Here is a 57,671-nt window from a genome sequence, read left to right on the forward strand (position 1 = left end):
TATTAAATAAATTTTAAAATTTTTTCTACATTTTTTGTAATAATAAGTATATTAAATATTTATATTAAGAATTATACCCGTTAGCAAGAAAATTGTAAATTATATTTATAAATTGTATTATATGGGCTTATTATTTATTATTTTTATAGAAGATAATCTATCAGATATAGCAAATAAATACATTTTATTACTATAGGTCAGGAGAGATTCCAGAATATATAAGTTAGGAATAACTAAAAAAAGAGACATTGAGCTTTGAAAGTAAACAGGGGGCAAAGCCCCCTAGCATTAACAATTATTTACTTTTTTGAGCTATTTCAAGAAGAATTTTATTTAAGAATTCATCTGTCGGCATAGCACCCAAATCACCATCTTTTCTTGACCTGACTGCAACTGCCTTATTTTCCATTTCCTTATCCCCTAATACTACCATGTAAGGAACCTTATCGAGCTGTGCTTCTCTTATTTTGTAACCTATTTTTTCATTTCTCAAGTCTACTTCAACCCTTACTCCCTTTTCTTCAAACATCTTTTTAAGCTCAAGGGCATAACCATGATGCTTTTCAATTAATGGCAATATCTTTACCTGTACAGGTGACAGCCAGGTAGGGAATGCACCTGCATACTTTTCAATAAGGAGTGCAAGAGTCCTTTCGTAGCATCCTATGGAAGTTCTGTGAATTACATAAGGGTATTGCTTTTGCCCGTCACTGTCAATATACTGCATACCGAACTTTTCTGCCAACTGGAAGTCTATCTGCACAGTAATCAAAGTATCTTCCTTACCATGAACATTCCTTATCTGAATATCAAGCTTTGGACCGTAAAAAGCAGCCTCTCCCTCTTCTTCCTTGTAATTTATTCCAAGGTGATCAAGTATCTGCCTCATTCTGTTTTGTACTTCTTCCCACTGTTCTTCTGTTCCGATATACTTTTCCTTATTGTTAGGATCCCATTTTGAGAAACGGTAGGATACGTCTTCGTCCAGTCCTACAGTCTTAAGCATGAAGTTTGCAAGATCAACGCATCCGGCAAATTCCTGCTCCAACTGATCGGGAGTACATGCAATGTGCCCTTCTGAAATTGTAAATTGCCGTACACGTATTAATCCGTGCATTTCGCCTGAAGATTCATTCCTGAACAATGTTGATGTTTCATTAAACCTCATTGGCAGCTCTCTATAACTTCTAAGTCTTGCAAGGTATACCTGAAACTGAAAAGGACATGTCATCGGTCTCAGTGCAAAGACTTCTGTGCTGTCGCCGTTTTCGTCGCCCATAACGAACATACCGTCACGATAATGGTCCCAATGCCCTGATATTTTATACAAATCGCTTTTCGCCATAAACGGTGTTTTTGTAAGCATATACCCGCGGCGTTCCTCTTCATCCTCTACAAAACGCTGCAAAATTTGAATGACTTTCGCACCCTTTGGCATCAAAATAGGCAAACCCTGTCCAATATAATCAACTGTGGTAAACAGCTCCAGCTCGCGGCCCAACTTGTTGTGATCCCTTTTCTTAGCCTCTTCAAGCCTGGTAATATAATCGTCCAGCTCGCTTTTTTTGGCAAAGGATGTGCCGTAGATTCTCTGAAGCATTTTATTCTTCTCGCTTCCCCTCCAGTAAGCACCTGCTACGGAAAGGAGCTTAAAGGCCTTTATTTTTCCTGTTGAGGGAAGATGAGGGCCTGCACACAGGTCTACAAAGTCTCCCTGCTTATAGAAGGATATTTCCTCTCCCTCAGGTAGGTCCTTAATCAACTCAACCTTGTAAGATTCACCCTTCTCCTCCATATACTTAATAGCTTCATCTCTAGGCAGAGTAAATCTTTCAAGGGGAAGATCCTCTTTTATTATCTTTTCCATCTCTTTTTCTATTTTTTGAATCTCCTCCAATGCTAAAGCAGTATCCATGTCAAAATCGTAATAAAATCCTGTCTCTATAGACGGCCCTATTGCAAGCTTTGCATTTGGGTATAGTCTTTTTACCGCCTGGGCCATAACGTGTGAAGTAGTATGCCTGTAAGCATGCTTTCCTCCTTCATTATCAAATGTAAGAAGGCTTAGTTTGCAGTCATTATCAAGCTTAAAGCTCAAATCCTTTACCTGCCCATCAACTTCTCCGGCAAGAGCTACTCTTGCAAGGCCGGCACTGATGCTCTCCGCAACTTCCTTGATTGTTATGCCTTTGTTATATTCTTTTACACTTCCATCCTTTAACTGTACTTTAACCATTTTAATTCCTCCTATCACACATAATTTCCTATAACATTCAAAAAACTCCCATCCCTTACAACGTAAGGGACGAGAGTTATATCCCGTGGTTCCACCCTAATTTTTACTTAGAATTAGACATTTAATAGCTGATACTTATCAATTATTAAACCTAAATAACTATAACGTATGTCAACGTTTAAGCTCAGAGGTGGTCTTCAATTTTACTTTCCTGAAAACATTTCCAGCCTTTATATCGGCACTAACTGATTAATCACATATAATATCCTTAAAAGTGCTAATCAAAAACAAACTTTAATGCCTATAATAAAGATGTCTTCTCTCTTTGAGGAAACTTTAAAATCTACTCTTCTCATCAATGCTTAATAATAATATTTAAATTTATATAGCATATTATATCCGTATAAAAAAACATTGTCAACAGCCCTAAAGTATTTAGCCATTGGCACAATTATGCATCTGATGTATATCAATATATTATGCATTTGATATTTATAAGTTGAATTTTAAAGATGACCTGATAAAATTCATATATTTTTTTGTAAACCCACCTAAAAATAAAACTTTTCTTGTATAATATAATTAAGGCACGATCAAAAAAATAACTCCCGCTATAAATTTCGCTTTTGTGTTGACTTAGCTCGTCAACACCTGCTCAAAAGCGGAAGTAATTTTTTAATCATACCTAAGTTAGTCTTTATACCTTAAATAAATAGAACAAATACATATATGTATGACTTAAGTTCATCTACAAAACTGGGGGACCTTAATAGAATTTGCAGCAAATAAACATATAATGCTGCATAATACTTGAAAATAAAGCTGATTGATTTAAAGATTGTTTACTGATATAGAGACTATATACAGTTCAGTAAACCATTCTGAAGAGTTAATTTCAAGGGGAAGTGAAATCTTGCTTAATTTTTTCCATTACAAAAAGGAAAAATCGAAAGACATAAGTATAAATGATATTATCATTAGAATTAAAAAGGGTGACAGAGAGTTAAAGGAATGCTTCCTAAATGACTATAAGCCTTTTATAGCCAAGGTAGTTTCTCAGATTACGGGCAAATATATTTACCCTGAAGAGAGTGAAGAATTCTCCATCGCATTGATAGCCTTTAATGAGGCCATCGATAATTTTAATGAAAAAACAAACGGTAATTTTTTGAGTTTTTCCAAACAAAATATAAAATGGAAGCTTATAAACCATTATAAAAAACACATCAAGGACAAAAACGTCTATCCATTTACATATTTTGATAACGAGAATAATAAAGACTTTGAAGAACGTTACCTGAAGATTGATTCAAATCAGGTATATGAATCTATCGAAAGAAAAGAACAGATTGCACATTTAACAAAAAAGCTTAATGATTTTGGCATTACCTTTGAAGATTTGCTTACTTCGGGGCCAAAGCATAAAGATTCCAAAGATCTTTTGATAGGTATTGCAAATGAGATTTTTTCCAGAAAAGAAATCTACAACAAGCTACTAGCCCAGAAAAGTATACCTGTAAATGATCTTCTAAAGGTGACATCTGTCAGCAGAAGAACTATAGAAAGAAACCGTAAATTTATAATAGCTGCTTGCTTAATTTTTAATGAAGATTTCGATTTTTTAAGAAATAGAATAATTGCCAGCGGTAAGCACAAAAGCTACAGTGTTGATGAAAACAACAACTGACTATAATAAAAATTGACTTTTATTTATGTTATTATACATATGGTATTTAACAGAAAAGAGGTAATGAATTTGTATAGGGTCGGCTATATATTTAGCATTCTATCTTCAGATGTTATAGTAATGACTGAGGATCTTGATTTTTACAAGTTAAAAAAGCGTTCTGATATGATTGAGCTGGGGCAGGAGATTTGCTTTTCAGACCATGAAATCATTTCCGCAAAAAGCAGAAAACCGAACTATTTAAGAATTGGAGCAATTGCCTCGGGTTTTGCAGCTGCTATTGTTTTACTTTGTATTACTTTTTATACTAACTTTATACATTCCTCCAGTGAAATATATGCATATATAGATGTTGATACAAACCTAAGTGTGCGCTTAAATATAGACAAACAAAATAAAGTTGTTAAGGTTGATTCCAACAATACAAGCACCAGAAAGATTATCGGAAGCACAGATTTAAAGAATAAATCATTAAGTGATGCACTGACTACTATTGTTGAGAAATCAAAGCAGTTGGGATTTACAACTGACAATAAAGAAGAATATTTGGTGATTTCCGCTTCAATTAAACCGGACGGGTCCGACAACCGTGACCAGTCTAGTCTTGACAGCCTGGTACAGAACGTACGAAAAGACATAAAAGAACTGGATAGCCTTAAAATAAACAAAAGGATTATTAAAGTAGATTCAAAGACATACAAAATTGCATCTGAAAACAACATTTCGATGGGCAGATACATAACATATATCGAATCCAAGAGTAAAGGAATAAACATGTCCATTGAAGACATTAGAGAAGGTTCTATAGGCGGAATAATCAAAAAGGCGGATATGTCCGATATAACCAACAATACAGTTGCCGACAAGCAAAATGTAGTTATTAATGAAGATATCCATAAAAATGAAAATACTTTACCAAAATACAATAACAGAGATGATAAGCCAAAAGGAAATGAAGGATTTAACCAATCCAATAACCAAGGGCACGGGGATAATAACACTTCTACAGGAGGAACAATTAATACTCCTATACCAAGACAAACCCCGAATATATCAAAGAACACACCGGTTATACTAACCTTCGAATACCCTACACCTACAGCTGCTGTTCCTACATATGACTTAACAAAACTGCATCCGGTTCCGACGACGCCTGTAGTTCCGGTATACACTACACCTAGCTTTACAAATAAATGGCCTAGCTATACTGAAAGTAAAGCCACACCAACGCCAAAAAGGCAATCGGACAGTCCTATTCATACATCAGCTGCCCATACTACACCAGCACATGTATTGACACCTTCGCCTCTGCCTACTTTTGGCTTTACTTCACCTGTAGAAATTTCTATAAATCCCGCTTCTGAGATAACATCATCAAGTGCTTTTATAAGCGGTAAGGTAATAAAATTTGAGCAGAATAAATATTTCTATGGCGGTAATTGTAATATTTCACTGGTTTATTGGGAAACAAGCAACCCAATGTATGTAAAAATGGCTGCATCTATCTATGAGGATGATTTTCCTGCTGATATATCAGCTACCATTAAAGGTTTGAAGCCAAATACCAGCTATCAATTTAAAGTTGTGGTTAACATGTACTTTGGAAGTACTACTCAGACATTTACAACTTTAGCATGGGCGGGCCATACCAAAGAAGCTGTCTCAACAACTACACCGTCGCCATCAATGCCAAGTAAGATTATACCAACTCCCAAAAACCCCTGGGTGTTCCCTACACCAATACCGCCTATTTGGTTTGATCCTCCAAAGATGTCACCAACCCACTTTACCTATACAAAGCCTGAGGATATAAATACTCCATACCCAAAATCAACACCGATGACTAAGCCTACTTTTAAGTATCCCCAGTGGTAGCATTGATGCACCTAGGTTATATCCTTTATTTAAATTGTTCGGTATAATACTCAAGGGTCTGTGAAATTTCTGCCAGAGTTTTTGCAGTTGCATTAATGCTTTTTGCTTCAGAAAATGTGTCCTTTGAAGCAGTGCTTATATCGCTTACAGCATTCGATATCTCCTTTGCACCAAGCGATATTTCCTCTGAATTTGATGCAACTTCTTTTACCATTTTTGACGAACTGTCTGAGCCCATTGCTGCTTCATTTGCTGCAATGGCCAGTTCTGATACTGCCCTTGCAAAATCCTTTGTTGACTCAGAAACCTCCCAGGCATCTTTCGCTGCACCTTGGGATTTTAAAGCTATTTCCCCAATTTTTTCTGTTATCAGGTTAATTTTCTCCGCACCTATTATGGCAGACTTGGAAATATCCCCGGTTACAGCTGACTGTTCAGCTACTGCCGAAGCAATAATATTTGATAAGTTTGTTATCTCGACAACTACATCTGTTATGGTTTCCACCGCCACAACAGCCTCATTCATCTTTTCTCTCATACTTTCTATTTGACTGCGAATCTCTTCAGTAGAATTTGATGTTTGTCTTGAAAGCTCTTTAACTTCATTTGCAACTACAGCAAAACCTTTTCCTGCCTCTCCTGCACCTGCTGCTTCTATGGCAGCATTTAGTGACAGTAAATTGGTCTGACGAGCTATATCATTAATTACATCTATTATTTTTACGATTTGCTTGGACAAACCATCTAAATCATCTATAATCCTGTTGGTTTTATTTGCTTTTCCTCTGGCATCCTCTGTTATTACAATTGAACGTTTGCAACTTTTGGAAATCTCAGCAAGAGAAATATTCATCTCATTTACCGAATTTGCAATATTATTAACTGAAACCGATATATTCCTCGCACTCTCTGATACACTTCCAATACTGTCCGAGATTTGATTCATACCACCGGAAATACCATTAACACTTGTTGAGGCCTGTTCAGATGATTTTGCAATATTTCTGATTGTTGCACTCATTTCCTCGACAGATGAAGCAATTACATTTACATTTCTGCTTGTATTAGTTGCTGCGCCAGCTGTCAAGTCTATTCTTGCTGAAATATCACTTACATTTCCGCTCACCAAATTCAGCTTATCATCGATATCCATACTGGTATTCTGCATTATATCAGATGTTTTCAGAAGGTTTGCAGAGGAGTCACTAAGGTTTGATGCTTTATTGTATATCTGCTTCATTATTCCACTCATGTTCCCTGTAAATTTGTTCAGATATTTTACTATCTCCCCAGCCTCGCCACCAATTTGGACAGAAATCGTTTTCTCCAATCCCCTTTTTCCCTGTGCCATATCCATAACAATGCTTTTTAAATATAAGACAGGCTTAATATACCTGAAATAAGCATAGGCACCAAATCCCATGTTCAATGCCATAATCCCGAATGCCATAGCTGCTGTTGCAGCTGCAAAACCAGAGTTTGAGGCTGCAATAAGGGAAACAAAAAGTAGTACATTTGAAGAAAAGAATAGCATTGCTTTGCCTTTAATGCCGCGAAGGCTAAAAGTTCTTTTGTTACTCGTATTAGTATCTTCTATGGGATTTTCAAATAGGATCCTTACCTTACATTCAGCCCCTGTATTTTCGATTTCAGTTACTTCAATCTTTTCTTTAAAATAGTCAGCTGACCCCGCTAACAATCCCTTCATATAATCCGGCATCATTCTAGATGATCTATAAGTAAAAATAGCTTCCTTTTGAGACACCTTTTCAATAGAAACATAGGGAGGTCTGGCACCAGGCAGCTTTTCTGTAATTATCCTGTGAACCTCATTCATAGAGCATAAAAACATATACAGATTCTCATGACAAAAAAAGGAAGGATAGGCACTTGAAAATGTACTGATATTATACCTCCCGATATCCTTCCATGTATCGCTTTCACTGAAGCCCTTTATATATGCTATTTTTTGAATAAGCTGCTTGGCCTTTACATCATCTACCGAATCACTGGATTTGAATACTTTGTTTTTCTCCCATCCAACCTCTTCCATTGCCTTTATAACAACATCTTCGCCATACATAATTCTTGCAGTTTGAATCCAAGTAGCTATGACAGTACCCTTCATTAATATTCACCACACCTGTATCAAATTTTGTTATACTAAAACTCAACAATATAGTATCGGGTATAGCAAATATTTCGTCTAAATGGCGACTATCAATTAGCATTTTTTATGATTTTTTCATTTCTATAAAAAGGCTTATCAAATCCCATGTCTGAGTATGTCTCTACAACCTTACCCTCAATGAGGAATTGAACTCTTTTAACTGTTTTTAGCTCCGTCAGAGAGTTCACTATAGAGTTTATAGTTATTGCACCACCTGCTGAGCCTGCAAAAGCATTGCTCTGAAACTCCTTGGAAAGGTTAATTTTACATGTTCCGTCCTCAGATGTAGTTACTGATAAAACCTTAGTATTTTCCGGTATTATAGGGTATAAATCCTTATTCTGAGGCCCTTTTAAAAGCTCCTCCAGGATTTCCTTTTCCAAAGAACCATTTACATTGATAGATACTTTTCTCTTTTCGCCAACAATAAAATCCGTATCAGGGCTTCCAAAATAGACTGTTATGACCTGCGACTTTTCCTTAAGAGGTTTACCGCTCTTATCAAGATCAACCTCATCCATTTCCCCAAATACTTTTCCGTTGGAGTTCACCAATTCACGCCCTTCAACCATTATCTTAACCTTTTCAATACCGGCGATTGCCGTTAAGGTGTTTACAACCGAAATTCTTTTAAACTCCTCTGTTATACCCTCTTGCTTACCGTTGTACTCTTTTGAAAAATCCACGACAACAGTTTTTCCATCCCTTCTTATACCTAATATTGATACTCCGTCAGGCAGGGTTTTTTTGAGTTCCGAATTTTTAGGGCCCATTGCCAACGCCTCCACTGTTGACCTTAAAACAGCCATTTCACTAATTTCAATGTCTCTTATTTCCTTGATCAAAGCAGTATTGTCTATATTGGAAAAATACAATGTCACCTTTTGTCTTGTCGTTTTACTGTCCTCACTATCACCCATGCTATTACCGTTTTCCTTATCGCTAGGCTCGTCCTGCCCTTGAGATACAATTCCGTCCGGATTGGATTTTGTTGTTTTGTTTTTTGCATCAAAACTACATGCAGTAAATGTAAACAGCATAATAAAAGTCAATAATGCGGCTAATTTTCTTATCATACCAATTTAACTTGCTTTATAGAAATAATTTTTAATCCTCATTATTTTCTACAATACAAGCTTTATCCTCCCTTTCACTAGATACATAGATTATAGATAATTATAGCACAACACCTTCAAACAGCAAAGGAAGCTTTCTTCCATAATTCTCATGAAACCGTGATAAGTTCCTTCATCCTATTTAATTTGCTCTCACCTATCCCCGGAACATTAAGCAAGTCCTCTATCGACTTAAACTTCCCGTGTTTGTTACGATACTCAACAATATCGGCCGCAATTGCAGGACCTATTCCAGGTAAAACTGCATCCATTTCTTCTGCCGTTGCGGTATTTATATTTATTTTCCCACCAGCTGCCTCATTTTTTTCATTACTTACCAAACCGCCGCTGTCCTTGACAATTTTAATGCCTTGCCCCGCGTTGTTCACCGTGGCTTCCGATTTATTGCCGATGTCTGAACTATTTTTGGAGCTTTTCCCATTATCCGAAGATTTAACCTCTACAGCCCTCTCAGCTTCTTTTTTAGACTTAATGTCAATCCAGACATTATCATTTAGAACATATACCATGTTGATATTTTTATCTGCCTCATCTGTTAATCCGCCTGCTGCATTAACCGCGTCAAAGATCATTTGTCCCTTAGTAAGCGTTACTATCCCAGGCTTTTTTACACAACCTGTTATGTATACCTTAATTTGTTCCTGGATTTCTGCGGGTGTAGGACTGGGGAACTTATTTTCTCCTGGAGTTCTGACAGCCTCATTAGTTGTGCTAACAGCACTTCCTTCCTTTGGTAAAAATATGATAGGTTCATTACCAACCTTTACCAAATATCCGATTACACCTAACACTGCCAACAAAATAAGAATTGATACTGCAATTATACCCTTATTGACATAGATTTCTCTGCCAAAAATTTTAAATTCCATACCAATTTCCTCCATAAACTTTGATATTTTGGATCAAGGTATTCAAAAAATTATTTATTCAGGTATATTATTTCTTCGTATAAATAAAAAAATCCTTTTTTCCTTAAACATTAAGCAAGCAGGGTGATACAAAACTGTAAAGTAAGTTTTGTATCACCCTGCTACTATAAGCTCTACCTTGTTGTATTATTTAACAACTATATTAACCAACCTGCCTGGAACAGCAATAACCTTAACTACTGTTTTTCCTTCAATGAGCTCTTTAGCTTTATCATTGCTGAGGGCAGTTTCTTCTAATTCTTTTTGGTTTAATTTTGCCGGAACGACAAGTTTATCTCTGACCTTTCCGTTTATCTGTACCACTATTTCGATCTGGTCCTTAACCAGTGCTTCTGCATCGTATTTAGGCCACTGCTGATCGTGGACACTGCCGCTTCTTCCTATAAGACTCCACAGCTCTTCTGTTGCATGTGGAATAAACGGAGCCAGCATAATTACCAGACTGTCAACCGCTTCCTTGAGCACAGCCTTATTTTTCTGCTCATCACTAACCTTTTCCTTATAAGCATAGAGAGCATTAATGAGCTCCATAACAGCACTTATAGCTGTATTAAAATTAAACCTTTCACCTATATCATCAGTAACTTTTTTAATGGTATGGTTTATAACATAGCGTATTTCCTTATCCTGCTCATTTAATGATGCTTTATCAATTTCCCCGGCATCCTTAATAAGCGGTAAAAACTCGCCGATTATCCTCCAGACCCTGTTAATAAATCTATAACATCCCTCAACACCTTGATCGCTCCATTCAAGGTCTTTTTCTGGAGGTGAAGCAAAAAGTATAAATAATCTTGCTGTATCCGCCCCATACTTTTCAATTATCTCCTCCGGGCTAACAACATTGCCTACAGATTTGGACATTTTGATACCGTCCTTAAGAACCATGCCCTGGGTAAGGAGATTTTTAAAGGGTTCCTCCTGTGAAACAAAGCCCATGTCATACAATGCCTTCATAAAGAATCTTGAATACAAAAGGTGCAATATCGCATGCTCTACGCCGCCGATATACTGGTCTACCTGCATCCAGTAATCGGTGCTCTTCTTACTAAAGGGCTCCTTACTGTTACAAGGATCTGTATACCTTAAATAATACCAGGATGAACACACAAAGGTATCCATTGTGTCAACTTCTCTTCTGCCTGTCTTTCCACATTTGGGGCATTTGGCAGCAACATATGATGGGCTGCCTGCAAGCGGCGACTCACCAACACCTGTAAACTTAACATCCGTTGGAAGAATGACAGGCAATTCCTCTTCTGGCACAGGTACAGATCCACAAGTATCGCAATATATAATCGGAATTGGAGCTCCCCAGTATCTTTGCCTTGATATCAGCCAGTCTCTGAGCCTGAAGTTTATCTTTCTTTCTCCGAATCCCTTTTCTTCGATGTAATCAATTATTTTGCCTATAGCCTCGTCACTCTTAATTCCGTCAAACTTATCAGAGTTTACCAGGTAGCCAACTTCCTCAAAGGCAGCCTCCATTTGAGAAGTATTAAGAGTAACACCCTCCGGCTGGATAACAACCTTTAAAGGAAGATTGTATTTTTTAGAGAATTCGAAGTCCCTCTGGTCATGGGTCGGAACTGCCATTACCACACCAGTGCCGTATTCAGCTAATACGTAATTTGCCAGGTACAAAGGCACCTTATCCCCGTTCAAAGGATTAACGACATACCTTCCGGTAAATACCCCTTCTTTCTCAGTCTCATTTGAAGTTCTTGTTATTTCATTTAAGAACTTCATCTTCTCAATAAATTCTTTACACTGCTCTTCCTGCTCTGTTCCCTCTATCAGCTCTTTTACAATGGAGTGTTCCGGTGCAATAACCATGTAGGTAACACCATATATAGTATCAGGCCTTGTTGTGTAAACTCTAACGGATTTATCCATTTCGTCGACCTTAAAATCTACCTCTACGCCTTCGCTCCTACCGATCCAGTTCTGCTGCATTGTTTTGACCTTTTCCGGCCAACCGTCCAGCATTTGTATATCATCCAGAAGCTTTTGGGCATATTTCGTTATCTTAAAGTACCACTGCTCAAGATCTTTTTTTCCCACATCGGATTTACAACGTTCGCACTTTCCGTTTACAACCTGCTCATTGGCGAGAACAGTTGTACATGAAGGACACCAGTTTACGAATGATTTTTTCTTATATGCCAAACCATTTTTGTAAAGCTGTAAAAACATCCACTGTGTCCACTTGTAATAATCCGGGTGACATGTGGCAACTTCCCTATCCCAGTCATAGCTTATACCGAGCTCCTTAAGCTGCCTTCTCATGTTTTCTATGTTGGACCAGGTCCAGTCGTTGGGGTGTATTCCTCTCTTTATTGCAGCATTCTCAGCCGGCAATCCAAATGAGTCCCATCCCATTGGATGAAGGACATTAAATCCATTCATTTTCTTGTACCTGGCAACAACATCACCAATCGAATAGTTTCTCACATGACCCATATGAAGATTTCCCGATGGGTATGGAAACATCTCAAGTACATAGTACTTTTCCTTGTCATTGTCGGAGACCTTAAATACTTTATTTTTCTCCCATAAATTCTGCCATTTCTTTTCTATTTCTCTATAGTTATAATGCATAGGGTACCTCCATTGTAATAATGAGCTTTGATTTTTATTCTTTATTTATATGATAAAACACCATCGGACCAAAGCCTTTCAAGATTGTAAAAGCCCCTGTCCTCTTCGTGGAATATATGAACAATAACGTCACCGTAATCAAGTAATATCCATCTTGCACTGTTATAGCCTTCCTTGTGAAAGCATCTTAAGCCCTGTTCTTCCATTTTTTCTTCCAACTCATCGGCTAGTGTTTTAATATGTGTTGAGGAAGTACCATTGCAAATTACAAAATAATCAGACAAAATAGATATGTTTTCAATGCTTATAACATTTATATCCTTAGCTTTCTTACTATCTAAAATCTCTACGATTTTATCAACCATTTCTTTTGAATTCAATACTGTTTCATCCCTCTCACCATCAAATTTTAAGCATAATTATAAATGAATTATACTATTAATAATATTATTTGTGAACAATATGTTTTGCATGTCTTTTATTAATCATTTTTTAATGTCTAAAAAATCACGGCAAATAATCAGCACCTAATACAATTGTTACATCTACATTGGAATTTTTTATCTTTTCCTTGGACAATCTGCCTGTTTTTATTAAGCTTATTACCTCATCGCCATAGCCATTATCGTTTCTTTCTATTACTTTTGTTTTGGTTGTGACTTTTCCCGAAATAACCGATATAACTTTAATACCGCTGTTTTTAAGGGTATTTCCGAGAGTAGTACCAACACCCTTTTTGCCTGTGCTGTTTATTATCTCAACCTTAATCTCCGATGTCTTTCTTTCGTTTTTCGGGCTTGTTGTCTCCTGGTTCTTTGGTTTAGTAGCGTCAGTCTCTTCCTTTTTTACTTCAGCAGCAGTGCTTGGCACTTCTTTTTTTTCTTTAGCTGTCACTGTCTTTTGTGCTGCCGGCTTGTCCTTGGCAAAAATCCTGGAATCTTTGGTAAAATTCACAGCCACCACAAGTGAGACAACAATAATTACTATGGAGCCAAACAAGAGAAAAATATGTTCAAAATGATTTAATATATTCTTTTTATTGGATTTTGCCATTTCAAACCATCCCCTTAAGTTCTATTATAACTAATATTTAACATTCCCCATCTGCTCAAGAATATAATTTCTTGCATGAATTGCATCAACATGTATATAGCTCTTTTTTTCGATTATATGATTGATGGTTCTGTCGAGGGCCATAAGCATTGTCCTGTCGATGTCTTTAAATGCTTCTTTTCTTGCCTCCTCAACACCCTGAAAACTCCTGCCAGGCTCAATATAATCAGCTATATATATAATTTTCTCAAGCATGTCCATATCAGCTCGTCCAGTTGTGTGGTATTTTATTGCTGTTAACACTGATCGATCCTTTATACCATATTCTTCCCTTGCAATTTCGGCACCTATAGAGCCATGAAGCAGTGAAGGCTGGTTTCTTGTAAAAACATCAATCTCAATCCCGTATTTTTCACAGGCCTTAAAAACTTCTGCTCCTTTAATTTCTCTTGCACAATCATGAAGCAATCCTGATACAGCTGCCTTTTCCACATCAACACCATAGATCTTAGCAAGATCTACAGCTGTATACATTACCCCTAATGAGTGTTTAAACCTCTTCTTTGAAAGAGTTTTTTCCAATTTATTTCTCATTTCATCAATTGTCATACTCCATATTGCCCTTCTGTACACTATAAATCTTCAGTCCCTGTATAAATTGTTCTTATAAATATAGTCTTCAACACATTCAGGCAATAAATACTTTATCGTCTTCCCTTCCTGCACTCTTTTCCTGATATCTGTTGATGAAATCTGGACCATAGGTATATTGGCAACTATTATGTCGGCATTGTAGTTTGATTTGAGGTATTCAACATCACTATAAAAGCTTTCATCGACATAATCAGGTCTTAATGCAGATATAAATCTGCACATGGTAAATAATTCCTCGAAGTTTTTCCAGGTCGTCAGTTCTTTTACAACATCCGCACCCGTAATAAAATACATCTGTGCCTTTTCCCCATAAATTCTTTTAAAATGTTTCAATGTGTCTATTGTATAAGTGTATCCTTCACGTTCCACCTCTACACTTGAAACCTCAAAATAAGGATTTGAATAAACAGCCTTCTTAACCATGTTAAGCCTGTCTATTGGCGAAGTCACATTTAAATGCTTTTTGTGAGGAGGCATTCCCGTCGGCACAAATATGACCTTATCCAGCCCAATGGCATTTCTTATGTTCTCTGCAGTTATTAGATGTCCGTAATGGATAGGGTCAAAAGTCCCACCTGAAATTCCGATTTTAATATATCCCGGCATAGTTGTTCTCCAAAATTTTGCTCCATACATTATAGCATAAATAATCCTAATTATAAAGGAAAATGATTTATAATTAGGATTATTTGAAAATTTCATTTATTTTTAACATACTACTATAATATAGCTTTACAGTTTGGTACCCATAATAAGTGCCAGTGAACCATATAGGATTGAGTCATCTCCAAGCTTTGACTGAACAATTTCAGTTCCTTCAAGGACGGCAGGCATTGAAAATCTTTTTATTTTCTCTTGAAGTGCAGGAAGCATATAACCCCCAAGGGCTTCAAACACTCCACCACCTAATATAAGCATGTTAGGATTGAATATGTTTATTAGGGATCCAGCACCTGCTGCAAGATAATATACTGCCTTATCCACTACCTCCAGTGCCAGCTCATCCCTATCCTCAATAGCTCTTTTTAGCATTTTGCTCTTTATAATGGTTGTATCTTCTCCCATCAAATCCTTAAGGATTGATTCCCTGCCTCTTGCAATCTGTCCCTTAATCTCCCTTGTAATTGCAATCTTACTTGCATATGCTTCAAGACACCCTCTCTGCCCGCAGTTGCAGTAAGGCCCCTCGGTATTTATTATCATATGACCAACCTCGGTTCCTGAATGCTTTGCACCTGCATATAGCTTATTGTTTATAATGACGCCTCCGCCTATGCCTGTTCCAACAAATATACCCACTATATTTTCTCTATTTTTTCCGACACCATATTTCCACTCACCAAGAACACCCATCTTTACGTCATTTCCGATGTGAAAGGGTACATTAAATTTGCCCTCAATAACTTTTTTTATGTTATAGTTTCTCCATGGAATATTTGGAGTAAAGATGATTTCACCAGTACTTTCATTTATTATCCCCGGTGCACCGGCTCCTATTCCGGCAAGAGACTCTCTGCTTATTTGTGACTTTACAATAAGTTCCTCAACAAGGTTTATAATTCTTTCCTCTATTTTCCCCTGGCCCTCTTCCGCCTTGGTTTTCTTTTTTACTTTGCATACTATTTTGAGGTTTTCATCAAATACTGCTCCTAAAACCTTTGTACCACCTATATCCAAACATATATATGCTTTTTTCATTATATCAGCTCCAATAAAAATTTGTAGTATATTATAATTCTACACAGCTGCAAAAATATCCTTCATCATAATTTTTTAGACATAATTTCTCACAATAACATAACAAAAAGCAAGGGACATATATTATTCAGTATCCCCTGCCTTTTATATTAAAAGTATGGCTCTTAGTATTTCCTGCCTATGTCTTTTCTGAAGTGTGCACCCCTAAAGGAGATTTTTTCAACTGCTTGGTAAGCCTTTCCAATTGCTTGTTCCATTGTAGGTTCAAGTGCTGTAACACCTAAAACCCTGCCTCCAGCAGTGTAAAACCTTCCGTTTTCATATTTGGTTCCGGCATGAAACACCACTGTATTGGCATCGTGCTCTGCATCAGCAAGTCCTGATATTTCGAGGCCTGTATCATATTTTCCAGGATAGCCTCCAGATGCCATAACTACGCAAACTGCTGCACTGCTGCTCCACTTGATATCCATCTCACTTAGCTTTTCATCAATTACCGCATTGAATATCTCTACCAAGTCACTCTCTAGTTGGGGAAGTACAACCTGCGTCTCGGGATCCCCAAACCTTGCATTGTATTCAAGAACTTTAGGACCTTCCTTAGTCAGTATAAACCCAAAATAAATAACGCCTTTAAACTTTCTGTTTTCCTTATTCATTGCTTCTATTGTAGGCTTCATTATTTTTTCCATGCAGTAGTCGGCGATTTCCGGGGTATATATCTTACTAGGAGCAAATGTGCCCATTCCTCCTGTATTAGGCCCCTCATCATTGTCAAATACTCTTTTATGGTCCTGGGAGCTAACCATAGGCTTAATTGTTTTTCCATCGGTAAATGCCAGAATAGACACTTCAGGACCAACAAGAAACTCTTCAATAACAACCTTATTCCCGGCACTACCAAAAACCTTATCGTTCATCATACTGTTGACAGCTTCCTGTGCCTGATCAAAACCTTGAGCTATTATAACACCTTTGCCAAGTGCCAACCCATCTGCCTTTATTACCACAGGATACTCCTGATGCTTTAAATACTCAATAGCATGCTCATAGTTGTCAAAGGTTTCATATTTTGCAGTAGGAATTGAATATTTTTTCATCAAATCCTTTGCAAAAGCCTTGCTTCCCTCAATAACCGCAGCATTTTTATATGGTCCGAAGGCTCTGATGCCTGCCTTTTCCAGCTCATCCACCATGCCTGCTGCCAAAGGATCATCGGGGGCGACAACTACCAGATCTATCATATTGTCTTTTGAAAATTTTACAATTCCCTCTATATCCATGGCTTTGATGGGAACACATTCAGCTAACGTTGAAATACCACCGTTTCCCGGTGCACAATACAGTTTTGTAACCAATGGGCTTTGTGCAATTTTCCATATAATTGTATGCTCACGCCCTCCACTACCTACAACCAGAATTTTCATTCTAATCCTCCACCGTCTACTTAATTTTACAAACAATCACGAATTAATGTTTAAAATGTCTCATGCCTGTGAAAATCATGGCAATTCCATGCTTATTGCATTCGTCAATGGAAGCCTGATCGTTCATTGAGCCTCCTGGCTGTATTATTGCTGTAATACCTGCCGCAGCAGCAGCCTCTACACAATCAGGGAATGGGAAAAATGCATCGGATGCGAGAACAGCTCCTTTTGTTCTTTCTCCACCGTACTCTATTGCAATCTTTGCCGCCATAATCCTATTTGTCTGTCCAGGACCCACGCCTAATGTCTGCTTACCCTTAGCCACAACTATGCCATTGGATTTGGTATGCTTTACAACCTTCATTGCAAACAAAAGCTCTTCAATTTGCTTTTCATCCGGCTTTTTCTCGGTGACAAATTTTATTTCTTCCTTATTTACACATTCACGGTTAACGTTTTGAACCAGGAGTCCTCCAGCTACTTTTTTCATATCATAGCTTCCTTCAGGAACCGGTGCCCCGATGTCATCCAATTTCATGATTCTTATGTTCTTTTTCTTCGAAAGAACTGCCATTGCTTCATCTGTAAAGGAAGGAGCAATTATTATTTCAACGAATATCTTATTGATTTCTTCTGCAGTCTTAAGGTCAATCTCTCTATTTGCAGCAATTATCCCGCCAAATATGGATACTGGATCTGCTTCATATGCCTTTACATATGCATCATATATATTGTCGCTGCTGGCTACTCCACATGGGTTGGCATGCTTTACAGCTACAACCGTGGGCTCAGAAAATTCCTTCAAGAGCTCAAGTGCACCGTTGGCATCATTTATGTTGTTGTATGAAAGCTCTTTCCCATGCAACTGCTTCGCAGATGTAATACACCCCTTGTTTGCTCCAACTTCCTTATAGAAAACAGCCTTTTGATGAGGATTCTCACCATACCTCATGTCCTGAACCTTCTCAAATGTAAGGGTCATGGTTTCAGGGAAGGTGTCTTCTCCTATCTTTTCTCTCAAGTATTTAGCTATAAGGGTATCATAATGACATGTATGTTCAAAAACTTTATATGCAAGCTTAAATTTTGTTTTCAAGGAAACATCCTTTGATGATTTCAATTCTTCAACGACAGTCACGTAATCAGAAGGATCCACTATAACAGATACATCCTGGTAGTTTTTGGCAGCTGCACGGAGCATTGTGGGACCGCCAATATCGATATTCTCAATAGCATCATGGAGCTCAACATTCTCTTTTAAAATTGTCTGCTTGAAAGGATATAGGTTTATTATAACCATACCAATGGGCTCTATACCCAGTTCTGCTATTTGTTTCATATGATCAGGGTTGCTTCTTATTGCAAGCAGCCCACCATGGACTTTAGGATGAAGGGTTTTAACCCTGCCGTCAAGGCATTCGGGAAAGCCTGTGATGTCAGATATATTTATAACTTTTATTCCAGCATCACTTAAGGTTTTATAGGTTCCGCCCGTTGATATTATTTCTACTCCCATACCTTGAAGCTCTTTTGCAAAATCTACAATTCCGGTTTTATCCGATACGCTTATTAAGGCCCTTTTAACCATGTTAACTCTCCTTTTATAAATTATTTTAATTGTTATTTATGGCAATATTCTAACTTTTCTTCCCTCAACTTTAAGTCTTCGCTGTGCATAAAGCCTGATAGCCTCAGGCAAAATCTGCCATTCCACCTCTTCCATCACCCGCTTCTGCAAGGTTTCAGGAGTATCATCTTCATTTATATGTACTGCCTTCTGAAGTATTATTGGTCCCGCATCAGCCTCAAGCTCAACAAAATGCACAGTAGCACCGGTTACCTTTACCCCGTACTCAATGGCCCTTTCGTGTGGAATCAGCCCGTAATAACCCTTTCCGCAGAAGGATGGTATCAGCGATGGGTGAACATTAATAATTCTATTTTTGTAATGGTTATTAAACCTCTCACCAAGCAGGGATAAGAACCCAGCAAGGACAACCAGTTCAACCCCTTGTTTCTCCAGGCTTTCTATAAGTGCTGTATCAAATTCGTCCAGAGAGGAATAGCTTTTCCTTGATATGACTTCAGAGGGTATATTATGGTTTTCAGCTCTCTTAAGAGCATATACGCCCACCTTGCTGGATATAACAGTCACTACGGAACAGTTATCCAGATACCCGCTGTCAATTTTATCCAAAATAGCCTGGAGATTGGTACCTCCTCCTGATACTAGAACCCCTATCCTCAACATATATCAACTCCGGCCTCTCCCTTAACAATTTCACCAATCAGGTAAGCTTCCTCGTTATTCTTCTTTATATGTTCAACTACATCTTCGGCTATATCACTGCTTACAGCCAATACCATTCCGATACCCATATTGAATGTGTTGTAAATATCCCTTTCTCCAATATTGGCTATACTCTGCAATAAATTAAAAATTGGCAGTACAGGCCAAGTTCCTTTATTGATCCTGACTCTCAAACCTTCCGGTACCATCCTTGGAATATTTTCAATAAAGCCACCGCCTGTTATATGAGAAATCCCCTTGATTTCATATTTATTTATTATGTCGAGTATTGTCTTCACATAAATCTTTGTAGGCTTTATGAGCTCATCACCCATTTTTGATCCCAATGCTTCTACATACTCCTGCAGCTTTTCTTTAGATGGATTAAGAAGCTTTCTTACCAGGGAGAATCCGTTGCTGTGGAGCCCTGATGATGGAAGCCCAATTAGTTTGTCTCCCTCTTTTATGCTTTTTCCGTCAATTATTTTGCTCTTATCAACTATACCCACTGCAAAACCTGCCATATCGTAGTCTTCCTCAGAATAGAATCCAGGCATTTCAGCTGTTTCACCGCCAATTAGTGCACAACCTGACATAACACAGCCCTCTGCCACTCCCTTTACAATATCAGCTACCTTCTCAGGTCTGTTCTTCCCAACTGCTATATAGTCAAGAAAAAATAGAGGCTCTGCACCGCTGCATACTATGTCGTTGACACACATGGCAACACAGTCAATACCTACAGTATCATGCTTATCCAGCAAGAAGGCTATTTTAAGTTTTGTCCCTACTCCGTCAGTACCGGACACTAAAACAGGCTCTTTATACTTGTCTTTAGTTAATGAAAACAATCCGCCAAATCCACCCAAATCTGTCATAACTTCAGGTCTGAATGTCTTTTTAACATGGCCTTTCATAAGTTCTACAGCCTTATAACCAGCTTCAACGTCAACCCCTGCATCTTTATAGGTCGTCATTTCATATCCTCCAAACTCATAATTTAATTAAATTAACTAATCTATTAAACATTCTATCCTTTTACTATTCTTTTTGAGAACCGTCACATGAGAATTTATTACCTTCCCCCGGAACCTGCATAGGATAGTCACCATCAAAACATGCTTTGCAAAAACCGCACTTAGATCCGACAGGTGTGCTTATAAGTCCTTCGATGCTTAAATAGCTAAGGCTATCAGCCCCTATCATTTTCTTTATTTCATCAACTGTATGGCATGCAGCAGTCAGGTGCTTTCTAGAAGGCGTATCTATGCCAAAATAACACGGCCATTTAACCGGCGGTGAACTTATCTTAAGGTGAACCTCAGTCGCCCCGGCATCCCTTAGCAATTGAACTATTCTTTTACTTGTAGTTCCTCTTACTATGGAATCATCTACCATTATAACTCTTTTTCCTTCTATTGCATTTCTCATGGCGTTGAGCTTTATTCTCACGCTCATTTCGCGTTTTCCCTGATCAGGCTGAATAAAGGTTCTCCCTACATACCTGTTCTTAATAAATCCCTGTGCATAGGGTATTCCCGACTGTTCAGAATATCCTAAAGCGGCTGTAATTCCCGAGTCAGGTACACCTATAACCAAGTCAGCCTCCACAGGATTTTCAATTGCTAATAGTCTTCCTGCTTCAAATCTGGCCCTGTAAACGCTTGCACCGTCTATATAACTGTCCGGCCTTGCAAAATATATATGTTCAAATATACAAAGTTTAGACTCATTCTCCAAATTGGTTTTTATGCTGGAAAGGCCCTCATCGCTGATAGCAACAATTTCTCCAGGCTCTACATCCCTGATAAAATTTGCACCTATAGCATCAAGAGCACAGGTTTCGGAAGCAAGAACATAAGAGTCACCCAGCATTCCTATACATAGAGGTCTTATTCCAAAGGGGTCCCTGATCCCCAATAGCTTTTTAGGTGTAAGAACAACGAGTGCATAAGAACCCTTTACTTCTTTCATCATCTCAAATATTGCTTCTTCAATGCTGTTATTATGCCCCCTGTATCTGGAAATTAAATATGCCATTATTTCAGAATCAATAGTAGACTGAAATATAGCACCATTTTCCTCAAGCTTTTCTCGTATTTCTGAAGCATTGACCAGATTACCATTATGAGCTAAAGCCATCTTCCCATCCTTGTATTTGACCACTAAGGGCTGGGCATTTGCAAGAAGGCTGGCTCCGGTAGTAGAGTAACGAACATGACCGACTGCAGAACTCCCCTGAAGCCCATCTAGAATCTTTTCACTAAACACCTCAGGTACAAGACCCATTGCTTTATGATGTACTATATCACCCTCGGTGTTTACGGCTATACCGCAGCTCTCCTGCCCTCTGTGCTGCAGTGCATAAAGTGCATAGTAGGACATGCTTGCAACATCATGGCAGTTATTGCTGTAAATACCGAAAACCCCACACTCTTCTCTCAACTTGTCCGGCCTATTATAATCATTCATAGCTAACTCCTTAAAATACCGACATCTTTATGTGTTGTTATTATATATCCCATTTTCCATCCACAAGCTTACTCTGTAGTGCTTCATTCTTTTCCTCAACTTTTTTTGCAAGCTTATTTTTAAAGGCCTTCATCTCTTCCCTTAGTCCTGGATAGCCTACAGACAGTATCTGTGCTGCAAGTATGGCAGCATTTTCAGCTCCGTCAATAGCAACTGTTGCAACAGGTATACCACTTGGCATCTGAACTATTGATAAAAGTGCATCCATTCCGTCCAATGTTGATGACTTGATAGGAACCCCGATGACAGGCAGTGTGGTATAAGCAGCTAATACTCCAGGCAAGTGTGCAGCTTTACCTGCAGCTGCGATTATTACATCTATACCGTTTTCTTCTGCCTTCTTTGCAAACTCAGATGCCTTTTCAGGTGTTCTGTGTGCAGAACAAACCATAACATCCACTTTTATGTTGAATTCCTGTAAAAGCTTGATACATCCCTTAAGAGTAGGTAAATCGGAATCGCTGCCCATTACTATGGCAACTCTCGCATCTTTTGAAGAACACATAGCAAAACCCCCATAATATAAATATTTTATAATAAATTGTAAGATTAATTATGCATTTTAGAAACTCATTTAAAACCTAAGCCCTTAGCTTTCTCACATAAATTATAGTATCAAATCACTCTGCTGTTTGTCAATTTAAAGAGACAATAATTACGAACATTTTTTTGATTTCTTTTAATAATATTCGTAATATTGCCTATATACAATATAAAACTGTAAATTTATATACACTATAAAGGTTTTTTCATATCAATTATCCGAATATTTACTTGGGAGTGGGTAAGTAATTCTTTAATTATTACTTAGTAATGTTAAAGAAATAACTTCCCCTATCAGCTCGCTTTCGTATCCACTTAACTCGTGAATACACGCTCGCAAGGGGAAGTAATTCTTTAATCATTACCTAAACAAGTCCTGAGATAAACGGTAAGGTAATTATACAAATTATAGTTGAGAAAAATACATTTTCCGTTGCAAATCTGTAATCGGAATCATATTGTGAGGCTAATGCAGGAACAATTGTTCCGCAGGGCATGGCTAGCTGTATAACTATAATTCCCTTTGCCATGGGAGATATAAAGTTTCCTGTCAACTTCAATATAAAGAATGCTAAAAAAGGTATTATAAGAAGTTTAAAGATGCTAAGCATAACTGAAGGATACCGTTTTAGCAAATCATTCCTGCTTTTAATTTTGACCTCCGAAAGTATCAACCCTATAAACAACATAGAAAGTGTAAAAGTTGTTTCCCCAAGGGGCTTTAGCGTACCAAAAACCACATCATATACAGTTCTTACCACAGAATTATGCTCTACTATATTTTGTAAATTTATCAATATGCATATTATCCCTAATGTAAAAGCTATGGTATTACCGTTAATTAGGTGCTTAAGATTATCCTTCCAATTGCTTTCCTTATGTTTATTTACCAGATAAATTCCCAATGTCCACAGCAATGTATCATTTGCCAGATTATAGAATACAGCATACGTTAAAGCCAGCTTGACACTTGCTGCATCATATACCGAACTTATTAAAGGAAATGCCAGAAACACAACGTTACCAAAGACAAAATGCATTTTAAATATACTTTTAGTTGCCACACCCATTTTCAGCCTCTTACTTAAAATATGGCCTATTAAAAAAGATATAAGCATAAACGTAAGTCCGAAAATGTATATCCATATGCCGTTACCAAGCTCTTTACCTGTAATTTTGTTACCGGCTAATGTTATAAATATCAATATGGGTGCCGTGACTTTAACCACGAGCCGTGATAATATAACGCCGGAGTTTTCCGGTAAGTAACCTGTCTTGCCGGCTATAAAACCAATGAATGCTAGAATTCCCAGCATAATTATTTTTATAGTCATCTATAAACCCCCCAAACATAAATATAAAGGGGTTTTTAGGCCCCTTTTATTTTGCACCACTTTTTATTTTATTCCCACTCGATAGTAGCAGGCGGCTTGCTTGTAATGTCGTAAACAATTCTGTTTATGTGTTTTACTTCATTTACTATTCTGTTAGAAATCTTCTCCAATAAATCATAGGGTATTCTTGCCCAGTCAGCTGTCATAAAGTCGGTAGTAGTCACCGCTCTAAGAGCCAACGTATAGTCATAGGTTCTTTCGTCCCCCATGACACCGACGCTTCGCATTCCGGTCAACACAGTAAAGTACTGATTTATTTGCCTGTCCAGTCCTGCATTGGCAATCTCTTCTCTGAATATATGATCGGAATCCTTAACAATTTCCAGCTTGTCTATGGTTATGTCCCCAATGATCCTTATCGCCAAACCTGGTCCGGGGAACGGCTGCCTCCATACTATTTCCCCAGGTATTCCAAGTTCCTCTCCGACTCTTCTTACCTCATCCTTAAAAAGGTTTCTTAATGGCTCGATTATTTCTTTAAAATCAACATAGTCAGGAAGCCCGCCTACGTTATGATGGCTTTTAATAACAGCCGCATTCCCTACTCCGCTCTCAATAACGTCGGGATAAATAGTTCCCTGAACAAGAAAATCAACTTTTCCAATCTTTTTAGCTTCTTCCTCAAAAACCCTTATAAATTCTTCGCCGATTATTTTTCTCTTAGTCTCAGGCTCCGATACACCAGCAAGCTTTTCTAAAAATCTGTCTTCCGCATTAACCCTTATGAGGTTTAGATCAAATTGCTCTGTAAAAACCTTTTCTACCTGGTCTCCCTCATACTTTCTAAGAAGCCCATGATCCACAAAAATACAGGTAAGCTGCTTGCCTATGGCTTTATGTATCATAACAGCCGCCACAGATGAATCTACACCGCCCGATAATGCACACAAAACCTTTTTATCGCCTACTTTATCCTTTATTGCCTTAATAGATTGTTCTACAAAGGATGACATTATCCAGTCCCCTGAACAACCGCATACATTATATAAAAAGTTCCTTAGGACTTCCATTCCTCTTGGTGTATGCGAAACCTCGGGATGGAACTGCACTCCATAAAACTTCCTTTCTTTATTTTCCATAGCAGCATTACAGCAATTTGAAGACGAAGCAATGCAGCTAAATCCTTCTGGAAGCTTACTTACAAAATAAGTATGGCTCATCCAGCATGTTGTATCCTTGTCTATTCCATTAAACAGCTTACCATCTGTATTAAGCGTAATGTCATTTTTGCCGTATTCCCTTTGTTCAGCCCTTTCTACACTTCCGCCAAGCATTACGCCCATTAGCTGCATTCCGTAGCAAATACCTAAAATGGGCACGCCTAAATTGAATATTTCCTTGTCACAGAAAGGTGCACCCTCATCAAGTACTGACGCAGGACCACCAGAGAAAATGATACCCTTTGGATTTAAGGATTTTATTTTCTCGATAGATGCATTATAAGGTAAAACCTCACAATACACATTTGCTTCCCTTACTCTTCTTGCAATCAGCTGATTATATTGAGCTCCAAAATCAAGCACTATTATCATTTCATTGTTCAAAAATAACAACCCCTTACATAAAACTTTATAAATTTATGATCTAAATAAGCCCGTCATAATTATTAACCCATTAATCATTTAAATATTATATAGGATTTTGTAGATATATGCAAAGCAAATTTTTAATTGCCTATGTCATGATTTCAAAACATACAATAGTATTAAAACAAACCCTGGCAGGCACTTCCGTTAAGATAATTGAACTTTAGTCCCTGGCACCTGTTTTCTTCTTTCATTTTAGCTTCGATCATATCGTGTATTTTCCACCAACTTGTTCCCCAGTTGCAAAAAAGGGATCTTTCCTTTGGTGCCCGCCCTATTAGCCTCTGTATAACTATTTCAGGCGATAAAAACTCTAGAAAAGCAATAACCCTTTCTATATATTCTTCCAAAGTCACAGGTTTAATAAGTCCTTTTTTGTATAAATCACCCATTCCTGTGCCTTCTAAAATATACATTGAATGGCATTTCACCTGATTTACACCTAAAGCAGATATTATCCTTGCACCCTCTATCACATCATCCATGTTATCCATCGGAAGATCTACAATATAATGAGCACATGTCATGAGTCCGTAATTCTTTATACGGATTGCTGCATCAATAAACTCCGCAAGAAGGTGACCACGGTAAATAGCCTTCAGGGTATGATAATTCACAGTCTGAAGGCCTAGTTCTATAACAATATCAATATTTCTGCTGTTTTTTATGCTCTGCAAAAATGAAAGATAGCTGTCATTTATACAGTCAGGCCTGGTGGAAATGTAGATGGCAGCAACACCTGGCATACATGAGTCGCTGATGTATGCCTTAAATCTTTCCACAGGAAGGTATGTGTTTGTGTAATTTTGAAAATATATAATAAACTTTTCTGCTTTATATTTTTCACCTATATACCTGGAGTTGATTTCTATTTGTTCCCTAACCCCAAGCTGATTTGAAAGGTTTTCAAATCCTGCCCCTTCCTCACCGCAAAAAAGACAGCCCTTCGTTCCTAGTGTGCCATCCCTGTTAGGGCATGTTACCGGAATATTAATGGGTATTTTATAAACCTTTGCCTTGTACTTTTCCTTTAAATAATCCGAAAACTTATTGTAATACATACCTATTCCCTAATTTCCTTCATACCTGTTTTTCACGCATTGCTCAGATTGTGCCATATGTCTGTTTACCTGTTCATAAACCGCAATTAGAGGCATTCCTGTTTTGAGTGCTATATCCTTGCAATCCTCATATTCAGGAGTTACCTTCTTAACATTTCCCCTGGTTGATATTTTTACCCTTACATCACCAAAGCCTGTATTGATCTTTACGACTTCTCTATCCATAACGTGCCTTTTGACAACGCTCCTTCTAACTCCGATAGTAGAAGTCTCTCTTAATATAATATCAGCCATTTTTTCTTCAAGCTGCTTTTTACACAAAACCGACAGCATATATGCCGGGCGGTTTTTCTTCATATAAATCGACGTATAATACACATCTGCAGCACCGTGCTCAAGGAGTTTTTCCATGGTAAAACCAAGAATTTCAGAGGTCGTATCGTCTATGTTGGTCTCTAAAAGGACCATATCCTCCATGAGGCTGTCATGACTTAAAATAGTTCCTAAAACCACTCTCAGGGCGTTTAACCTGCCTGTCTCTCTTTTACCGAAACCATAACCCACCTTGTCAATAATCATCACAGGCATGCTGCCAAAGTTCCTGCATAGAGTCTTTACAATGCCTGCTCCTGTTGGTGTAATGAGCTCTGTCTTAACATCCTCAATTACTAAAGGGATCTGAGAGTTCGCCAAAATTTCCATAACCGCAGGTACCGGAACCGGTATAATCCCATGGGCACATTCGATAAAGCCCTGCCCGTCGTGAAGAGGAGAGCAATAAACTTCCTTAACTCCCAAAAGGTCAAGGCATATGGAAGTTCCTACAATATCTACAATTGAATCTACAGCACCAACCTCATGAAAATGAATCTCATTGATGCTTTTATTATGCACCTTTGCCTCTGCTCTTGCAATTTCTCTAAAAACCTTTTTACTGATGCTTTTAATACTTTGCTTTAATATACTTGCATCAATAAGGGCTTCGATATCCAAAAGATTTCTCCCGTGTTCATGATGATGACTGTTGTCTTGGCTATGGTCGTGGTGATGATCGTGGTCATGGTCATGATGATGGTTGTGATTGCCATCGTTATTATTGTTGTGACCAACATCGTGACTATGGTCCTGGTCATGCTTCAAAGACATTTCTGTTTGCAAATGCCCTTTTTGTTCCATGCGTTTAACCAGGTCATCATACTCTTCATTTACGATAACATTAAAATCAGTTCCGGCAATGCCCTGCCTGGTTGTCTTTTCAATGAGCACCTCGCATCCACCCAGGTTTAGCTTCCTAAGCTCCTCCAAAAATAACTCCTTATCGATTCCAAGGTCTAGCAATGCCCCTACAGTCATATCACCGCTTATTCCGGAAAAACAATCAAAATAAAGAACCTTCATAGGCATTCTCCTTATTTATAATCTATTTATCATCGCTGCTAAAAAACCTGCCCCAAATCCGTTATCAATGTTTACTACACCAATACCGCTTGCACAGCTGTTAAGCATAGTCAGAAGTGCCGATAAGCCGCCGAAATTGGCCCCATAACCTACACTTGTAGGTACTGCAATAACAGGCTTGTCCACCATACCTGCAACAACACTGGCAAGTGCACCCTCCATACCTGCAACAACAACCAATACATTAGCTTTTAACAGTATTTCCGATTTTGCAAATAGCCTGTGTATACCTGCAACTCCGACATCATACACCCTTACCACTGAATTACCCATGGTTTCCGCTGTAATAGCCGCTTCCTCTGCAACGGGTATGTCCGATGTTCCTGCTGTAACAATCGCTATGGTTTTCACCGACTTGGATACTTCTCTTTTTTTCACCACTATGATCCGGGCACTTTCGTAATAAACAGCATCCTCTGTAATTTCTTTTACCGTCTCAAAAACCGATACATCGGCACGTGTAGCCATTATATTGTTATTTTTCTCCATGAGCTTCAAAATTATTGCTTTGATCTGTTCATTTGTTTTACCTTCGCAGTAAACAACTTCAGGGTACCCGTTTCTGATATTTCGATGATGGTCTACCTTTGCAAAGCCCAAGTCCTCAAAAGGCAATGTTTTAAGCCTTTCAACCGCATCATCAACATTCACCTTTCCATCCTGGACATTTTTAAGCAATTCCTTTAAACTCTCGATCTCTATGGCCACCACACCCTTTTAAAAATTTTGCTTTAATGCATTTCCAACACTTTAATTATTGTCTCACTTATCAAACAGTTTATTTATCGACAGCCTTATGCCTTCATCAATGCTGCCTTTCTCACAGGCCACATCGGCTGTTGCCAAAGCCATAACCCTGTATAACTCATTTTCCAGACAACCGCTTTTTTTATTTAATGCTTCAATATGCCTCTTTATCACATTTAAGTCACCCCTGGATATGGGACCTGTAAGAGACATGATACTGCCAAACTTTTCAATATTGGCAACAGTCCCCTTTAATAATGGCAAAAACGCATTAATACCGATTTGGTTCTCAACATCCATTACCCTTAGCAGTTTTTCAACTGTGTAAGAAAGGGTAACTGTATAATTGGATATTATACATGCACAGGCATGGTATATGGGCTTATTGGCCTTTTGGATATTAATGATTTTTCCGTTTAGTGCATCAACCAAATATTTTGCAGCTAAATAAGCCTCACCACAGCCTTCAAATCCAAAATAAATCCCTTCAAATATCTTAGGATCATTTGCTGCATCAGCAAATGTCTGGATAGGATGTAAAGAGCCTGTATAAACACCTGTGCCCAAATCAACAAGCTCATCAGATGTCAGAGCACCGCTCATATGAAAAAAACACTTATTTTTTAAGCTATCAGCCTCTGTCGATTGTGATATATGTATCGCTGCGTTTTTTATTTGAGAGTCGGGAACCGTTATAAAAATAATATCCGACCGAGCTACTGTTTTCTTTAAATCATTTTCAACACAAACTCCCAAACTGTTGCAGAGCTTATTTTGGGAAACTCCTCCAATGCTGTAAAGCCCTGATAATATAAACCCTTTTGATTGTAAAGCGACAGCAAGGCTGCTTCCAAGTTTTCCGGTTCCAATTATACCGATACTTTTTGAATTCATAGCAGCCCCCTTAATAGTATTAAATGATATTTATACAAAGCTTTTGTTTATTGTTTACTTGAAAGAAATGAATTTATAAACCCGTCAATTTCTCCATCCATAACGGAATTTACATCTCCAATCTCAAAATTAGTTCGGTGATCCTTTACAAGGGTATAGGGACAAAATACATAGGATCTTATTTGACTTCCCCATGCAATATCCATCTGAATACCCTTCAAGTCTTCTATCTTTTCTTTTTGTTCACGTTCTTTAAGCTCTAGCAGTTTTGACTTAAGCATCTTCATGGCGGTATCTTTGTTTTGGAACTGGGACCTTTCTGTTTGACATGCAACAACTACTCCCGTAGGTATATGGGTTATTCTTACAGCTGATTCCGTTTTATTGATATGCTGGCCTCCTGCACCGCTGGCTCTATATGTGTCAACTCTCAGGTCCTCAGGGTTAATATCAATTTCTATGTCGTCATCAAGCTCCGGCATTACATCTAATGATGCAAAGGAAGTATGTCTTCTTCCTGAAGCATCAAACGGCGATATTCTGACAAGCCTGTGTACTCCCTTTTCCGACCTTAAATAACCATATGCATTTTCACCTATAACATGGATAGTTACACTCTTTATACCGGCTTCCTCGCCATCTAAAAAGTCAAGAATCTTTACATTATAGCCTTTTGCCTCAGCCCATCTCGTATACATCCTCAAAAGCATTTGCACCCAGTCCTGTGCTTCAGTACCTCCTGCACCGGCATGAAGAGTCAGTATTGCATTATTTTTATCGTACTGACCAGTAAGAAGTGTTTCCAATTTAAGCTTTGTCAATTTTTCCTTTAGATCGCGAATACCCGAAGAAACCTCTTCTATAATACTTACATCCTCTTCTTCAATTCCAAGTTGGTTTAATGTTTTTACATCTTCGAGATCTGTAACAAGCCCTCTATATCCATCCACTCTATCCTTTACATTCTTTAATCTCTGAAGTATCTTTTGTGAATTCTCCGGGTCATTCCAAAACTCAGGTTCTGCAGCCTTTTGTTCAAGCTCCGCTATTTCATCGTCCAGTCTGGCGATGTCAAAGTGAAGCCCCCATTTCTCCAAGTTCTATAGTTAAAGCTTCAATTTCAATTTTAAATTGTTCAAATTCTAGCACTATAATCTCTCCCCTTTATCTTTTATTTTTACCCTTTACTTTTATCACCTAATTCATAAGCAAAAATAACTGCTTCAGCCAGGGCTTTAATAGGAGTTCGTGTATCCATACTCTTCTTCCTCATTCGCTCATAAGCTTCGCTTTCATTGATACCTTCTCTCTCCATAAGTATCCATTTAGCCCGTTCAACAGCTTTTCTTGTCTCGTAGTTCTCAGTCATTTCCCGAAGCTTCCTGTCCAGCTTGGAAATCCTCTTAAAGCTTATTAAAGACATTTCAACCGTGTGAATGAACAATTCCTTATTCAAAGGCTTCGGACAAAGAGTCACCACTTTTGATTTCTCCTGCAAGTCCTCAGTTTCCATATCTTTACTTTGCCCAACTAATATACAAGGGCATAGCATTTCATCATCTATTGTGTCTATAACAGGCTTTATATCACGCAGCTGCAGTCCCATATCTATAACAACAAAATCCGGATTATAACTCCTGATAAGCCTCAGAAGCGAAATGGAATCCGAACAATTACCCAAAAACATAAATCCGTAAGGGTTTAACATGTTCCTTATTGAAATTTGAGTGGGATTGTCTGTAGCTGCAACAATATACTTTTCACCAGACATTAAATAACCGCCTTTCAGATTATTAACGGTATTTTTGCTTTAATATTTAATATATCAGATTTTACCGATAATTAAAAGTACATATTTAAATATATCCTTCCTATATTATATCGAAAACCGCATCAGTAAAATTACAATATAATGCCTTTTTTCTAAATTAATATATTGGTATATATTATTTATTTCCTTCCTTTTGTTGTATATACAAAAGAATTGCTATATATGAAAATAGCAATAAACTGCATGTAATTTTTTGCAATAACATTAAAAAACAAAACATATTAATTTTTTTAAAATAAGTATTGCATTATTGAATTCAAAGTAATATAATATAAGAAAGTTGAATAAATTTTTCAAGTAAGTAAAGATGCTTACCCGTATTTTAAATACTGGTGGGCTTTTTTATTTTCACTTTAGCAGTGAATCCCGTCGAAGTGATTCTCATTTGGAGCTCCAATACAAATTATCAATGTCGATAATTCCAACTTTCATTTTAATCGTGAATATCAATCAATATTAAATTTATGGAGGAATCGATATGAACAAGAAATTTATGTCATTTTTATTAAGTCTACTAGCAGTATTAAGCATACCCATGATGATTTTTGCTGAGGGAGAAGCAAAAATCGATACTGGCGATACAACCTTTTCTATTATTTCAACAGCCCTTGTATTTATAATGACACCGGCACTGGCTTTCTTTTACGGCGGAATGGTTAGAAAAAAGAATGTACTTAATACCATGATGAATTCCTTTGTTATGGTTGGATTGATTTCAATTCAATGGATACTGATAGGCTATACACTTGCATTTGGTCCTGATAAAGGCGGTATAATTGGCGGTCTTGACTTCCTTGGCTTTAACGGGGTAGGTGCAGAACCCAATGCAGATTATGCAGGAACTATTCCCCAAGCATCCTTTGCCATGTTTCAAATGATGTTTGCAATTATTACTCCCGCACTTATTACAGGTGCTTTTGCAGAAAGAATGAGATTCTCCGCTTACTTATTATTTACATTACTCTGGGCAACACTGGTTTATGATCCTCTTGCTCATTGGGTATGGGGTGTTGGCGGATGGATAAGAGAACTTGGTGCTCTTGACTTCGCTGGCGGTACTGTAGTCCATATAAGCTCCGGTATAGCAGGATTGGTGGCAGCAATCGTATTAGGGAAGCGTAAAGGTTATAAGGTAACACCAATGATACCTCATAATATACCATTTGTTTTATTGGGTGCTGCAGTACTTTGGTTTGGCTGGTTCGGTTTCAATGCAGGCAGTGCATTAGCTGCAAATGGTGTGGCAGTAAATGCTTTCCTGGTTACTAACACTTCAGCGGCAGCAGCATTGATATCATGGATAGTAATTGAATGGATACATCATGGGAAACCGACATTGCTTGGAGCTGCTACAGGCTGTGTAGTAGGGTTGGTTGCCATAACACCGGCTGCCGGCTTTGTTACACCACTGTCAGCAATTGTTATTGGTCTTCTGGTAAGTCCAATAAGCTATTTTGCAATAAGCGTCCTTAAACCCAAGTTTGGTTATGACGACTCTTTAGATGTGTTTGGATGCCACGGTATAGGGGGTATATTCGGAGCCCTGGCAACAGGTGTATTCGCTTCTAAGGCAGTTAACCCATTAGGTGCTGACGGCTTGCTTCATGGAAACCCCGGGCTTTTGGGAATTCAAGCATTAAGCGTTCTAGCAACTTTAGCCTTCTCAGGGGTTCTTACATTTGTCATACTTAAAGCAATATCTCTCTTTGTAAAACTTCGCGTCAGCGAATCGGATGAAGACGAAGGTCTTGACATATCTCAGCATGGTGAGGATGCATATCCCGACTTTACTACAGAAGAGGGCATTGCGTTATAATATCTTTGCAAATCTGTCTTAATAAATTATGGTGTCAGTTATTATATACACCATAATTTCCAGACACAAAAAATATAGAGGTGAGGGAAATGAAAAAAATCGAAGCAGTAATTAGACCAGGCAAATTGGAAGACATTAAAGAAACATTGAGCAAATTTAATGTTCATGGATTGACAATCAGTCAGGTTATGGGTTGTGGCTTGCAAAAAGGAAGAAAGGAATATTATAGGGGTACCGAAATAACTTTAAACCTTCTTCCAAAGGTAAAAATTGAAATTGTAACTAAAGACAGTCATGTGGAAGAAATAATAAACCTGATATGCAAAGAAGCAAAAACCGGAGAAGTGGGAGACGGAAAAATATTTGTATACGACGTAGAGGATGCAGTAAGGATCAGAACCGGAGAAAGAGGCGAATCAGCTATTTAACACTGGCTGGTGTGTTAAAAGATATTAAAAAGAAGGAAGCTATGTAATATATTATTACGAAAGCTTTCCTTCTTTTTAATATCCGGTAAGTTATGGTGTATTCTACAGGAACTCATACTTACCCGACCACATAATACTTTCATTTTTATTTAAACGCTTTCCTTTACCGTTTATAAGGTTAAAGTATGTTTTCCCGTAAGATTCGGTAAACACGGTGGGCATATATCCAGGTATATTATCGAATGTTCCAAGTCCTGTTTTATCACTGAGGCTGCATAAAAGCCTTATTTTTTTATCCTTTGACAAAAGAGAAAAGTTGTTTGCTATGCCTGTGCTTATTTTTGGTCCCGATTCCGAATACCGTCTGATGGAATTTATAGGGCCTTTCATATATTGAACACCCTGCCACGAATCGTTCTGGGTTTGAAGCCCATAGTATTTCATTAGAAATACATCTTCTAAAGCAGTAGTTTTTACATTCACTTTGAATTGTCCCCTATCTGCTTCAATCTGTATATCTTCCCTTATTATATCCCTGCCGGCCTTATTGGTATTAAACCCTTGGATCAAGTTTGTAATATGAATAACTGCTGGCCCGGCAGCTTCCGTATTTTCTTTTAAAATTCGGTTTCCCGATGCCACATCGAATTTTACTGTCTTACCTGTCTTGTATGTCTTATTATCACGGACAATACTGTGCCATCCTCCTGTAAATGCATACGTTCCTCCATCACCGCCAATAAGTGACTTTACAACATAAGGCCCTAACCAATCGGTACGTGACTTCATAAACAATTCTGCCTTCTTGCCGACAGCAGCATTTACTTTGTTGCTATTATTTTTTTCTAGATAGATCCTCTTGAAGTTTACCATTTGGTTTACACCACATTTTCCAATAACCACATGCATATCGATGTTTTTTTGATACCTGAAAGAAATAATAACATCACCCTGCTTTTTTATCATTTGAGTGTACTGATCTTTTTGAGCTGCTGTAAACGAAATGGATTGAAACTGCACAGCCAAAAAAATCAGCATAAAAAATACCGCAGCTTTTTTAAACCATATCATAATAAAACCTCCCAAATAAAGTTATATTACTTTTATATATTTTACAACACTTATAAATGTAAAATGATTATGGTAAACATATATCAATTCAAAACAAGCAAAAGTAATCGTTATTATGCTGTGACAAAATTAGAAATAATAATAGTTGAAATATTTATATAGATAACCAATTGAAAAGCGGTTAATCAAGACAAAATATGTAAAAATTGAATTCCAGGTATTAATCAACCCTGCTATTACTTTTAATAGTCTTTATCAAAGGTTCCAAAACCGCAGGAGGAATACCTGCTTCCTGTATGCTTTTGGCCAGTCGCAAATAATCTATACTACTTTCCTTAGCTATCCATTTTTTTAATTCATCATCTATGAGTATCAATTCTACCTTTGGCTCTTTATTGGCATGATTTACACTATTAAGCTCTTCCTCTCTTTTATACAACTCCTTTTCTCTTTCAAAAGTCAACAATGTGTTATGTGTGTAAAAAAAGGTCTCTCTGACACCTGCATATTTTGCTATTATTTTTAAAGTAGCACTAAATGGCATTCTCTCGCCTCTAGCATAAAGCTCAAGCATTTCAGGAAATATCATGGTACCCATCTTTTTACTGATACTTTCAGACATTTCCTTAAATGTCATATTGCCCCTGATTAAATCTATATTTCTTCCAACGGTAATGGCATTTACATCCTTGCATTTTACTCTACCTAGCAAGTAATCTACCGAAACACCAAAGTAATCTGCCAATTTTTTAAGAACATCATAATCAGGCTCTCTCTTGGCAAGCTCATATGAAGCAACGGCTTGACGCGTCAAGCCCAAATATTCGGCAATATCCTTTTGGGATAGGCTCTTTTCCTCCCTCAGCTGCTTCAGCATCCTTGAAAAATCCACTTTTGCTTCACCTCAAAAAGTATTCTTCCCTTTATACTTAATTACAATAAATCCTACCAATAAATAAATTATATACCAAAGCAACATTTTGTTTGCATATAATTCTTTTATTATTGACAGCAACGTTCTGTTGCCTTAAAATTAAAATAAGCTATTATTGTTGATATTCTATCACAAAATACTTGAATATAAAATACTGAAATTTTAATATTTGCTTTTAACGAGCAATGGTTTTTTGGAGGTTTTTATGTTAGAGCAGTTAGAACAGCTCCGTAACAAGCTGTACGAGGTTATGGATACAGGAAATACGGAGGATATATTAAAAATCAGTCAAGAATTAGATGACTTAATTTTATGCTATATTAAAAGTAGCTGTAGGCATTAATTGCCTACAGCAAATACTACTCCTTACGGATTGGAGCAAAATACTTTTGTTATTTTGGGCAGTTGTTTAAAATATTATCAATGGCTTTTGCTACGCCATTTTCATCATTTGTTACTGATACAAAATCAGCAATATTTTTTAATGCTTCATTGGCGTTGCCCATTGCAACCTTATATTGAGATTTCAAGAGCATGGATAAGTCATTCTCACTATCCCCCATAGCAACTGTCTCGTATCCCTTATATTTTTCAAACTCACTAACAAAAACTAAAGCGGTGCCTTTACTTACACTTTTATTTACCACTTCAATGTTATCATGTTCGGAGCACATTACGTTTATCGTATCAATCTCCTCTAAAAGTCTTCTCACTTCAATAAGCTGATGAGGATCATGTGAAACCATAAGAAATTTGGATACACTTTCACTACTGTTTTTTAAAGTTTCCTTAAAATCGGAAACAACCTCTATCTTAACCCGATATTCCTCAGGAACCTCGGTATTCTCCCTCCAGTAAAGAGGCGTGGGGCACTCATCCATTTCAGTAAACATATCATGATTGATATATGCATGAAAGTATATATTCTCTTTCCTGCATATATCAATCACTTTATAGCAATCTTCTTTCCTTAGAAAATCGGAATATAACAACTTTTCTGTTGCTATATCCCTTATTTCTGCACCATTACAGGATATAAGCGGCCCTGATATGCCAGCCTCATGGGCAAACCTCTTAGCCGATCTAAACACCTTGCCTGTACAAATTATTACTTTTAGCCCCTTTTCTTCCGCACTCTTGATGGCATCTTTGTTTTCCTTTGAAATCTTTTTGCCGCTGTCTAAAAGTGTACCATCCAAATCAATAAATATTATTTTACTCATAAATCACCATTTACTTTTTTATTTTTGCCACAAACCTTTCTACTCTCTTTAAAGCTTCCACTATATTATCAACGGAATAAGCATAGCACGCTCTGATAAAACCATTTCCAGAGTCACCGAATGCAGTACCGGGTACAATTGCTACTTTTTCTTCCGAAAGCAATCTCTCACAAAATTCTTCCGAACTAAGACCGGTTGATTTGATACAAGGAAATACATAGAAAGCACCTAACGGTTCAAAGCACTCCAAACCTACTTTTCTAAAACCGTCAACCATTACTCTTCTTCTCCTGTTGTATTCACGAGTCATCATCTGTATATCGCTATCACCGTTTCTTAATGCTTCAATGGCCGCATATTGAGAAGTGGTAGGAGACGACATTATTGCAAATTGATGTATTTTATACATAGCCCCTATAAGGTCAGGATGGCCGCAAGCATATCCAAGCCTCCAGCCGGTCATAGCATAAGATTTGGAAAATCCATTTATTATAAGTGTCTTATCCTTCATCTCAGGGTAGCTGGCAATTGATACATGCTTTCCTTCATATGTCAGTTCTGAGTAAATCTCATCAGATAACACAACAATGTCTTTATCCTTAAGTACTTCAACAATCTTGTCGAGATCCTCTCTGGTCATAATTGCTCCCGTAGGATTATTGGGGTACGGAAGTATAAGTACTTTGGTCTTGGGGGTAATAGCTTTTTCAAGAATCTCAGGAGTAAGCCTGAACTGATCCTCAACCCTCAAGTTTATTATTACCGGGGTTGCACCTGTCAAAATAGTGCAGGGCTTATATGCTACAAAGCTTGGTTCCGGTATAATAACCTCATCTCCCGGTCCGACCAAAGACCTTAAAGCAATGTCAATTCCTTCGCTTCCTCCTACAGTGACAATAATCTGGTTTTTGGGATTGTATTCTACGCTAAATTTTCTTTTATAATATTTTGAAATTTCTGTTCTTAGCTCAATAAAACCCGAGTTGGGTGAATAATGGGTATGGCCTTTTTCCAAAGAGTATATTCCGGCTTCTCTAACACTCCAGGGCGTAACGAAATCCGGCTCACCTATACTAAGGGAAATTGCATCCTTCATTTCATTCACAAGATCAAAAAATTTTCTGATCCCTGAAGGAGGAATATTTTTTATAGTTGGGGTAATCATATCCGACATTTTCATAATATTATTGCCTCCCTGTCATCCTTGGTTTTTTCCTCAAATATCGTTCCCTTATCTTTATACTTTTTCAATACAAAATGTGTTGCTGTGCTTAAAACATATTCTAAAGGAGCCAGCTTCTCGGCAACAAACAGTGCAACTTCCTTCATTGTTTTCCCTTCGACAATTACAGTCAGATCAAAGCCTCCTGACATAAGGTAGCAGGCCTTAACCTGAGGATATCTGTATATTCTCTCCGCCACCTTGTCAAACCCCTCTCCTCTCTGGGGAGTTACCTTAAGCTCAATCAATGCTGTTACGCTCTCTTTCCCTGTTTTCTCCCAGTTGATCATTGCAGTGTATCCAGCGATTGTATTGTCTTCTTCATACTTCTTAATGCTCTCTCTTACTTCGTCAACAGTCTTCCCAAGCATAACCGCCATCTGCTCTTCTGTAAGTTTGCCATTGCTTTCTAATAGTTCTAAAATCTCTTCCATTCATCATCTCTCCTTTTATTTATTATCGTTATTATATATACCGAATTATAGTCTATATATTATTTGCACAAACACGCCGTCATACACTAAAATATCTTGGACATTAAAAAAACTCCTTCCCCAAAAAAGGGGCGAAGGAGTATTCCGCGGTACCACCCTAATTAGCATTTAAAATGCCATCTCAACCGGTACAAAATATACCGTTCCTCTATAACGCGAGGTTCCGTCATCTTCTAATGTCCGAAATGTTAATTTAACATATAACATCGGATTTCTCAAAGTGAATCTCAAGGGCTGCTTTCTATATAGTCCTTTGTTAGACTTCCACCATACGCTAACTCTCTTAAAATTGTCTATATATACTCTTCCCTGTCATTGATATATAACCTTATTAAGACTTTTAATATATATTGTATTATACGAAAACGAAATTAAAATTTCAACAATTTTTTAAGGCAAACAAAATCGCTTGTGATTTTGTTGTTAATTATCTTCTTCATCCTCATCATCAATAACTTCTGTAATCTGCTGTTCAAATTTCTTAAGCCTTTGTATAACTTCAGTCTTAAGACTCTTTAGTTCTCTTCTCACATCAACCAGTTTTTCTTTTTCACTTTCGATTGTCTGCTCCAACTTTTTCTTTTCTTCCAATGCTTCCTTTCGAGCTTCCTCAATAATAGTTTCTGCTTTTTCCTTAGCTATTATTATTGCGTCAGCTATCTTAACCCTGTCTTCATTAACCTGTCCCATTCTTCTCTCAAGGTCCTCATACTTGATACGAAGCTCCCTGTTTTGATTTTTAAGCATTGAAATTTCATTGTCCTTCTGTTTTAGTCTATCATCAAACTCCTTAAGCATTCTTTCAATATAGGCGTTTACGTCAGATTTTGCAAAACCACCTAAAAATGAACTTCCAAACCGTTTTTCCCCTGACATTTGTACTGCCTCCTCTATGTATAGTAGAATCGTATTTAAATAAAGTTATAGCTATGAAAGGTGTATGAGATTAGCCACTTTTCATAGTTCAGTATAAAATTGATTAAAATTCATTTCAGCTATCAATTTATATTTGATTCACCTATACATATTCAATACAAATTCGAAAAATCCTCTTTTTTATTCTAATTATATTAATTATTTATAAATTAATTATAAATTCTTATCTATAACCTCTTTAAACTCGTTCTTGGATCGGCTGCCTACAACTTTGTCAACAATTTCCCCGTTTTTAAACACTAATATGGTCGGAATACTCATAACTCTGTACTTTCTGGTCAATTCCCCTTCATTATCTACATTAACCTTGCAGACCTTTACCTTTCCATCATATTCATCAGCTAATGAATCAATTATTGGTCCTATGGTCATGCATGGCCCACACCATGAAGCCCAAAAATCAACCAATACCGGCATATCTGATTTCACAACCTCACTCTCAAAATTATCCTTACTAATTATTAACACCTTTTCACTAGCCATAGAAAATCCTCCATTCATTTAATAAAAACATTATAATAAATATTAATTATAATTATATTTTGTAAATTATATTACTTTTTACCCTAAGCCCTAAAAGCTAAACAAAAATGTTTTAAAAGCTGTCCACCATTAGTTTATTATTATCTGAATAAACTATATAATTATCCAGTATCTCAATAAATTCACCTTCATATTTAGTCTCCACACTATTTTTCAAGTTTATAACCACTTTATTCACTTTATCAATCATATAAACACCCCCGCCCTTTGTAACAAACAAATGGTTTTTATCACAAGGAGTTTTAAGGTTTATTTCATACCATTTGTCGTCTGATTCCTTATCCTGCTTACTGTATAGCAGTTTGGTTATTTTACCGCCGGAATCCTTATTTCCTACATAAAGGTTATCCTCAGCATCAACACCTATAAGAAACACTTTATCTTCGGTTGATATACGGCTTTTGCTTTTCCGCTTTCCATCCCACACCATTATCCTTCCGTTTCCTTCATCATAAAACAGCTTATCTGAAAGATTGGCTTCCTTAATGGTTGATGAGCTATCAAATATCATTATATAGCTTAAATTGTCCATAATATCATATTTATAAATCCTTGCCCTTGTGGAGCTTGTTTGTACTTTTACATAAACTACGTTGGTCAGAGGTGACAGTTCTATGTCTTTAACCTCACTGTTTTTTGCCAAACCCGATATTACGGGATAATCGTGTATAGTTCCTGTTTCAATATCTTTAGTAAGTACATTAATTTTACCTGCAGCATTGCTTACAGAATATATTATAATATTCCTGTCGGGCAACCACTTATAGTAGTTTATATCACCATTGGAGCCTTCTATGATATCTTCCGATTTTTTATTTTTCAGGTCGTATACATGTATCTTTCCGGATAATAACCATGCTGCATGATTACCGTCATAGGAAACCTTATGCAGAGATGTTCCATCTTCTATTTTCACGCTTTTCTTCTCATTTTCCTGTACTTCATCACTTACCTCATAGCTGGTGGCTTTTATCTCGTGCTCCTTTAACAAATAATCATAATTGAAATATGCAAGGACTGCTATTTGAAGCACTACTGAAAGAATAATCCATTTATAGACCCTTTTTAAAATTTTCACTTCTTTCCACCAGCCTTCCCGGGAACAACCATGAATACAGATGCAACAGCCCGTTCTCCCAAACCGTCGGAAGGTTTGTTAATAATTTTTCCATTAAAATACATGGTAGTCGAAGAGCCTCCATCGAGATTAACCGCATTTTTTGCACCATACTTCAAGAATATATCCTGAACATCGCGAAGAGTAGCTCCTACAGAACCAGCTCTTCTTCCGTCAATTACGAGAAGTATGACTGTGCCGTCGTCCCTTTGTCCTATAGCAGTCCTAGGTGCTATTCCCCAACCGCCGTCACCTCTTTTTATTGTATTCTGGCCGTTTACAACCAGGGGAGGTCCGAAGCTTACACCTTCCTTTACCCCATACTCATTTATAAGCTGATTTACAGAATGTTTGCCCACAATCAACATTTGATCGGTAAATGCAGCAGTGTCCTGCTTAGCAGTATTGCTTTTCTGATTAATAACTATTTTACCATCATGTATAATATATCCCATAGGTGCACCACCGGTGCCTGTCCATCCCACATCCATAAACCCACCTGCATTTATTGCAGCAATAGCCCCATTTCTTTTAGCAATGGAGCTGGTAGTCTCACCGGATTTTGGAAAGTTCTTTGAATAACCTACTTTAACTCTTGAAGGATCGTACACAAGCATAAGCTTTCCTATAAAACTTCCTCCATCTATATTATAAACTTCTATTTTGTCATCATGATTTGAGCCGAAATTTAGTTTCTGAATAACTCCACCATTATCCAGCGGGTCCTCGGCAAAGCTACTGGATACAATTCTATTGATGGCCTCATCGCTTAAAAAAAACTTGGCAATATACTGATGCGTAAAAGTATTCCATGACATCCCCGTTATTGTGCCCTTCACATTTTCAAAGGGCCCATAAAAAATCAATATGGGCAGTGTTACACTGGTAAATACTATCTCAAAAATCAAAAATATCAGTATATGGGTTAATATACGCCTCTTCTTACTCTTTTTAGCTGTAAGCTCACCACCAAAGTTCTGGTCATTTTTTAATCTAAACTTCCTCACTTGAGACTCCCTCCAAAATTGGTACATATGTCAATGAATTTTCTATATATTCACATTGTCTTATTTCAGAATTAATATCATGTTTTAAAAATTTGCATATATATAACTTTACAATCTACTATCTAAAATGTAAATATCCAAAGTTTTGTGAATTTTTTCAAATATTAGCCCCGCTGCAAACCACCAGGGAAAATAATCCAATCTTATTAAACCATCAATGGCATAAGGACCTTTATATATCCAAGGCTTAAGGTTTATAATATTTTCAAGTATAAAACCTGTAGCATATTCTATTCCCCATATGACAAAAACCCAAATTATTCCCCTGATAATCCACCTCCACCTACTTATTATATCATGAATGGGTTCAAGAAAAACCGCCAATCCGTATATAAAAAACATCCAAAGGTTAGTAAACCCGCTTAACCTCAAGTCTCCCACCATTAATGAATGCAATCCTGTCCATATAACTTCCGTATTCCATCCTATTAATCCATAAATAATGTATCTTTTTATCATACAATTATTTTTCTTAAATATCAAAATTTTTATTTGAGTAATATTTAGCTTTTCTAGATTTCATTAGTATATTAGATATTAAATTAGCATATTAACTAATAAAATATATATTTTTTAAAAAAAGTCTACCAAAATTCCCGAAATTATGATATTATATTTTATATGAATTCTTGATGTCTTTTTTAAGGCCTTTATATTTAAACAAAGTATTGCATGATACTTTAATATTGTGCTTTAAGGAAGCTAATAAAATGCTTTTCCAAATTGCTTCTTCATTATATGAAAAGTGAATAGTCTCTTGTATTTGTCAGAAAATTTACACTTTTCATATAGTTAATTGTTTAACTGTTTTTCATAATACGCTTTAAAATTAATATAATTAATCTGTGTCTAATGTTTCGTGATGGAATTTATTTAGCTGTTTTAATTTTAAATTTACGGTTTTTATTTTTATTACGGAAATCTTTTTGTAATATACTGCAAATAATGGATTTTACCCCCAAATACTAAACCTTGAACTAAATTTATTGATTTTTATATATTATGATATTATTAATTAAAAATTGGTAATAATAAATAATACGAAAATAAATGGAGGTTGCATATGTATCTTTTAGGAAAGATAAAAGTAACAGCTGTAATACCACAAAAGCTTAACAGGTTGAATGATATTGCATATAATCTATGGTGGTCATGGAACTCCGATGCAATAGACCTTTATAGAGAAATCGACCTGGCTCTTTGGGAAAAGCTAAATAAAAACCCTGTGAGGTTTTTGCAGGAAGTTAGCCAGAAAAAGTTGGAACAAAAGTTGAACGACTCTGACTATATGCAACGTTATGAGGAAGTTGTAGCAAGTTTTGATCGTTATATGAGTGAAAAAAATACTTGGTTCAATAAGAATTATCCTGATAAAAAGGATGATATGATTGCATATTTTTCAGCAGAGTATGGCTTAAATGAAGTATTGCCTATTTATTCAGGCGGTCTGGGTGTTTTGTCGGGCGATCATTGTAAATCTGCAAGTGATCTGGGAATACCATTTACCGCAATAGGACTTTTTTATAAGCAAGGCTACTTCAGTCAAAGAATCAACTACGACGGATGGCAGGAAACCAATTTTACCGACTTAAATGTTTCCCAACTGCCAATAACTCCTGCACTGGGTAAAAACGGAGAGAAAATATTCATAAATGTAGAACTGCCAGGAAGGGTAGTCTTTGCACAAATCTGGCAGGTTAAAGTTGGACGTGTCAGTATCTACTTTATGGATACCGATGTTGAACAAAACAACGCAAGCGATCGTTGGCTGACTTCCAGACTTTATGGCGGTGATCAGGAAACAAGAATTCAGCAGGAAATATTCCTGGGTATCGGCGGAATAAGAACTTTAGAAGCATTGGGCATCAAAGCTACAGTGTATCATATGAATGAAGGCCACTCGTCCTTTATGGGTCTTGAGCTTATGAGAAAGCTTATACAGGAAAGCAAGATTCCTTTCAGGCAGGCGAAGGAAATAGTATCATCTTCATCCATATTTACAACTCATACGCCGGTTCCTGCAGGTAATGACGTATTCCCAATCCAAATGATCGACAAGTATTTTAGTAATTTCTGGGGACTTTTGGGTATAAGCAGGCATGAATTCCTAGACCTTGGCCTTAGGGTAGGAGAGCATCAGAATTTTAACATGACGGTACTTGCTCTTAACCTGTCCGGAAGAAAAAATGGTGTAAGTGAATTGCACGGTGCTGTTTCAAGAAACATCTTCAACAATGTGTGGCCCGGGCTGCCTGAAGAGGATGTTCCTATCACACATATCACCAACGGAATACACACCTTGACCTGGCTTTCACCGAGCATTAAACATATATTTGATAAATATCTTGATGCCGATTGGAAAGAAAGGTTGTATGACAGATCTGTCTGGGATAAGGTTGATAACATTCCTAGTGATGAGTTATGGAAAACCCACAGCGTATTAAAAACCAAAATGATCGGTTATATACGCAGCAAGTTGAAGGAACAGAAAATTGCAAACGGTGAATCCGCAGAAAGCATAAAAGAAGTAGATTCTGTTCTGGATTCCAATGCACTTACAATAGGTTTTGCGAGAAGGTTTGCCACATATAAACGTGCAAATCTCATATTCAGAGATGTTGCAAGAATACTTAAAATGTTAAATAATCCGGAGATGCCTGTGCAGATAATATTTGCTGGTAAAGCTCATCCTGCTGACAGGCCTGCTCATGAAATTATTAAGAACATTAACGATATTGCAAAACAGGAAGGCTTTAAAGGAAAGGTCATTTTGCTTGAAAACTATAATATGACCCTTGCAAGAATAATGGTCCAGGGCGTAGATATTTGGCTCAATAACCCAAGACGTCCTTTAGAAGCCAGTGGAACCAGCGGACAGAAGGTTTGTATCAATGGTGCTATCAACTTCAGTATCCTTGATGGCTGGTGGTGCGAAGGTTATAACGGAAAAAACGGCTGGGCAATCGGCGATGACACATACTATGACAATGAATATAACCAGGATAACGCTGACAGTGAGTCAATCTACAGCATACTGGAAAATCAGATCATACCTACTTACTACCACCGTGATGAAAACGGCATACCGGTAAAATGGGTTGATGTAATGAAAGAATCCATAAAGTCATTAACTGCCCAGTACAGTACCCATAGAATGGTTCAGGAGTATAACAACAGATTCTATATACCTACAATGGAAAGGGTATCTAAAATTACGGCCAACAAGTTCAGTTTTGCAAAGGAATTGGCTGATTGGAAAGCAAATATTGAGAAAAACTGGTCACAGGTACAGATTATCTCCGATAAAACCATGAACCAGCTTAAAGAACAAAAAACAAAATCCGGCGATACCATTAAGATCAACACATCCGTTTATCTTGGCAGCATTGATCCTGAAATGGTAAAAGTAGAAATATACTACGGTGCTATAGGCAGAAACAATATGATTGAAAGTGCTGAAGTTATTGAAATGAAGCTTGATGAAAAACTTGAGTACGGCCTGTACAGGTATAGCTCAGACATTACTTTCACCGATGGTGGGGAGTATGGCTATACTTTCAGGGTTACTCCATACCACCCAGATCTAATAAACAAATTCGAAATGGGTTTGGTAAGATGGGTGCTTCAGTAAAACCTATGATCTTATTACAACTGGAGAATAAAAACAAAACGTTTTTATTCTCCAGCTGTTTTTTGGGCTATATAGCCTTTAAGCAATTCATATACCTTTAAAATTTCATCTGTCTTTGGCATTGAATTTATAATGGCTTCTAAATACCCCTTTTCCCTAACTTTTACAAGGGTATATTTGTAATTTATGTCATAAATCCATGAAAGCCTCAAAAGCTTCATGTCGTCAGACGACTTGACATCGCTGTATTTTATGTTTTGAAAATTCATAATGCTTTCCAGCACATTTCCGGATACCCCATAGATCTTTGCTGATTCTCCCACCTTTAAATGCTCATAGTTCTGGGGGTTTTGGTAGAAATCCGACAAAATACCCAATATATCAAGCTTGTCGGCGTCCCTAATAAGTCTTGCAAAAGTCAGAGCCTTTAAGTCTTCCATCTCCGGCAGGCTTAAAGCATTATGATTACGGATTGACATTATGACAACATCTCTTTCATAATTGGTAAGCTTATTTAATATATGTGTCTCATTAAGAACTTTTATGCCCAGCTCGGAATGATTCTCCGATCTGACGTCTGAAAAAGTTCTATATTTTGTAAATTGCTCAAACCTTCCAATGTCATGAAATAAGGCAATGGTATTTGCCAGGGCACGGTCTGATTCATCAAGTCCCAGATCTTTACCAATAGAGATAATATTTGAACATACCCTCTTTGTATGCTCTTCTTTTAACTTCAGATTAAAATTTATTTCCTCATCATCAGAATAAAATCCTATTACATAATTTGTAAAAAAATTGTCCATTGATTCAAATAATCTTCTATCCATCGTCTTCCTCCGTTTATAGTAATTCCTCTTGTAATATTTTAGCACTACAAATATAATAATATTATTCGAATTTAATAATCTTACATTTTGGACTGGGATCTGTCAAAATTATTTATTTATCACTAATAATATATATCATCTTTTTAAGGAGGGTTTTATTTATGAAGCAAAAAATAACTATTCAAGATTTAAATTCCCTTACTCCAGAACAAAAGCAAAATCTCAATTCCCTGTGGAAGCCAGAAAAATTTGACCACGCTGTAGCATCCATTTGCAAGGATATTATTAACGAGGTATATGAGGATTATGAATTTGTCATAGGGGATATTAAAATATATAGTGGTTATAAGATCTTACTTTATGATATTTTAAGTACATCTGAAGAAGAGTTGGAAGATTCGGGATCAGAAGAAGCTTCCATAAACTCAGATAGTGATTGTTCCTCACCAAAAGGCACTGAGGATAATAATTTTGACGAAGATGGAGCTGATGAAGACCAGGGTTTCGAGTCTTCAGATGAAATGGGTTTAGATTTTTACCGGCCTATTTCTTTTATTAAGGATGAGTGCCTGCCACTCCTCACTATCGGACAAATGATTGAAATTCTACGCAAAAATAGCCCTACAATCGGACAATTTTACTTGTTTGCCGATGCAGGTGATAACTTCTGTGAAATAGGCAACAGATCACATTCAAATGACTATGGATTTGATTTGGAAAGCAACGAGCTTTGTGATGTCTTATGGGAACTGATAAAGAGTACACTATAGGACATAAACAAAATCTCAGAGGGATTTTGCTTAGACATTAAAAATTTTACCGCTGTCAAAATGTGCTTAACCCAATACATTTTAGCAGCGGTAAAACTGATAATTAATTGGTTATACCCTCTATCTGACCGACGATATAACTATATGAGCCGTTTATACTGCTGTTCTTACCTGTAATAGTAGCACTCTCAATCTTATACTTGCCAAGTGCCAGGTCTTTAAGGGTTCCCATATATGATACAAGTACATCTCCGGCATCAATGCTCGTTTTCATGTTCTTGTTCAGTGTCTTTATAAGTCCGGGCAATTTTGTTATATTTCCCAGTGTCATTTTCTGATTTAGAAATGCTTTTATAAATGCAATCTGGTTTCTTTTTCTTTCTAGATCCCCCAGGCTCCTAAACACTTTGTTTTCATCATATCCCTGCCGATATCTGACAAAACCTTCTGCTTGACCCCCATTGAGGTGCTGACGTCCCTTCTTTAGATGAATGGATAAGCCCTGAAAAGGATCATCATAATTCATTTCATATGGCACATCAATATCTACGCCTCCGAACAAATCCACTATTTGTCTGAATCCCTCGGTGTTAACCTTTATGTAATCATTAATCTCTATTCTAAATACTTCTTTTACAATATCTGCCAAAAAGTTTATTGAGCTTGCAGTAAACTTTCCTTCGTATTTCATTTTGATTCCTATATTGTATGCAGCATTGATTTTGTAAAAAGAAGGGTCTTTAGACCTCCCCACCGTTTCTAGGTAATGGACTACCTTTTTGTTATAATTCACATACATGTCTCTGGGTATCATAATTATCTTGGCGGTTTTTCCTTCTTCATCCATGCTTAAAATGCCGATAGTATCATAAAGCCCCGCTACCTTATCCTCTCCAATTATTAAAATGTTTCTGCTTCCATCAGCAACGAGGGTATCGGTGTAAGACTGCCCTTCTGTAACTCCAGGAATGGAGTTATAGTCTATTACTTCCGGAGTAGAAACTGAAGTTGGAGTCGGAATAGATGTTGGTGTAGGCAATGAGGTAGGTGTATTGGTTATAGCAATAGGAGTTTCTTTTACATCTTTATCTACCAATATGGAATTTAATATTACGAAATAAGCAATAATTCCGCAGATAACTCCAATTATTGAAAATATTATTTCACCCGTATATTTTTTCATATGTGTGGCTTCCTTTTAAACATTAGTATATTACATATTCTATCATATTTCAGGCATAAATAGTGATTGAAGATTGGGAGGAAAAATACGGATTGTTATTATATATTTTGCAGGAAGCAATTTACGTTGTTCGCGGAACTTTGCTGCTTTGGCAGCGGTATGTATATAGAAATGTGTACTGTTGCATGAACAATTAAAGGAGAGTTTGCACTCTCCCTTTTATTAAGCTAATTATTAATATCTATTGCCGCCATAGCCGCCTGAATTTCCTCTTCCGTTACCAAACCCGCCGCGTTGTGATTTTTTAGCTTTCCTGCATGTTGGACATCTTTGCGGTTCATTTTGAAACCCTTTTTCTTTGTAGAAGGTTTGCTCACCCTCGGAAAAAATAAAGTCTGCACCGCAATCTTTGCATGATAATGTTTTGTCGGCCATTAAAAATACCTCCTTAACTATTTGGGATTTAACTAGATTCTTACCATGGTCTCTCCGGAAAATTAAGGAGGGAAAATGATCGAATGGGAATTAAATCACAATTAAATTAGTGTTGTTTACTATTAATATTATACTACAATCTTTAAAAGTATTCAATGCATATTTTCCCAGTTATGTTTAATTTTACTGGCAAATATGGTAATATTATACTTAATCAATACCTATAAATTCAAGTTTGGAAATTATATTGTATATACCTTAAAAATTATATATTATTATAATAGTATATACAAATCAATTGGCACTACTGTTAATCGGGCAACTTCGGTTGCAAAATCGCAAGCGATTTTGTCTCTGATATAGCGATGATGCAAGCATACTGCCAATTTAAGGAGGTAAAAAATGAACTATAGGGATTTTGGAAATACCGGTGTTAAAATTTCAACATTGGGATTTGGTGCAATGAGACTTCCCCAGAAGAACATCGGAGGAAAAGAAGTGTTTGATGAAGAGGAAAGTATTAGAATAATTCACCGGGCATTTGATCTAGGCGTCAATTATATTGATACAGCACCATATTATTGTGACGGAGAAAGCGAAACTATCGTAGGAAAAGCACTGAAGGGATGGAGGGATAAAGTCTACCTTTCAACCAAGAATCCGATAGAAGATGCATCGGGCGATCACTTTTTGGAAAGATTAGAAAAGTCACTTAAGAAGCTGGGTGTTGATTATATTGACTTCTATCATATGTGGGGTATTGACCTTAAATGTTTCAATGAAAAAATTAATGTTAAAGACGGAGCGTTGAGTGGTGCCCTTAAGGCCAAGGAGCAAGGGCTCATTAAGCATATATCATTTTCGTTTCACGATAAAGCCGAAAATCTCCCCAAATTGATAGATACAGGGGTATTTGAGACAGTTCTCTGCCAATACAACCTGATGGATAGAAGTAATGAGGAAGCTATGGCTAGAGCAAAGGAAAAGGGTCTTGGGGTTATTGTAATGGGACCTGTAGGAGGAGGCAGGCTTGGGGCTCCTTCTGAAACAATCAGAAGCTTGCTTCCAGGCAAGATTAAAACTAGTGCAGAAATAGCTCTCAGGTTTGTTCTTTCAAACCCCAATGTCTCATGTGCACTTTCAGGAATGGGCACTATGGAAATGGTTGAAGAAAATTGCAGATTAGCCTCAATGGACTCTGAATTGAGTGCCAGTGAGATTGAAAATGTTAAAGCTGCAATGAGTGAAAATAGAAAATTGGAAGATCTCTATTGTACCGGGTGTAATTACTGCATGCCTTGCCCACACGAAGTAAATATACCTCTCAATTTTCAATTGATGAATTACCATAGGGTTTACGGAATAACCGATTATGCAAGGGATCAGTATAGTCAAATAGGTATGTTTGACTGGGTAAAGGGCAAAAAAGCTGAGGAATGTACAGAATGCGGTATTTGCGAAGACAAATGCCCTCAAAAGCTGGAAATAAGAAAACAGCTTAAAGAAACCGCGTCAATATTAGGCAAAAAAGCTTAGTCATGATCAAAAAACAACTTCCGCTATAAATTAGGCCCATGTGTTGACTCAACTCGTCAACACCCGCTCAAAAAGCGGAAGTAATTTTTCATTCATGCCTTAGTAAAATAAATATATAAGGAGAGTTTACGTATGAAAGGGAGAAAAGTTATTGTATTGCTGGTTACAGCTCTGATTCTTGTCAATTCAGCTGTATTATCGGTATTTGCATCACCAGCCTCCGAAACCGAAAAAATAGTTTACGGAGATGTTGACAAAGACGGAAATTTTGATTCTGATGACTATGCATTAATGAGACAATATCTATTAGGCATGATAGGTATTGATATGGTTGCAGCCACAGCAGATGTTGACGGAAACGGGAAGTTTAACTCAGATGATTATGCTTATATGCGTCAGCACCTTTTGGGCATGATTCAAGAATTTCCAGCAGAAAAATCCAGTCCTTCACCAACACTGACACATACACCTACTTCTACACCCACTTTCACACCAACAGCTGACATTACACCAACCTTTACTCCAACCCCTACAACAACCATTCCAGTAATAGTCACAGCAGCACCTACTTCTACTCCTTTACCGACTTCTACTCCTACACCAGCCACTGAAATAAATCAACTATTTATTAACTCTGTTAAAGAATCAAACGATATAGCAAGAGTAACTATTTACATAAATGGAATTGCTAACTTTGCAGGGTATCAGGCAAACCTTCTATATGATCCTCAAGTTCTTAAACCTGTTCATCCTGACGGATCGGAATTTGACATGTATTCCACTGTTCAATCAGCCGCTTTATTAAACAAGCAATATTCTCCAATAGATTTAGCAAAACATGACCTTGAACATGGCATGCTTAATTTCGGCAGAGCATATATGGCAATAAATTCATATAAGAACTCAGGTATGCCTGAGCACACAGGTTCTATTGCAGTTATATATTTTAAAATGCTAAAACAGGAAGTAACTGAGATACGCCTAGCAAATTGTGACACTATGCCGGAAGCAAACAATGGTACAATATTGACTGACTGGGATGGAAATCAAATATTTAATTACCGTGTAGCTAAAACACATTTTTTAACACCTTACATGCCAACACCCACTCCTACTTCTTTTCCAACGACTACACCCACTCAAATACCTGTCAATACAACAGCACCTTCTTCAATAGTATTACCTACTCAGCCTCCAGCACAACTAAGCAGTTTATCAATAAGCGGAGAAAAAGTAACAAGTTCTTCCAGTGATCTTTTCAAGGTAACAATAAATGTTCAAAATGTAGCAGCCCTGGCGGGGTTCGAGGCAAACCTTAAATACGGATCCTGCTGTTCTTAAACCTGTATATTCAGATGGGTCAGAGTATGAAAACAGTTCTACTGCTGAAGACGGTACACTCTTAACTAACAGAAAATTCTCACCAATAAAACTGGCATACCATGATTTAGAGAATGGACAACTTACCTTTGGGACTGCTTATGTTGATGTCAAATCCTATAAAAACTCCGGAGTTGCTGAAACAAACGGATCTGTTGCCGTAGTATACTTTAAGGTGCTTAAAAACATTCCAACCAGTATAAAACTAGCTGATTGTGCAACTCTTCCGACTGGCCTAAGCGGAACAACTCTGTTTAATTGGAACTCGTCACAGATATTTGATTATATTGTACTTCCGATACTGACAATAAATTCTGCAAACACAATCCCTACACCAGGACCTACAAGTACACCGATTAAAATATAAGCGATTATATCGAATCCCAAAATGTTTTATAAACTTCAAACTTACTTTTTATTCCTTTTAGGTTTAATCAGTAAATTTGAGGTTTTTTATTTCCCACTATTTTTATTTTATTCTTTCATGCTAATAAAATATGGTATATAATTTAGGTATAAAAAATAGATAAAGCCGCACTAGTGTGCGTAATATCGTCATTTTGTCAATACGGTATTATGGCATTAAGATCGGTAAAATTTTTAAAGGGGGTTTATAAAAAATGAAGTGTACAAAAATTTTAATGCTGCTGATTGTTGTGTTTATTTCCCTGGGCATTGGTACTATGGCTCTTGTGGAAGCAGCACCTACACAAGCTCTTTGGGGTGATGTTGACGGTGACGGCAACTTCGATTCCGATGACTATGCATTAATGAGACAGTGTCTGCTTGGCATGATAAGCAAAAACACAGTTCCGGCAACTGCTGATGTTGATGGTGACGGCAAACTTACATCGGATGACTATGCATACATGAAGCGTCACCTGCTGGGAATGATCTCAATGTTTCCAGTAGAAGAAAGCCTTATTACACCTACTCCAACATCCAACAAAAAGGGCAGCTTGACCTTATCTGTAGACAAGGAATTTGCAGATCAAGGCGATATTGTTATTGCAAGTCTCAACATAACGGATATTAAAGATTTCGCCGGATATCAGGCAAATATAAAATACGATCCTACTGTATTGCAGCCCATTATCCCTTTTGGTGATGAGTATCTGCCTTACCACAATCTAACTGCGGTAGAGCCTGGTGATCTAATTGCAAAGAAAGAGTTTCAGCCGGTTGATATTGTTTTCCATGATATCGACATCGGGATACTGAGCTTCGGCAGATCATACCTTAAGCTTGATTCTTATAGAGACTCAGGAAGGATTGAAACCACAGGTTCTATTGGTAAAATAAGATTCAGAGTTTTAAGAGCAATTCCAACCAAGTTATACTTCAAGGGCACAAACATTCTCCCTTCAGGTATTAACGGTACTGCTTTATACGACTTTAACGCAAACCAGATTATGACCTATGACATTATTCAACCTGATATAATATTTGAGCCTTCCAAACCTACCACTACACCTACTCCGACTGTTGAACCTACACCTACACCAACTTCAACACCTGAATCTACACCCACTCCAACAGTACCTTCAAACAGCTGCTTGACTTTATCTGTGGATAAAGAATTTGCAGACCAAGGAGATATTGTTATTGCAACTTTGAGTATTAATAACGTTTCTAATTTTGCCGGATACCAGACAAATATTAAATATGATCCCACAGTATTGCAGCCTATTATTCCCTTTGGTGATGAATATCTGCCTTACCATAACCTAACTGCGGTAGAGCCCGGCGATCTTCTTTCAAAAAAAGAATTCCAGCCCGTTGATGTTGTCTTCCATGATATTGACATCGGAATATTGAGCTTTGGCAGATCATACCTTAAGCTTGATTCCTATAGAAACTCAGGGAAAATCGAAACATCCGGTTCTGTCGGTAAAATAAGGTTTAGAGTTTTAAGATCAATTTCAACCAAAATATACTTCAAGGGCACAAACATTCTCCCTTCAGGTATTAACGGCACTGCCCTATATGACTTTAATGCAAACCAGATTATGACTTATGACATTATTCAACCTGATATAATGTTCGGACCTTCCAAGCCGTCTCCAACTCCTGTTCCTACACCTACGCCTAAGCTTGGAGAATTTTCGCTGGCAGTAGATAAAAGCAATGCAAATGTTGGTGAAATTATAACTGCAACCCTTAGCATAAATGAAATTCCAAATTTCTCTGGATACCAGGCAACATTAAAGTACGATCCGTCTTCATTGCAGCCGGTGTATCAGGATGGCACCCCATATGACAAAACATCATCTCCGGAAACAGGTACATTGCTTTGCAAGAGATATTCTCCAACCGATCTCGCTTCAAATAATCTTGAAGGGGGTCTTCTGAACTTTGGTAGAGCATATATGGCTCTAAACACTTACAGAAGCTCAAAATCACCTGAAACTTCAGGCACTGTTGCCATAGTTCGCTTTAAGGTTCTAAAGAGTTATACCAAACCTTCATTGGTCGATAATACCTTACTGGATAATGATATCGACGGTACCTTAGTATTTGATTGGAACGGAAATCCGGTAAAAGACTATACCGTAATACAAAACTAGAAATATCCGTTCATTTAGAAAACATATTTGTGATACTACTCGGTAAGGGCTGAATTCTCAGTCCTTACCGTTTTAATGGCGTGGCTCTTTTGTACAAAAAACTATTGTTTCAATGGTTATTTAGTGATAATATTTTAATTATATTAAAAGTATTAATAGCAAAAATTTTAACTAAAGGGGTTTAATCTATGAATATCAAAAGAAAAATTGCGTTGTTTCTATCCTTATCAATCCTTATGGGGATCCTATTTACAAGCACTTTATACGCAGATAACCAATCAACCATATCACTTGAGTTCGATAAAACCAAAGCAAGTGTAGGCGAAGTCATTAAAGCATCACTTAAAATCAACAATATCAAAAATTTTGGCGGCTATGAAGTCCGTTTAAGATACAATCCTGAGGTTCTTCAAGCAATTGATGTAAATACAGGCAGTCCATTAGAGGACAAGACACCTCCGGCTAAAGGCGACTTGCTCCAGAATGCGACCTTTTCCCCATTTGGACTTACAAACAGCGTCATCAAAGATGGTATACTTGACTTTGGGAATATTTACATGAAAATTCAGGATTATAAAAAAAGCGGAAAGGCAGAAACTACAGGGACACTTGCTGTTATTGGCTTCAAGGTTTTGAAGGATGCTGCAACAGAAGTAATATTTGATGACCTAAATGCTATGCCAGGTGCCATAAACGGAACAATGGTCTTTGACTGGGAAGGTGCTCAAATAAAAAGCGGTTACTCAATAATAAATCCCGGTAAGATTAATGAGTCATCATCACCCATTCCTCTTCCAAGCTTTACTGCTAAGCCACAACAATCAGATACAGCTGTCTCACCTGCCAGCTCAGCAGCACCTGAAGCATCAGCATCATCAGCAGTATCACCCGATAGCTCAAAAGCTCCAGGCAGCAATTCATCTGATAACGCTAGCGATTCAAATACATCAGCCAGCAAATCAAACCTTATGATTATAATAATTATACTGGCATCTGTTGTTGTTGTCATCCCAGTTATTATTGTACTCATACTTAAGAGAAAAAAATAAATTTCATAATAAAATGTTATTTAAGTATTCTAAAAAGAGGCTCTTGGAGTTTTCTCCAAAAGCCTCTTTTATGTCTATATAATAGTTCAGTTGCTAGTATCCTTGCCCATTAAACAACACATTTTTCCATGCATGAAGAAGTAAATTTATATCAGCCCTGATGTTTTCAAAAGCTTTCTTACCATCACTGCTGCCTCTGCCCTGGTCATATTTTCCTTTGAGGCAAGCTTTTTTTCGCTCCTGCCCGCTATAATACCTGCCTTTATACATGCTGCCACACTTTCTTTAGCCCAGTCTGCATTTTTTGCCCAATCTTCAAATTTTTCAAGAATGCTTTCAACCTCACCCAATTTGAATCCTACATTTATCTTTGTAAGCTTCATTGCCCTTGCTAGCATTGTAAAAGCCTGCTCGCGTGTAATTATATCCAAAGTCCCGAATTTTCCATTCCCATAGCCTGATACTATTCCATATTTATAGGCAATAGATATTGCATCATAATACTTTAACTCCTTTGTCACATCACTAAATACATCCTTACCCGCACCTAGCTTCATAATTCCAAGTGCCCTTACCACTATTGCTGTAAACTCCGCTCTAGTTGTGTAGCTATCAGGTTCGAAAACCTCTTGTCCAACACCGTCTATAACCAGTCTCGATCCCATGTCGTTTATAGCAACTTTTGACCAATGGTTCTCTACGTCTCTAAAGGTCTTAGGACTCCATATAATAGAATATACACTGTTTGTAAGACTGTTGATTTTGGCATAATATTTACTGTCAATCACTGTTATAGTTGTCGGAACGTGGGAAAAGGTTCCATCAGTATTTAGTACAATCCCGGTTGTAATTTTGCTTGGGTCTACTCCATCAGGTATTGCCACCATCCTTTCAACGTAAGCATTAAAGCTTGAAACCTCTATCGTTTTATTACCGTTTGTACAGGTAATCTCAAATTCAATGGGCTTTATTACCATATTATAATTATTTTTATTTGCAGTATCCTCTACTATTTTTTCAATATTATTTAATGATTTTGAAATCGTTACATTAACTTTTATATCCTTCAACTCAACTTTTTTCCCTAGTTGTAAAGAAACCTCATCTATATTTATTTGCGAGGCAGGCAGCGTATATGTGATATCCGCAGTTTTTACTTCGAGCACTGCATGCTTTTGCTCCATGTTTTTTACTGTCTGCCCGTTTAACTCACCTACCACAATGTCAGATGCAATATTCACCGGGATGACCAGTGTAGACCGCTCCCCTTCCTTCTTCAGTTTCTCCTCGACTTTTTTATCATCTAAAGTAATAGTTGTGAGTGTCTTGCCATTGATATTTTTGATATCTGCTGAAGCTGCTTCCTGCTGTACTCCGTTAATTATTACTTTTATCGGTTCAGGCATAGCAGTTGATGTAGGTGACGGTGTGGACCTTGGTGATAGCATTAGTGTCGGTGTTTGTGTTGATGGTGCTGGAGGAATAGGCTTGGAATCCAGACCATTTGCCCCCCTATAAATATCAGCTGTTATTTTTGCTGTTATATTATTAAGAGAGTAGTTTTCTGCTTTAGGTCCTCTAAGGGAAATATCCTTTACGTTCACCGTCTTTGCTGCTCCTACGTCAGCATCTTCAAA

50 protein-coding genes, 1 pseudogene and 1 other annotated feature (1 of these 52 running past the window's edge) are annotated in these 57,671 nt (G+C 37.2%); of the genes and pseudogenes, 13 read left to right on the top strand and 38 right to left on the bottom strand.

The genetic code is table 11. The annotated features are described in order from the left end of the window. Positions 1–295: 295 nt before the first annotated feature. Entirely contained in the window at positions 296–2,236 is a 1,941-nt protein-coding gene (thrS, locus tag VIO64_RS06510) for a threonine--tRNA ligase (RefSeq protein ID WP_331916371.1), read from the bottom strand. 913 nt (positions 2,237–3,149) lie between these two features. On the opposite strand from thrS, the gene VIO64_RS06515 reads away from it, so the two are divergent. Next, a complete protein-coding gene (locus tag VIO64_RS06515; protein WP_331916373.1) occupies positions 3,150–3,923 on the top strand; it encodes a sigma-70 family RNA polymerase sigma factor in 774 nt (257 codons plus the stop codon). Positions 3,924–3,986: 63 nt separating this feature from the next. Beyond that, positions 3,987–5,798, top strand: coding sequence for an anti-sigma-I factor RsgI family protein (locus VIO64_RS06520; RefSeq protein ID WP_331916375.1), 1,812 nt, complete (start codon positions 3,987–3,989; stop codon positions 5,796–5,798). 25 nt (positions 5,799–5,823) lie between these two features. Here the strand turns inward: VIO64_RS06520 and VIO64_RS06525 are convergent, their stop codons facing one another. The 23 genes from VIO64_RS06525 to VIO64_RS06635 form a co-directional block, all read right to left on the bottom strand. Continuing rightward, positions 5,824–7,926 carry a heme NO-binding domain-containing protein gene (locus VIO64_RS06525; RefSeq protein WP_331916377.1) on the bottom strand — a complete coding sequence of 701 codons (2,103 nt, stop codon included), beginning with the start codon at positions 7,924–7,926 and terminating at the stop codon, positions 5,824–5,826. Between the two features lie 92 nt (positions 7,927–8,018). Continuing rightward, positions 8,019–9,044: a GerMN domain-containing protein gene (locus VIO64_RS06530; RefSeq protein ID WP_331916379.1), complete on the bottom strand. Its 1,026-nt coding sequence runs from the start codon at positions 9,042–9,044 to the stop codon at positions 8,019–8,021. Between the two features lie 149 nt (positions 9,045–9,193). After that, on the bottom strand, positions 9,194–9,973 hold the full coding sequence (locus tag VIO64_RS06535) for a helix-hairpin-helix domain-containing protein (protein WP_331916381.1): 780 nt from the start codon (positions 9,971–9,973) through the stop codon (positions 9,194–9,196). A gap of 186 nt (positions 9,974–10,159) precedes the next feature. Then, positions 10,160–12,634, bottom strand: a complete 2,475-nt coding sequence (gene leuS / locus VIO64_RS06540; protein WP_331916383.1) for a leucine--tRNA ligase — start codon at positions 12,632–12,634, stop codon at positions 10,160–10,162. A gap of 41 nt (positions 12,635–12,675) precedes the next feature. Further along, positions 12,676–13,014 (bottom strand): ribosome silencing factor, encoded by a 339-nt coding sequence (rsfS, locus tag VIO64_RS06545; RefSeq protein WP_331916385.1) that lies wholly within the window; start codon positions 13,012–13,014, stop codon positions 12,676–12,678. Positions 13,015–13,141: 127 nt separating this feature from the next. Then, the gene (locus tag VIO64_RS06550; RefSeq protein ID WP_331916387.1) at positions 13,142–13,687 is read right to left on the bottom strand and encodes a LytR C-terminal domain-containing protein; all 546 of its coding nucleotides are present in this window, start codon (positions 13,685–13,687) and stop codon (positions 13,142–13,144) included. A gap of 30 nt (positions 13,688–13,717) precedes the next feature. Then, positions 13,718–14,296 (bottom strand): bis(5'-nucleosyl)-tetraphosphatase (symmetrical) YqeK, encoded by a 579-nt coding sequence (gene yqeK, locus VIO64_RS06555; RefSeq protein ID WP_331916388.1) that lies wholly within the window; start codon positions 14,294–14,296, stop codon positions 13,718–13,720. 33 nt (positions 14,297–14,329) lie between these two features. Beyond that, positions 14,330–14,947: a nicotinate-nucleotide adenylyltransferase gene (gene nadD / locus VIO64_RS06560; RefSeq protein WP_331916389.1), complete on the bottom strand. Its 618-nt coding sequence runs from the start codon at positions 14,945–14,947 to the stop codon at positions 14,330–14,332. A gap of 126 nt (positions 14,948–15,073) precedes the next feature. Further along, a complete protein-coding gene (locus tag VIO64_RS06565; protein WP_331916390.1) occupies positions 15,074–16,039 on the bottom strand; it encodes an ROK family protein in 966 nt (321 codons plus the stop codon). A 164-nt stretch (positions 16,040–16,203) separates the two neighbouring features. Beyond that, complete coding sequence (purD, locus tag VIO64_RS06570; protein ID WP_331916391.1) at positions 16,204–17,466, bottom strand: phosphoribosylamine--glycine ligase; 1,263 nt, start codon at positions 17,464–17,466, stop codon at positions 16,204–16,206. A 43-nt stretch (positions 17,467–17,509) separates the two neighbouring features. Then, a complete protein-coding gene (gene purH / locus VIO64_RS06575; protein WP_331916392.1) occupies positions 17,510–19,054 on the bottom strand; it encodes a bifunctional phosphoribosylaminoimidazolecarboxamide formyltransferase/IMP cyclohydrolase in 1,545 nt (514 codons plus the stop codon). 36 nt (positions 19,055–19,090) lie between these two features. Then, on the bottom strand, positions 19,091–19,717 hold the full coding sequence (purN, locus tag VIO64_RS06580; protein WP_331916393.1) for a phosphoribosylglycinamide formyltransferase: 627 nt from the start codon (positions 19,715–19,717) through the stop codon (positions 19,091–19,093). Beyond that, positions 19,711–20,733 (bottom strand): phosphoribosylformylglycinamidine cyclo-ligase, encoded by a 1,023-nt coding sequence (gene purM / locus VIO64_RS06585; protein WP_331916394.1) that lies wholly within the window; start codon positions 20,731–20,733, stop codon positions 19,711–19,713. The genes purN and purM overlap by 7 nt, the downstream gene beginning before the upstream one ends. Positions 20,734–20,797: 64 nt before the next feature. Beyond that, complete coding sequence (purF, locus tag VIO64_RS06590; protein ID WP_331916396.1) at positions 20,798–22,228, bottom strand: amidophosphoribosyltransferase; 1,431 nt, start codon at positions 22,226–22,228, stop codon at positions 20,798–20,800. A gap of 40 nt (positions 22,229–22,268) precedes the next feature. Beyond that, positions 22,269–22,793 (bottom strand): 5-(carboxyamino)imidazole ribonucleotide mutase, encoded by a 525-nt coding sequence (gene purE / locus VIO64_RS06595; protein WP_331916398.1) that lies wholly within the window; start codon positions 22,791–22,793, stop codon positions 22,269–22,271. A gap of 403 nt (positions 22,794–23,196) precedes the next feature. Next, a complete protein-coding gene (locus tag VIO64_RS06600) occupies positions 23,197–24,165 on the bottom strand; it encodes an AEC family transporter (protein ID WP_331916400.1) in 969 nt (322 codons plus the stop codon). Between the two features lie 68 nt (positions 24,166–24,233). Then, the gene (guaA, locus tag VIO64_RS06605; RefSeq protein WP_331916402.1) at positions 24,234–25,769 is read right to left on the bottom strand and encodes a glutamine-hydrolyzing GMP synthase; all 1,536 of its coding nucleotides are present in this window, start codon (positions 25,767–25,769) and stop codon (positions 24,234–24,236) included. Positions 25,770–25,930: 161 nt separating this feature from the next. Next, the gene (locus tag VIO64_RS06610) at positions 25,931–26,872 is read right to left on the bottom strand and encodes a TIGR01212 family radical SAM protein (protein WP_331916404.1); all 942 of its coding nucleotides are present in this window, start codon (positions 26,870–26,872) and stop codon (positions 25,931–25,933) included. A 9-nt stretch (positions 26,873–26,881) separates the two neighbouring features. Beyond that, entirely contained in the window at positions 26,882–28,270 is a 1,389-nt protein-coding gene (gene larC, locus VIO64_RS06615; protein WP_331916406.1) for a nickel pincer cofactor biosynthesis protein LarC, read from the bottom strand. A gap of 15 nt (positions 28,271–28,285) precedes the next feature. After that, positions 28,286–29,032, bottom strand: coding sequence for a nickel pincer cofactor biosynthesis protein LarB (gene larB / locus VIO64_RS06620; RefSeq protein ID WP_331916542.1), 747 nt, complete (start codon positions 29,030–29,032; stop codon positions 28,286–28,288). Positions 29,033–29,092: 60 nt separating this feature from the next. Continuing rightward, a complete protein-coding gene (locus tag VIO64_RS06625; RefSeq protein ID WP_331916408.1) occupies positions 29,093–29,971 on the bottom strand; it encodes a Rossmann-like and DUF2520 domain-containing protein in 879 nt (292 codons plus the stop codon). A 47-nt stretch (positions 29,972–30,018) separates the two neighbouring features. Then, positions 30,019–31,120 (bottom strand): peptide chain release factor 2 gene (gene prfB, locus VIO64_RS06630; protein ID WP_331916410.1). Its coding sequence is split into 2 segments (ribosomal slippage): positions 30,019–31,044 and positions 31,046–31,120, totalling 1,101 coding nucleotides; the frame shifts between segments, so codons are not numbered across the junction. A 28-nt stretch (positions 31,121–31,148) separates the two neighbouring features. Next, positions 31,149–31,742, bottom strand: a complete 594-nt coding sequence (locus tag VIO64_RS06635) for an ANTAR domain-containing response regulator (RefSeq protein WP_331916412.1) — start codon at positions 31,740–31,742, stop codon at positions 31,149–31,151. A 538-nt stretch (positions 31,743–32,280) separates the two neighbouring features. Between VIO64_RS06635 and VIO64_RS06640 the strand changes: the two genes are divergently transcribed. Together VIO64_RS06640 and VIO64_RS06645 are read left to right on the top strand one after the other, a co-directional pair. After that, positions 32,281–33,618, top strand: coding sequence for an ammonium transporter (locus VIO64_RS06640; RefSeq protein WP_331916414.1), 1,338 nt, complete (start codon positions 32,281–32,283; stop codon positions 33,616–33,618). 89 nt (positions 33,619–33,707) lie between these two features. Further along, positions 33,708–34,046 (top strand): P-II family nitrogen regulator, encoded by a 339-nt coding sequence (locus tag VIO64_RS06645; protein ID WP_331916416.1) that lies wholly within the window; start codon positions 33,708–33,710, stop codon positions 34,044–34,046. Positions 34,047–34,148: 102 nt separating this feature from the next. Here the strand turns inward: VIO64_RS06645 and VIO64_RS06650 are convergent, their stop codons facing one another. Both VIO64_RS06650 and VIO64_RS06655 read right to left on the bottom strand, forming a co-directional pair. Beyond that, on the bottom strand, positions 34,149–35,117 hold the full coding sequence (locus tag VIO64_RS06650; protein ID WP_331916418.1) for a hypothetical protein: 969 nt from the start codon (positions 35,115–35,117) through the stop codon (positions 34,149–34,151). A gap of 220 nt (positions 35,118–35,337) precedes the next feature. Continuing rightward, on the bottom strand, positions 35,338–36,009 hold the full coding sequence (locus VIO64_RS06655; protein WP_331916420.1) for a helix-turn-helix domain-containing protein: 672 nt from the start codon (positions 36,007–36,009) through the stop codon (positions 35,338–35,340). Positions 36,010–36,256: 247 nt separating this feature from the next. Between VIO64_RS06655 and VIO64_RS06660 the strand changes: the two genes are divergently transcribed. Continuing rightward, positions 36,257–36,394 (top strand): aspartyl-phosphate phosphatase Spo0E family protein, encoded by a 138-nt coding sequence (locus VIO64_RS06660; protein WP_331916422.1) that lies wholly within the window; start codon positions 36,257–36,259, stop codon positions 36,392–36,394. Between the two features lie 49 nt (positions 36,395–36,443). Here the strand turns inward: VIO64_RS06660 and VIO64_RS06665 are convergent, their stop codons facing one another. The 8 genes from VIO64_RS06665 to VIO64_RS06700 all read right to left on the bottom strand — a co-directional run bounded on the left by VIO64_RS06665 (position 36,444) and on the right by VIO64_RS06700 (position 43,112). Further along, the gene (locus VIO64_RS06665) at positions 36,444–37,274 is read right to left on the bottom strand and encodes a Cof-type HAD-IIB family hydrolase (RefSeq protein ID WP_331916424.1); all 831 of its coding nucleotides are present in this window, start codon (positions 37,272–37,274) and stop codon (positions 36,444–36,446) included. Between the two features lie 10 nt (positions 37,275–37,284). Next, positions 37,285–38,454 carry a pyridoxal phosphate-dependent aminotransferase gene (locus VIO64_RS06670; RefSeq protein ID WP_331916426.1) on the bottom strand — a complete coding sequence of 390 codons (1,170 nt, stop codon included), beginning with the start codon at positions 38,452–38,454 and terminating at the stop codon, positions 37,285–37,287. Beyond that, positions 38,451–38,930 carry an Lrp/AsnC family transcriptional regulator gene (locus VIO64_RS06675; RefSeq protein ID WP_331916428.1) on the bottom strand — a complete coding sequence of 160 codons (480 nt, stop codon included), beginning with the start codon at positions 38,928–38,930 and terminating at the stop codon, positions 38,451–38,453. The genes VIO64_RS06670 and VIO64_RS06675 overlap by 4 nt, the downstream gene beginning before the upstream one ends. A 124-nt stretch (positions 38,931–39,054) precedes the next feature. Next, positions 39,055–39,315: a binding site (T-box leader), on the bottom strand. Between the two features lie 98 nt (positions 39,316–39,413). Beyond that, positions 39,414–39,866: a hypothetical protein gene (locus VIO64_RS06680; RefSeq protein WP_331916430.1), complete on the bottom strand. Its 453-nt coding sequence runs from the start codon at positions 39,864–39,866 to the stop codon at positions 39,414–39,416. 213 nt (positions 39,867–40,079) lie between these two features. Next, the gene (trxA, locus tag VIO64_RS06685) at positions 40,080–40,409 is read right to left on the bottom strand and encodes a thioredoxin (RefSeq protein WP_331916432.1); all 330 of its coding nucleotides are present in this window, start codon (positions 40,407–40,409) and stop codon (positions 40,080–40,082) included. A 112-nt stretch (positions 40,410–40,521) separates the two neighbouring features. Next, on the bottom strand, positions 40,522–41,547 hold the full coding sequence (locus VIO64_RS06690; RefSeq protein WP_331916434.1) for a hypothetical protein: 1,026 nt from the start codon (positions 41,545–41,547) through the stop codon (positions 40,522–40,524). After that, positions 41,544–42,593, bottom strand: a complete 1,050-nt coding sequence (locus tag VIO64_RS06695; RefSeq protein ID WP_331916436.1) for a phosphodiester glycosidase family protein — start codon at positions 42,591–42,593, stop codon at positions 41,544–41,546. The genes VIO64_RS06690 and VIO64_RS06695 overlap by 4 nt, the downstream gene beginning before the upstream one ends. A gap of 108 nt (positions 42,594–42,701) precedes the next feature. Beyond that, a complete protein-coding gene (locus VIO64_RS06700) occupies positions 42,702–43,112 on the bottom strand; it encodes a putative ABC transporter permease (RefSeq protein ID WP_331916438.1) in 411 nt (136 codons plus the stop codon). A gap of 604 nt (positions 43,113–43,716) precedes the next feature. Here VIO64_RS06700 and glgP point away from each other — a divergent pair. Continuing rightward, positions 43,717–46,284, top strand: a complete 2,568-nt coding sequence (gene glgP / locus VIO64_RS06705) for an alpha-glucan family phosphorylase (RefSeq protein ID WP_331916440.1) — start codon at positions 43,717–43,719, stop codon at positions 46,282–46,284. A 44-nt stretch (positions 46,285–46,328) separates the two neighbouring features. On the opposite strand, the gene VIO64_RS06710 is transcribed toward glgP, so the two are convergent. Beyond that, positions 46,329–47,114, bottom strand: coding sequence for an HD domain-containing protein (locus VIO64_RS06710; protein WP_331916442.1), 786 nt, complete (start codon positions 47,112–47,114; stop codon positions 46,329–46,331). 161 nt (positions 47,115–47,275) lie between these two features. Here VIO64_RS06710 and VIO64_RS06715 point away from each other — a divergent pair, with 161 nt between their 5' ends. Beyond that, a complete protein-coding gene (locus VIO64_RS06715) occupies positions 47,276–47,884 on the top strand; it encodes a hypothetical protein (RefSeq protein WP_331916444.1) in 609 nt (202 codons plus the stop codon). Positions 47,885–47,987: 103 nt separating this feature from the next. Here the strand turns inward: VIO64_RS06715 and VIO64_RS06720 are convergent, their stop codons facing one another. Both VIO64_RS06720 and VIO64_RS06725 read right to left on the bottom strand, forming a co-directional pair. Beyond that, a complete protein-coding gene (locus VIO64_RS06720; RefSeq protein WP_331916446.1) occupies positions 47,988–49,067 on the bottom strand; it encodes an LCP family protein in 1,080 nt (359 codons plus the stop codon). A gap of 234 nt (positions 49,068–49,301) precedes the next feature. Next, a complete protein-coding gene (locus VIO64_RS06725) occupies positions 49,302–49,502 on the bottom strand; it encodes a zinc-ribbon domain-containing protein (RefSeq protein WP_331916448.1) in 201 nt (66 codons plus the stop codon). 402 nt (positions 49,503–49,904) lie between these two features. On the opposite strand from VIO64_RS06725, the gene VIO64_RS06730 reads away from it, so the two are divergent. From VIO64_RS06730 to VIO64_RS06750, 6 genes and pseudogenes are all read left to right on the top strand, one after another. Continuing rightward, complete coding sequence (locus VIO64_RS06730) at positions 49,905–51,038, top strand: aldo/keto reductase (protein WP_331916450.1); 1,134 nt, start codon at positions 49,905–49,907, stop codon at positions 51,036–51,038. Positions 51,039–51,170: 132 nt separating this feature from the next. Next, positions 51,171–52,379, top strand: coding sequence for a cohesin domain-containing protein (locus VIO64_RS06735; protein ID WP_331916452.1), 1,209 nt, complete (start codon positions 51,171–51,173; stop codon positions 52,377–52,379). 31 nt (positions 52,380–52,410) lie between these two features. After that, positions 52,411–52,581, top strand: a pseudogene (locus VIO64_RS23055) (hypothetical protein); the annotation flags it as partial. Positions 52,582–52,593: 12 nt separating this feature from the next. Then, positions 52,594–52,785, top strand: coding sequence for a hypothetical protein (locus tag VIO64_RS06740; RefSeq protein ID WP_331916454.1), 192 nt, complete (start codon positions 52,594–52,596; stop codon positions 52,783–52,785). Between the two features lie 253 nt (positions 52,786–53,038). Further along, a complete protein-coding gene (locus tag VIO64_RS06745) occupies positions 53,039–54,985 on the top strand; it encodes a cohesin domain-containing protein (RefSeq protein ID WP_331916456.1) in 1,947 nt (648 codons plus the stop codon). Between the two features lie 188 nt (positions 54,986–55,173). Continuing rightward, complete coding sequence (locus VIO64_RS06750; RefSeq protein WP_331916458.1) at positions 55,174–56,034, top strand: cohesin domain-containing protein; 861 nt, start codon at positions 55,174–55,176, stop codon at positions 56,032–56,034. Positions 56,035–56,180: 146 nt separating this feature from the next. Here the strand turns inward: VIO64_RS06750 and VIO64_RS06755 are convergent, their stop codons facing one another. Further along, a protein-coding gene (locus VIO64_RS06755) for an S-layer homology domain-containing protein (protein ID WP_331916460.1) crosses the window boundary here: on the bottom strand, positions 56,181–57,671 show its final stretch. 2,550 nt of this gene lie beyond the right edge of the window; the window shows 1,491 of its 4,041 coding nt (coding positions 2,551–4,041); its start codon lies beyond the right edge, outside the window; it ends in the stop codon at positions 56,181–56,183.

It is taken from the genome of Pseudobacteroides sp., from assembly GCF_036567765.1.
Lineage (GTDB): Bacteria > Bacillota > Clostridia > Acetivibrionales > DSM-2933 > Pseudobacteroides.

Coding starts and splice junctions, on each gene's coding strand:
- thrS (WP_331916371.1), bottom strand. CDS start 2,236: ATGGTTAAAGTACAGTTAAAGGATGGAAGTGTAAAAGAATATAACAAA.
- VIO64_RS06520 (WP_331916375.1), top strand. CDS start 3,987: ATGAATTTGTATAGGGTCGGCTATATATTTAGCATTCTATCTTCAGAT.
- VIO64_RS06525 (WP_331916377.1), bottom strand. CDS start 7,926: ATGAAGGGTACTGTCATAGCTACTTGGATTCAAACTGCAAGAATTATG.
- VIO64_RS06530 (WP_331916379.1), bottom strand. CDS start 9,044: ATGATAAGAAAATTAGCCGCATTATTGACTTTTATTATGCTGTTTACA.
- VIO64_RS06535 (WP_331916381.1), bottom strand. CDS start 9,973: ATGGAATTTAAAATTTTTGGCAGAGAAATCTATGTCAATAAGGGTATA.
- leuS (WP_331916383.1), bottom strand. CDS start 12,634: ATGCATTATAACTATAGAGAAATAGAAAAGAAATGGCAGAATTTATGG.
- VIO64_RS06550 (WP_331916387.1), bottom strand. CDS start 13,687: ATGGCAAAATCCAATAAAAAGAATATATTAAATCATTTTGAACATATT.
- yqeK (WP_331916388.1), bottom strand. CDS start 14,296: ATGACAATTGATGAAATGAGAAATAAATTGGAAAAAACTCTTTCAAAG.
- nadD (WP_331916389.1), bottom strand. CDS start 14,947: ATGCCGGGATATATTAAAATCGGAATTTCAGGTGGGACTTTTGACCCT.
- VIO64_RS06565 (WP_331916390.1), bottom strand. CDS start 16,039: ATGAAAAAAGCATATATATGTTTGGATATAGGTGGTACAAAGGTTTTA.
- purD (WP_331916391.1), bottom strand. CDS start 17,466: ATGAAAATTCTGGTTGTAGGTAGTGGAGGGCGTGAGCATACAATTATA.
- purH (WP_331916392.1), bottom strand. CDS start 19,054: ATGGTTAAAAGGGCCTTAATAAGCGTATCGGATAAAACCGGAATTGTA.
- purN (WP_331916393.1), bottom strand. CDS start 19,717: ATGTTGAGGATAGGGGTTCTAGTATCAGGAGGAGGTACCAATCTCCAG.
- purM (WP_331916394.1), bottom strand. CDS start 20,733: ATGACGACCTATAAAGATGCAGGGGTTGACGTTGAAGCTGGTTATAAG.
- purF (WP_331916396.1), bottom strand. CDS start 22,228: ATGAATGATTATAATAGGCCGGACAAGTTGAGAGAAGAGTGTGGGGTT.
- purE (WP_331916398.1), bottom strand. CDS start 22,793: ATGTGTTCTTCAAAAGATGCGAGAGTTGCCATAGTAATGGGCAGCGAT.
- VIO64_RS06600 (WP_331916400.1), bottom strand. CDS start 24,165: ATGACTATAAAAATAATTATGCTGGGAATTCTAGCATTCATTGGTTTT.
- VIO64_RS06610 (WP_331916404.1), bottom strand. CDS start 26,872: ATGTATTACAATAAGTTTTCGGATTATTTAAAGGAAAAGTACAAGGCA.
- larC (WP_331916406.1), bottom strand. CDS start 28,270: ATGAAGGTTCTTTATTTTGATTGTTTTTCCGGAATAAGCGGTGATATG.
- VIO64_RS06625 (WP_331916408.1), bottom strand. CDS start 29,971: ATGAATTCAAAAAGTATCGGTATAATTGGAACCGGAAAACTTGGAAGC.
- VIO64_RS06635 (WP_331916412.1), bottom strand. CDS start 31,742: ATGTCTGGTGAAAAGTATATTGTTGCAGCTACAGACAATCCCACTCAA.
- VIO64_RS06640 (WP_331916414.1), top strand. CDS start 32,281: ATGAACAAGAAATTTATGTCATTTTTATTAAGTCTACTAGCAGTATTA.
- VIO64_RS06645 (WP_331916416.1), top strand. CDS start 33,708: ATGAAAAAAATCGAAGCAGTAATTAGACCAGGCAAATTGGAAGACATT.
- VIO64_RS06650 (WP_331916418.1), bottom strand. CDS start 35,117: ATGATATGGTTTAAAAAAGCTGCGGTATTTTTTATGCTGATTTTTTTG.
- VIO64_RS06660 (WP_331916422.1), top strand. CDS start 36,257: ATGTTAGAGCAGTTAGAACAGCTCCGTAACAAGCTGTACGAGGTTATG.
- VIO64_RS06665 (WP_331916424.1), bottom strand. CDS start 37,274: ATGAGTAAAATAATATTTATTGATTTGGATGGTACACTTTTAGACAGC.
- VIO64_RS06670 (WP_331916426.1), bottom strand. CDS start 38,454: ATGAAAATGTCGGATATGATTACCCCAACTATAAAAAATATTCCTCCT.
- VIO64_RS06675 (WP_331916428.1), bottom strand. CDS start 38,930: ATGGAAGAGATTTTAGAACTATTAGAAAGCAATGGCAAACTTACAGAA.
- VIO64_RS06680 (WP_331916430.1), bottom strand. CDS start 39,866: ATGTCAGGGGAAAAACGGTTTGGAAGTTCATTTTTAGGTGGTTTTGCA.
- trxA (WP_331916432.1), bottom strand. CDS start 40,409: ATGGCTAGTGAAAAGGTGTTAATAATTAGTAAGGATAATTTTGAGAGT.
- VIO64_RS06700 (WP_331916438.1), bottom strand. CDS start 43,112: ATGATAAAAAGATACATTATTTATGGATTAATAGGATGGAATACGGAA.
- glgP (WP_331916440.1), top strand. CDS start 43,717: ATGTATCTTTTAGGAAAGATAAAAGTAACAGCTGTAATACCACAAAAG.
- VIO64_RS06710 (WP_331916442.1), bottom strand. CDS start 47,114: ATGGATAGAAGATTATTTGAATCAATGGACAATTTTTTTACAAATTAT.
- VIO64_RS06715 (WP_331916444.1), top strand. CDS start 47,276: ATGAAGCAAAAAATAACTATTCAAGATTTAAATTCCCTTACTCCAGAA.
- VIO64_RS06720 (WP_331916446.1), bottom strand. CDS start 49,067: ATGAAAAAATATACGGGTGAAATAATATTTTCAATAATTGGAGTTATC.
- VIO64_RS06725 (WP_331916448.1), bottom strand. CDS start 49,502: ATGGCCGACAAAACATTATCATGCAAAGATTGCGGTGCAGACTTTATT.
- VIO64_RS06730 (WP_331916450.1), top strand. CDS start 49,905: ATGAACTATAGGGATTTTGGAAATACCGGTGTTAAAATTTCAACATTG.
- VIO64_RS06735 (WP_331916452.1), top strand. CDS start 51,171: ATGAAAGGGAGAAAAGTTATTGTATTGCTGGTTACAGCTCTGATTCTT.
- VIO64_RS06745 (WP_331916456.1), top strand. CDS start 53,039: ATGAAGTGTACAAAAATTTTAATGCTGCTGATTGTTGTGTTTATTTCC.
- VIO64_RS06750 (WP_331916458.1), top strand. CDS start 55,174: ATGAATATCAAAAGAAAAATTGCGTTGTTTCTATCCTTATCAATCCTT.